This window comes from Micromonospora sp. ANENR4 (assembly GCF_015354395.1).
In the GTDB taxonomy this organism is placed as follows: domain Bacteria; phylum Actinomycetota; class Actinomycetes; order Mycobacteriales; family Micromonosporaceae; genus Micromonospora; species Micromonospora aurantiaca.
In genome coordinates this window covers 115,344-173,014 of the sequence record NZ_JADKYQ010000002.1, presented here as the reverse complement: position 1 = coordinate 173,014, position 57,671 = coordinate 115,344, and the positions used below count along the sequence as shown (strand labels likewise).

The 57,671-nt window shown below is 73.2% G+C and carries 42 protein-coding genes (2 of these 42 cut by a window edge); 11 read left to right on the top strand and 31 right to left on the bottom strand.

The features are described 5' to 3' along the window. The 9 genes from IRY44_RS03950 to araB all read right to left on the bottom strand — a co-directional run. On the bottom strand, positions 1-612 hold the 5' portion of the coding sequence (locus IRY44_RS03950) for a LacI family DNA-binding transcriptional regulator (protein WP_194799095.1). The gene continues 378 nt to the left of window position 1, outside the view; only the first 612 of its 990 coding nucleotides appear in the window; it begins with the start codon at positions 610-612; its stop codon lies beyond the left edge, outside the window. Between the two features lie 316 nt (positions 613-928). Further along, positions 929-3,007, bottom strand: a complete 2,079-nt coding sequence (locus IRY44_RS03945; protein ID WP_370584840.1) for an RICIN domain-containing protein — start codon at positions 3,005-3,007, stop codon at positions 929-931. Positions 3,008-3,253: 246 nt separating this feature from the next. Then, positions 3,254-4,756, bottom strand: a complete 1,503-nt coding sequence (gene araA, locus IRY44_RS03940; protein ID WP_194799094.1) for an L-arabinose isomerase — start codon at positions 4,754-4,756, stop codon at positions 3,254-3,256. Between the two features lie 26 nt (positions 4,757-4,782). Then, entirely contained in the window at positions 4,783-5,775 is a 993-nt protein-coding gene (gene yjfF, locus IRY44_RS03935; RefSeq protein WP_128137185.1) for a galactofuranose ABC transporter, permease protein YjfF, read from the bottom strand. After that, the gene (locus IRY44_RS03930; protein ID WP_194799093.1) at positions 5,772-6,842 is read right to left on the bottom strand and encodes an ABC transporter permease; all 1,071 of its coding nucleotides are present in this window, start codon (positions 6,840-6,842) and stop codon (positions 5,772-5,774) included. Before IRY44_RS03930 ends, yjfF begins: the two co-directional genes overlap by 4 nt. After that, positions 6,839-8,380 (bottom strand): sugar ABC transporter ATP-binding protein, encoded by a 1,542-nt coding sequence (locus IRY44_RS03925; protein ID WP_194799092.1) that lies wholly within the window; start codon positions 8,378-8,380, stop codon positions 6,839-6,841. Before IRY44_RS03925 ends, IRY44_RS03930 begins: the two co-directional genes overlap by 4 nt. Before the next feature lie 72 nt (positions 8,381-8,452). Then, the gene (locus IRY44_RS03920) at positions 8,453-9,448 is read right to left on the bottom strand and encodes an ABC transporter substrate-binding protein (protein WP_194799091.1); all 996 of its coding nucleotides are present in this window, start codon (positions 9,446-9,448) and stop codon (positions 8,453-8,455) included. Positions 9,449-9,545: 97 nt separating this feature from the next. Continuing rightward, complete coding sequence (locus IRY44_RS03915; protein ID WP_194799090.1) at positions 9,546-10,217, bottom strand: L-ribulose-5-phosphate 4-epimerase; 672 nt, start codon at positions 10,215-10,217, stop codon at positions 9,546-9,548. Next, positions 10,214-11,896, bottom strand: coding sequence for a ribulokinase (gene araB, locus IRY44_RS03910; RefSeq protein WP_194799089.1), 1,683 nt, complete (start codon positions 11,894-11,896; stop codon positions 10,214-10,216). The genes IRY44_RS03915 and araB overlap by 4 nt, the downstream gene beginning before the upstream one ends. Positions 11,897-12,534: 638 nt before the next feature. Here araB and IRY44_RS03905 point away from each other — a divergent pair. Beyond that, positions 12,535-14,190 carry a ricin-type beta-trefoil lectin domain protein gene (locus tag IRY44_RS03905; protein WP_194799088.1) on the top strand — a complete coding sequence of 552 codons (1,656 nt, stop codon included), beginning with the start codon at positions 12,535-12,537 and terminating at the stop codon, positions 14,188-14,190. A gap of 59 nt (positions 14,191-14,249) precedes the next feature. Here the strand turns inward: IRY44_RS03905 and mmsB are convergent, their stop codons facing one another. The 7 genes from mmsB to rph form a co-directional block, all read right to left on the bottom strand. Then, entirely contained in the window at positions 14,250-15,497 is a 1,248-nt protein-coding gene (gene mmsB / locus IRY44_RS03900; RefSeq protein ID WP_194799087.1) for a multiple monosaccharide ABC transporter permease, read from the bottom strand. Further along, positions 15,494-17,032, bottom strand: coding sequence for a multiple monosaccharide ABC transporter ATP-binding protein (gene mmsA / locus IRY44_RS03895; protein WP_194799086.1), 1,539 nt, complete (start codon positions 17,030-17,032; stop codon positions 15,494-15,496). The genes mmsB and mmsA overlap by 4 nt, the downstream gene beginning before the upstream one ends. An 84-nt stretch (positions 17,033-17,116) precedes the next feature. Beyond that, on the bottom strand, positions 17,117-18,256 hold the full coding sequence (gene chvE, locus IRY44_RS03890) for a multiple monosaccharide ABC transporter substrate-binding protein (RefSeq protein ID WP_071094585.1): 1,140 nt from the start codon (positions 18,254-18,256) through the stop codon (positions 17,117-17,119). Between the two features lie 200 nt (positions 18,257-18,456). Continuing rightward, the gene (locus tag IRY44_RS03885) at positions 18,457-19,809 is read right to left on the bottom strand and encodes an endo-1,4-beta-xylanase (RefSeq protein WP_194799085.1); all 1,353 of its coding nucleotides are present in this window, start codon (positions 19,807-19,809) and stop codon (positions 18,457-18,459) included. Positions 19,810-19,979: 170 nt separating this feature from the next. Then, a complete protein-coding gene (locus tag IRY44_RS03880; protein WP_194799084.1) occupies positions 19,980-21,074 on the bottom strand; it encodes a 12-oxophytodienoate reductase in 1,095 nt (364 codons plus the stop codon). A 42-nt stretch (positions 21,075-21,116) separates the two neighbouring features. Continuing rightward, positions 21,117-21,485 carry a MerR family transcriptional regulator gene (locus tag IRY44_RS03875; protein WP_194799083.1) on the bottom strand — a complete coding sequence of 123 codons (369 nt, stop codon included), beginning with the start codon at positions 21,483-21,485 and terminating at the stop codon, positions 21,117-21,119. Positions 21,486-21,533: 48 nt separating this feature from the next. Beyond that, positions 21,534-24,152 (bottom strand): rifamycin-inactivating phosphotransferase, encoded by a 2,619-nt coding sequence (gene rph / locus IRY44_RS03870; protein ID WP_194799441.1) that lies wholly within the window; start codon positions 24,150-24,152, stop codon positions 21,534-21,536. A 293-nt stretch (positions 24,153-24,445) separates the two neighbouring features. Here rph and IRY44_RS03865 point away from each other — a divergent pair, with 293 nt between their 5' ends. Both IRY44_RS03865 and IRY44_RS03860 read left to right on the top strand, forming a co-directional pair. Continuing rightward, on the top strand, positions 24,446-28,591 hold the full coding sequence (locus IRY44_RS03865) for a SpoIIE family protein phosphatase (protein ID WP_194799082.1): 4,146 nt from the start codon (positions 24,446-24,448) through the stop codon (positions 28,589-28,591). Then, complete coding sequence (locus IRY44_RS03860) at positions 28,588-28,887, top strand: STAS domain-containing protein (RefSeq protein WP_194799081.1); 300 nt, start codon at positions 28,588-28,590, stop codon at positions 28,885-28,887. The genes IRY44_RS03865 and IRY44_RS03860 overlap by 4 nt, the downstream gene beginning before the upstream one ends. 75 nt (positions 28,888-28,962) lie before the next feature. Here IRY44_RS03860 and IRY44_RS03855 read toward each other — a convergent pair whose 3' ends face one another. After that, positions 28,963-29,844, bottom strand: a complete 882-nt coding sequence (locus IRY44_RS03855; RefSeq protein ID WP_135240606.1) for a universal stress protein — start codon at positions 29,842-29,844, stop codon at positions 28,963-28,965. Between the two features lie 33 nt (positions 29,845-29,877). Next, positions 29,878-32,538: a cation-transporting P-type ATPase gene (locus IRY44_RS03850; protein WP_194799080.1), complete on the bottom strand. Its 2,661-nt coding sequence runs from the start codon at positions 32,536-32,538 to the stop codon at positions 29,878-29,880. Positions 32,539-32,647: 109 nt separating this feature from the next. On the opposite strand from IRY44_RS03850, the gene IRY44_RS03845 reads away from it, so the two are divergent. The 4 genes from IRY44_RS03845 to IRY44_RS03830 all read left to right on the top strand — a co-directional run bounded on the left by IRY44_RS03845 (position 32,648) and on the right by IRY44_RS03830 (position 35,498). Beyond that, the gene (locus IRY44_RS03845) at positions 32,648-33,460 is read left to right on the top strand and encodes a hypothetical protein (protein WP_370584839.1); all 813 of its coding nucleotides are present in this window, start codon (positions 32,648-32,650) and stop codon (positions 33,458-33,460) included. Between the two features lie 41 nt (positions 33,461-33,501). Beyond that, positions 33,502-33,690: a hypothetical protein gene (locus IRY44_RS03840; protein ID WP_013286843.1), complete on the top strand. Its 189-nt coding sequence runs from the start codon at positions 33,502-33,504 to the stop codon at positions 33,688-33,690. A gap of 34 nt (positions 33,691-33,724) precedes the next feature. Next, a complete protein-coding gene (locus tag IRY44_RS03835; RefSeq protein WP_194799079.1) occupies positions 33,725-34,198 on the top strand; it encodes a hypothetical protein in 474 nt (157 codons plus the stop codon). Positions 34,199-34,277: 79 nt separating this feature from the next. Then, positions 34,278-35,498: an MFS transporter gene (locus IRY44_RS03830; protein ID WP_194799078.1), complete on the top strand. Its 1,221-nt coding sequence runs from the start codon at positions 34,278-34,280 to the stop codon at positions 35,496-35,498. Here the strand turns inward: IRY44_RS03830 and IRY44_RS03825 are convergent. Beyond that, a complete protein-coding gene (locus tag IRY44_RS03825; protein ID WP_194799077.1) occupies positions 35,426-38,200 on the bottom strand; it encodes a LuxR family transcriptional regulator in 2,775 nt (924 codons plus the stop codon). The two genes, IRY44_RS03830 and IRY44_RS03825, sit on opposite strands and share 73 nt — an antisense overlap. 194 nt (positions 38,201-38,394) lie before the next feature. Here IRY44_RS03825 and IRY44_RS03820 point away from each other — a divergent pair, with 194 nt between their 5' ends. Continuing rightward, positions 38,395-38,916 (top strand): RICIN domain-containing protein, encoded by a 522-nt coding sequence (locus IRY44_RS03820; RefSeq protein WP_194799076.1) that lies wholly within the window; start codon positions 38,395-38,397, stop codon positions 38,914-38,916. Positions 38,917-38,969: 53 nt separating this feature from the next. Here the strand turns inward: IRY44_RS03820 and IRY44_RS03815 are convergent, their stop codons facing one another. The 4 genes from IRY44_RS03815 to IRY44_RS03800 form a co-directional block, all read right to left on the bottom strand. Next, positions 38,970-41,189 (bottom strand): carbohydrate-binding module family 20 domain-containing protein, encoded by a 2,220-nt coding sequence (locus IRY44_RS03815; protein WP_194799075.1) that lies wholly within the window; start codon positions 41,187-41,189, stop codon positions 38,970-38,972. Between the two features lie 369 nt (positions 41,190-41,558). Continuing rightward, entirely contained in the window at positions 41,559-43,835 is a 2,277-nt protein-coding gene (gene katG / locus IRY44_RS03810) for a catalase/peroxidase HPI (protein ID WP_194799074.1), read from the bottom strand. A 23-nt stretch (positions 43,836-43,858) separates the two neighbouring features. Further along, positions 43,859-44,287, bottom strand: coding sequence for a Fur family transcriptional regulator (locus IRY44_RS03805; RefSeq protein ID WP_135240611.1), 429 nt, complete (start codon positions 44,285-44,287; stop codon positions 43,859-43,861). Positions 44,288-44,421: 134 nt separating this feature from the next. Continuing rightward, on the bottom strand, positions 44,422-45,423 hold the full coding sequence (locus IRY44_RS03800; RefSeq protein WP_194799073.1) for a glycoside hydrolase family 11 protein: 1,002 nt from the start codon (positions 45,421-45,423) through the stop codon (positions 44,422-44,424). Between the two features lie 525 nt (positions 45,424-45,948). Here IRY44_RS03800 and IRY44_RS03795 point away from each other — a divergent pair. Continuing rightward, positions 45,949-47,532 (top strand): ricin-type beta-trefoil lectin domain protein, encoded by a 1,584-nt coding sequence (locus IRY44_RS03795; RefSeq protein ID WP_194799072.1) that lies wholly within the window; start codon positions 45,949-45,951, stop codon positions 47,530-47,532. Between the two features lie 31 nt (positions 47,533-47,563). Here IRY44_RS03795 and IRY44_RS03790 read toward each other — a convergent pair whose 3' ends face one another. The 5 genes from IRY44_RS03790 to IRY44_RS03770 form a co-directional block, all read right to left on the bottom strand. Then, the gene (locus IRY44_RS03790) at positions 47,564-48,043 is read right to left on the bottom strand and encodes a hypothetical protein (RefSeq protein WP_194799071.1); all 480 of its coding nucleotides are present in this window, start codon (positions 48,041-48,043) and stop codon (positions 47,564-47,566) included. 44 nt (positions 48,044-48,087) lie between these two features. Continuing rightward, positions 48,088-49,740: a class I adenylate-forming enzyme family protein gene (locus IRY44_RS03785; RefSeq protein WP_370584838.1), complete on the bottom strand. Its 1,653-nt coding sequence runs from the start codon at positions 49,738-49,740 to the stop codon at positions 48,088-48,090. 116 nt (positions 49,741-49,856) lie between these two features. Beyond that, a complete protein-coding gene (locus IRY44_RS03780) occupies positions 49,857-50,621 on the bottom strand; it encodes an ABC transporter permease (RefSeq protein WP_194799070.1) in 765 nt (254 codons plus the stop codon). A gap of 23 nt (positions 50,622-50,644) precedes the next feature. Further along, complete coding sequence (locus tag IRY44_RS03775; RefSeq protein WP_194799069.1) at positions 50,645-51,622, bottom strand: ATP-binding cassette domain-containing protein; 978 nt, start codon at positions 51,620-51,622, stop codon at positions 50,645-50,647. A gap of 85 nt (positions 51,623-51,707) precedes the next feature. After that, on the bottom strand, positions 51,708-52,868 hold the full coding sequence (locus tag IRY44_RS03770; RefSeq protein ID WP_194799068.1) for a glycosyltransferase: 1,161 nt from the start codon (positions 52,866-52,868) through the stop codon (positions 51,708-51,710). A gap of 71 nt (positions 52,869-52,939) precedes the next feature. On the opposite strand from IRY44_RS03770, the gene IRY44_RS03765 reads away from it, so the two are divergent. Beyond that, on the top strand, positions 52,940-53,878 hold the full coding sequence (locus tag IRY44_RS03765) for a 3-oxoacyl-[acyl-carrier-protein] synthase III C-terminal domain-containing protein (RefSeq protein ID WP_194799067.1): 939 nt from the start codon (positions 52,940-52,942) through the stop codon (positions 53,876-53,878). Between the two features lie 15 nt (positions 53,879-53,893). Then, entirely contained in the window at positions 53,894-54,886 is a 993-nt protein-coding gene (locus tag IRY44_RS03760; protein WP_194799066.1) for a 2-hydroxy-acid oxidase, read from the top strand. On the opposite strand, the gene IRY44_RS03755 is transcribed toward IRY44_RS03760, so the two are convergent. The 3 genes in view from IRY44_RS03755 to IRY44_RS03745 are tightly spaced (each overlapping or abutting the next) and all read right to left on the bottom strand, a layout consistent with a single transcriptional unit that may run on beyond the window. Beyond that, entirely contained in the window at positions 54,791-55,816 is a 1,026-nt protein-coding gene (locus IRY44_RS03755; RefSeq protein ID WP_228531443.1) for a histidinol-phosphate transaminase, read from the bottom strand. The genes IRY44_RS03760 and IRY44_RS03755 overlap by 96 nt on opposite strands. Continuing rightward, positions 55,816-57,090, bottom strand: coding sequence for an NAD(P)/FAD-dependent oxidoreductase (locus IRY44_RS03750; protein ID WP_194799064.1), 1,275 nt, complete (start codon positions 57,088-57,090; stop codon positions 55,816-55,818). Before IRY44_RS03750 ends, IRY44_RS03755 begins: the two co-directional genes overlap by 1 nt. Beyond that, positions 57,087-57,671: the end of a prenyltransferase/squalene oxidase repeat-containing protein gene (locus IRY44_RS03745; protein WP_194799063.1), read on the bottom strand. 1,116 nt of this gene lie beyond the right edge of the window; 585 of the gene's 1,701 nt are visible here — the last part of the coding sequence; its start codon lies beyond the right edge, outside the window; the stop codon is at positions 57,087-57,089. The genes IRY44_RS03750 and IRY44_RS03745 overlap by 4 nt, the downstream gene beginning before the upstream one ends.

Below are 57,671 nucleotides of genomic sequence, written 5' to 3'. Positions count from 1 at the left end.
GGCGCCGGCCAGCCGCAGCGCCTCACGCCACCCCTCGATCCGGCCGGCGCTGTCGAACCAGTCCGACGGCCCGGACACGTGCCACACCGTGCGGTGCCCGGCGGCCAGGAGGTGCTCGGTGGCGGCCCGGGCGCCGGCGACCTGGTCGACGGTGACAAGCGGGATCGGCCGCCGCGGGTCGCCGTCGACAGTCACCAGCGGCACGTCCTGGGGCAGCCGTTCCAGCGCCTCCCCGGCGGACTCGACCGGCGCGATCACCACGATGCCGGCGACCCGGTGCGCCAGGTGCCGTTCCACGGCGGCCGAGATGGAGCGGTGGTCGAGGTCGCGGACGCTGCCGACGCTCACCGCGAAGCCGGCCTCGGCGGCGGTCTGCTCCAGCGCCGCGAGCAGCGACGCCGGGCCGTAGAGCGTGGTGTTCTGCGCGACCACGCCGATCACCTGGGACCGGCCGGTCACCAACGCGCGGGCCGCGCGGTTGGGCCGGTAGCCGAGTTCGGTGATGGCGGCCTGCACCCGCAGCCGGGTCTGCTCACGCACGTTGGGATGCCCGTTGAGAACCCGGGAGACCGTCTGGTGCGATACCCCGGCGAGGCGGGCCACGTCCGTCATCGCAGGACCGCGCACGGCCACCTCACTTTCGCCACTGCCCGCGGCCACACCCGGTCGATCTCGACCGGACCGTCCCGGGTGGCGACAGTCTACGCCAGCGGTCCCATCGGTATCGGCACCGTCGATCGCCCGTTCCCACAGTGGCGCGGCGATAACGGGGAATCGACAGGCGGCTCATTCCCTTCCGTTACGCAGGGCACGAACAGGCAGCTCGGAGCGGGTGGAATTGCGCCCGGGGTGCGGCATTTCCGGCGATTGCCGGAGCCGCACCCCGGGTTGTCGAAGATGTGTCAACGGCCGCGAATGGTGACCGTTGTCACGGTGTCGTCAGCGAGAACTGCCGCACCGTCACCGCGCCGCCAAGGGATTGGGTGGCGTAGTTGAAGAAGCCGAACCGGTAGCCCATGAAGAACTGCCACGCGTTGTTGAGCGTCAGCGCGTTGCCCAGCGACACGAAGTTCACCCCGTCGGTGCTGTAGGAGAACCGCGCCTGCCGCCCGGAGCCGGGCCGGATGTCGGCGTTGGCCCGCAACCAGATCCGCCCGCCGGACACCGCCGCGCCGGCGATCTCCGTCCCGGTGCTCGTGGTGTTCCAGTTCGAGCCCATGGTCAGACCGTTCGTCATCACCACCCGGGTCGCGCCGTTGTCCCGCCGTACGCCGATCCAGGCCGAACTGTCCCGCAGCATCGCCAGGCCGGCCCGGTCACCGTCGCGCATGGTCGAGTAGTCCAGCTCGATGGTGCCGGTCGAGGTCGGCCCCTGGATGCGGTGGGTGAGCGTGTTGCGGGCCCGGTACAGGTCGTTCGTGACGGTGGCGGTCTGCAACCGCAGGCCGTTGTTCACCGACCACCTGCTGTTGTCCGGGTTGTGGTTCCACTCGTACTGCACGCCGAGCGTGGTGCCGGAGAACGTGTCGGTGCCGGTGAGCGGCTTGACCGGACGGGTCGGCAGCGGGTTGGGGTAGCTCGCGCCCCAGGCCCCGTTGACGGTCTGCAGCTGCGGCCAGCCGTCGGAGGTCCAGGTGATCGGCGCCAGCGTCGGCATCCGGCCGCCCGGGTACGCGTCGGTGAACGCCATGTAGTACCAGGCGCCGGTCTGCGTCTGCACCAGCCCGCCCTGGTGCGGTACGCCGCCACCGGAGATCGGGCCGGGCAGGTTCAGCAGCACCTGCCGCTGCTCGTACGGGCCGAACGGGCCGTTCGTGGACTTCAGCACGTACTGGCCGTTGGCCGGCCGGGTCAGCCAGATGTAGTACGCGCCGTTGCGCTTGTAGAAGCGCGCCCCCTCCAGCGTGCCGATGCTCGACGGCGTCTGGTAGACCTGCTGGGCCCGGACCTGGCTGCGCCCGTCGGCGGACAGCTGGGCCACGCTGATCGTGCCGTTGCCGTACGCGACGTACATGGTGTCGTTGTCGTCGATCAGCATGCCGGCGTCGTAGTAGCAGTTGGGGATGGTGCTCAGGCGGCTCCACGCCCCGTCCACGGCGGTGGCGGTGTAGATGTGGGTCTGCGCGAAGTCGATGCACCCGGCCCAGTAGAACGTGCGGTTGCTCGGCCGGTAGTTCAGCGTCGACGCCCAGATGCCGTCCACGTACGCCTGCTCGCTCGCGCTCAGGTCGTACTTGGTGCCGAACTCCAGCCGCGGCACCGAGTGCCCGGCGAACTCCCAGTTCACCAGGTCCCAGGAGCGCAGCACCGGGGCGCCCGGCGAGTAGTGCATGGTGGAGGCGGACATGTAGTAGACGTCGCCGACCCGAATGATGTCGACGTCGGCGAAGTCCTGCCAGACGGCCGGGTTGGTGAAGTTGCCGCTCGGCGTGCCCGGGTCACCCGGGTTGCCGCCGACCCGCACCAGCTGCCACTGCTGGTTCGCGCCGTTCCAGTCGTCGTACTGCACGATGTTGCCGCCGTCCGCGGTGGAGGCGTTCTGCACTTCCATCACCTTGTTCGAGTTCCGGTTGATCAGCCGGACGTACCCGCCGTCGGAGTCGGCCAGCCGGAACTGCTGGTTGGTGCCGCCGTGGTCGGTCCACTGGACCACCGCCGCGCCGTTGGCGGTGGACGCGCCGGTCACGTCCAGCACCTTGCCGGAGTGCCGGGACCGCAGCCGGTAGTAGCCGCCGCCGGAGTCCACGAACTGCCACTGCTGCCAGGCACCGTCGTTGCGCGTCCACTGGGTGATCCGCGCCCCGTCGTTGGTGGCCTGGTTGTACAGGTCCAGCGCCTTGCCGCTGTTGCGGTTCACCAGCACGTAGTACGCGCTGGTGTCCACAGTGGCCGCCGAGACGGGCGCGGGCACGGCGCCCACCACCACGCCACCGACAAGCAGCGCCACCACCCCGGCCATCAGCCGGGACAAGCGCCCACGTCCACGGGACAGTCGAGCCGTCACCATGATCCTCCTTCGTCGACCGGAGCCCGGGCACGGCGGCACGCGCCGACGACGTCGGCGTTATCGCTAACAGCGATGCCCACCCAGGCGGGAGTCGGATCCCTGGCAACTGCGGCGCAGATCGCGCCCGGAACGGCCCGCGAGCGGTGCCGGTGACCCTATCCATCGACTGTGAGCGATAACATGTCGTTCGTCAAGCCGTAACGAGGGGCACCGCCGCGCGGGCCGGCACGATCGGCCGGCGAGGGCTCAGAAGCCCCGGGCGAGCCGGTAGTACGCCTGGTTCCAGCGCAGTTCGTCGGCGAAGCGGTGCGGACGCGTCTCGGCGTCGATGACCACCAGCTCGGTGCGGGCCATCGCGGCCAGGTCGCGCAGCTCCTCCACGCCGACAGCCTGGGACAGCACGGTGTGGTGCGGCGCGCCCGCGGTGATCCACGCCTCCGCCGAGCCGGCCAGGTCGGGCTGCGGACGCCAGACAGCGCGGGCCACCGGCAGCCGGCGCAGCGGGTGCGGCGGCGGCACCACGTCCACCGCGTTGGCGACCAGCCGGAACCGCTCCCCCATGTCCGCCATGCCCAGCACCACGGCCGGGCCGGGCGCGGCATCGAAGACCAGGCGTACCGGGTCCTCCCGGCCGCCGATGCTCAGCGGGTGCACCTCCGCGCTCGGCACGTCGGCGGCGATGCTCGGGCACACCTCCAGCATGTGCGCGCCGAGGATCAGCTCCTGGCCGAACGTCAGGTCGTAGGTGTAGTCCTCCATGAAGGAGGTGCCGCCCGGCACGCCGACGGCCATCGCCTTGAGCGTGTGCACCAGCACCGAGGTCTTCCAGTCCCCCTCGCCGCCGAAGCCGTAGCCCTCGGCCATCAGGCGCTGCACCGCGATCCCGGGGAGCTGGCGCAGCCCGCCGAGGTCCTCGAAGTTCGTGGTGAACGCCCGGAACCCGCCGGCGTCGAGGAACGCGCGCAGGCCCAGCTCCTGGCGCGCCGCGTACCGCAGCGAGTCGTGCCGGTCCCCGCCGGGCCGCAGCTCGGCGGCGACGCGGTAGGTGTCGTCGTACTCCTTGACCAGGTCGTCGACCTGGGCGTCGGGCACCTGGTCGACGGCGGCCACCAAATCGTTGACGCCGTAGGTGTTGACCGAGACGCCGAAGCGCAGCTCCGCCTCGACCTTGTCCCCCTCGGTGACCGCGACGTCGCGCATGTTGTCACCGAAGCGGGCCAGCCGCAGCGTCCGCACCGCGGACCAGCCGATCGCGGCGCGGGCCCAGGCCGCGACCCGCCCGACGACCCGCGGGTCGGTGACGTGCCCGGCGACGGTCTTGCGGGCCACCCCGAGCCGGGTCTGGATGAACCCGAACTCCCGGTCGCCGTGCGCGGCCTGGTTGAGGTTCATGAAGTCCATGTCGATGTCGTCCCACGGCAGCGCCACGTTCGCCTGCGTGTGCAGGTGCAGCAGCGGCGTGCGCAGCGCGTCCAGCCCGGAGATCCACATCTTGGCCGGGGAGAACGTGTGCATCCAGGCGATCACCCCGACCGCGCCCTGCGTGGCCGCGTCCCGGCAGGCGGCGAGGATGTCCGCGCTGGAGGTGAGGACCGGCTTCCAGACCACGCGTACGGGGATGTCCGGCGACTCGTCCAGGCGCGCGGCGATCTGCCGGGACTGCTCGGCGACCTGCCGCAGGGTGTCCTCGCCGTAGAGGCCCTGGCTGCCGGTGAGGAACCAGACCTCGGGCTGGGGGTGAGTTGCCATGTTGTTGCCTTCCGCGCTAGGAACCGTCACTTGAACCGGATGCCGATGAGGCGCTGGAGGAGGATGAACGCGAACAGCAGGCCGCCGATCACGATCTTGGTCCACCAGGAGTTGAGGCTGCCGTCGAACGTGATCAGCGTCTGGATCACGCCCAGCACCAGCACGCCGAGCACGGTGCCGAAGACATATCCGGAGCCGCCGGTGAGCACGGTGCCGCCGATCACCACGGCGGCGATCACGTCGAGCTCCATCCCGACGGCGATCAGCGGCGCGCCGGACAGCGTGTAGAACGACAGCAGAATGCCGCCGATGGCCGAGCAGAGCCCGCTGATCGTGTAGACGGCGATCCGGGTCCGCGCCACCGGCAGGCCCATCAGCAGCGCCGACTGCGCGTTGCCACCGACCGCGTACACGTTGCGGCCGAACCGGGTGTACGCCAGCACGTACGCCGCGATCAGCACCACGGCGAACGCGATCAGCACGCTGATCGACACGAAGTTACCGGCCGGGTCGCCGATGCGCTGCTGCGACATCGAGGTCCAGAAGCCGTCGGTGATGGAGATCGAGGCGTCGCTGATGAACGTGCACATGCCCCGGGCGAAGAACATCCCGGCGAGTGTCACGATGAACGGCTGGATCTCGAAGAAGTGGATCGCGCAGCCCATCAGGAAACCGAGCGTCGGGCCGATCAGCAGCGCGATCACCAGCACCAGGGCGGCGGGCAGGCCGTCGCGCAGCAGCGACGCCGACACCATCGCGGTCATCGCCACCACCGAGCCGACGGACAGGTCGATGCCGCCGGTGAGGATCACGAACGTCATACCGACCGCGACGACGAGCAGGAAGCCGTTGTCGATGAAGACGTTGAAGACGACCTGGACGTTGGAGAAGGCGCGGTACTGGGACACGCCGATGCCGTACATGACCAGCAGCAGGGCGAGCGTGGCCAGCACCGGGACGTGCCGCCGGGGCAGGCTGGGCCGCCACGACCGGCCGGTGGTCAACGACGTGCTGCTCATGCCGGCACCTGCTCCTTCTCCCGCTGCGGTGCCGCCGGGCCGGGTTCGGCCCCGCGCCGTCGCCGGCGCAGCCGGGCCCGGAACGCCGGGGCCTGCACGAGGCAGACGGCGATGACGACGACGGCCTTGAACAGCAGCGACGTCTGCGGCGAGATGTTCATCGCGTACACGGTGGTGGTCAGGGTCTGGATGATCAGCGCGCCGAGCACGGTGCCGCCGAGGGAGAACCGGCCGCCGGCCAGCGACGTGCCGCCGATGACGACGGCCAGGATCGCGTCGAGCTCGATCCACAGGCCGGCGGCGTTGCCGTCGGCGCTGGAGACGTTCGCGGTGACCATGAAACCGGCGAGCGCGGCACAGGCGGCGCTGATCACGTAGACGAGGAAGACGATGCGCCGCGACCGGATGCCGGCGAGTCGGCTGGCCTCGGCGTTGCCACCGACCGACTCGACGATCAGGCCGAGCGCGGTGCGGCGGGTGAACGCGGCCACGAGCAGCGCGGCGGCGAGCGCGATCAGGATGGCCAGCGGCAGCGTCAGGAAGTGCCCGAGCCCGATCGCCCGGTACGGACCGGAGTTGATGGTGATGATCTGGCCCTCGGTGACCAGCTGGGCGATGCCCCGCCCGGCCACCATGAGGATCAGCGTGGCGATGATCGGCTGAATGCCGATGACCGCCACGAGTATCCCGTTCCAGGCGCCGAGCACGAGCGCGGCGCCGAAGGCCAGTGCGAGCGCGGTGGCCACCGTGGCCGGGCTGTTCTGGTCGGCCGCCCCGCTGATGTGCAGGCAGGCGATCGCGCCGCTGATCGCGCAGAGCGAGCCGACCGACAGGTCGATGCCGCCGGTGGCGATGACGAGCGTCATCCCGAGCGCCACCAGGATCAGCGGCGCGCTCAGCCGGAGGATGTCGATCGGCGTGCCGTACAGGTGGCCGTTCTTGACCTCGACGGCGAGGAAGCCGGGACGGTAGACGGTGTTCGCGGCGATCATGACCACGAGTACGAGTGCCGGCCAGAACAGGCGGTGGCCGGTCAGCGGGCGGAGGCGGTCGGCGACGGCGGTCACGGGGTCACCTCCTCCCGGGGCGTTCCACTGGCGATGGTGCGCATGACGCGGTCGGCGTCGAGCGTGTCGTCGTTGTCGAGCTGGGCGACCATCTCGCGGTCGCGCATCACCGCGACCCGGTGGCTCAGGCGCAGCACCTCCTCCAGCTCGGCGGAGATGAACAGCACCGCCATGCCGCCGTCGGAGAGCTGCACCACCAGCTTCTGGATCTCGGCCTTGGCACCGACGTCGATGCCACGGGTCGGCTCGTCCAGGATCAGCAGGCGCGGCTCGGTGATCAGCCAGCGGGCCAGCAGCACCTTCTGCTGGTTGCCGCCGGAGAGGTTGCGCACCGGCAGCTCCGGGTTGGCCGGGCGGATGCTCAGCGCCTCGACGTACCTGCGGACCAGCTCGTCCTGGCGGCGGCGCGGAATCGGACGCAGCCAGCCACGCGCGGCCTGCATCGCCAGGATCATGTTCTCCCGGACGGTGAGTTCCGGGACGATGCCCTCGGCCCGGCGGTTCTCCGAGCAGAACCCGACGCCCTGACCGATGGCCTGGATCGGGTTGCGGACCGGAGCCCGGCCGCCGTCGAGCCGGACCTGGCCGTGGTCGGCCCGGTCCGCGCCGAAGATCAGCCGCGCCACCTCGGTCCGGCCGGAGCCGAGCAGGCCGGCCAGGCCGACCACCTCGCCGGCGTGGATGCGCAGGCTGAACGGGGCGACCGCGCCGCGCCGGCCGAGTTCGGCGGCGTCCACGAGCGGCGCCGCGCCGCCGGCCTCGACGGTGGCGCGCTTCTGCTGCTCGTCGAGCCGCTCCAGCACGTCCAGCTCCTGCCCGATCATCTTCTCGACCAGGCTGAACTGCGGCAGCTCCTCGGTGCGGTACTCCCCCACCAGCGTGCCGTTGCGCAGCACCGTGATCCGGTCCGCGATGCCGTAGACCTGGTCGAGGAAGTGGGTGACGAACAGGATCGCGATCCCCTCGTCACGCAGCTGCCGCATGATCCGGAACAGCTGCGCCACCTCGCCGGCGTCCAGGCTGGACGTCGGTTCGTCCAGGATCAGCACCCGGGCCCGCACGTCGATCGCCCGGGCGATGGCGACCATCTGCTGCACCGCCAGCGAGTACGAGCCGAGCGGCGCGGAGACGTCGAGGTCGAGGTCGAGCCGGGCCAGCAGGTCGCGGGCCCGGCGGCGCATCTCGCCCCAGCGCACCGCGCCGAACCGGCGGGGCTCCCGGCCGATGAAGACGTTCTCCGCCACCGACAGGTTGGTGCAGAGGTTGACCTCCTGGTACACGGTGCTGACACCGGCCGCGGCGGCCTGCATCGGACCGGAGAACGAGACCTGCTCGCCGTCGAGCGTGACGACGCCCGCGTCGGTCCCGTAGACGCCGGTCAACACCTTGATCAGGGTGGACTTGCCGGCGCCGTTCTCGCCCATCAGGGCGTGGACCTCGCCCGGGAACAGCCGGAAGTCGACGTCGTGCAGCGCGCGGACCCCGGGGAAGGTCTTGCTGATGCCGGTCATGGTCAGGACCGGACGGTTACCCGTCATCCCATCGGACCTCTTCTTCGACGGTGGTGGTACGGGGGCCGCCGTCGGTTGCGACGGCGACCCCCGGGTGACTCAGTACTTGCGGTTGGGCAGTGCCTCCTTGGCCTGCTCCTGGGTGAACGTGGTCTCCTCGGTCTCGATCCGGGCGGGCACGTCCTCGCCGGCCTTGACCTTCTTGACCAGGTCCATCAGCTGCGGGCCGAGCAGCGGGCTGCACTCCGCGATGAAGTTGAACTTGCCGTCCGCGAGGGCCTGCATGCCGTCCTTCACCGCGTCGACGGTGATGATGGTGATGTCCTTGCCGGGCGTCTTGCCGGCCGCGGTGATCGCCTCGAGCGCGCCCAGGCCCATGTCGTCGTTGTGCGCGAAGAGCACGTCGATCTTCGGGTTGGCCTTGAGGAACTGCTCCATCACCTGCTTGCCGCCGGCGCGGGTGAAGTCACCGGTCTGCGAGGCGACGATCTTCAGGTTGGGGTTGGCGGCGATCGCCTCGGCGAAGCCCTTCTTCCGGTCGTTTGCCGGCGCCGAGCCGGTCGTGCCCTGCAGCTCGACGATGTTGACCGGGCCGGACGCCGACTTCTTCTGCTCCACCAGCCACTCGCCGGCGAGGCGGCCCTCCTTGACGAAGTCCGAGCCGAGGAACGTCTTGTAGAGCGACTTGTCGGCCGAGTCGACGGCGCGGTCGGTCAGGATCACCGGGATCTTGGCGTCCTTGGCCTCCTTGAGCACGGTGTCCCAGCCGGACTCCACCACCGGCGAGAAGGCGATCACGTCGACCTTCTGCTGGATGAAGTTGCGGATCGCCTTGATCTGGTTCTCCTGCTTCTGCTGGGCGTCGTCGAACTTCAGCTCGATGCCCGCCTCGGCCGCCGCCTCCTTGATCGAGGTGGTGTTGGCGGTGCGCCAGCCACTCTCGGCGCCCACCTGGGAGAAGCCCAGGACGATCTTGTCGTTGCCGTCGCCGGAACCGCCGCCGGTGTCGCTGTTGCCGCACGCGGCCATGCTGGCGGCGAGCAGCACGCCGGCGAACGCCGCGATGACCGTGCGTGCCGTGCTCCTGCTTCTCATCGATTCTCCTCCGGGGTTGGATGTTCCGGGCACACGGCCGGCGGGAGCCGGAGCGGCCCGGGTGTGGTGGTGGGGGGGTGCGCGGCGCGGTCCGAGGTCAGTGCGCCGGCGGGCGTTGGCCGTACACGTTCTGGTAGCGGTCGTAGAGCGAGTCGATGTCGGCCGGCGCGATCGGCACCGGCCGGCCGAGCGCCCGGGCCAGGTGGGCGGTGCGGGCCACGTCCTCGCACATCACCGCGGCCTTGACCGCCGCCCGCGCGTCGCGGCCGATGGTGAAGACGCCGTGGTTGCGCATGAGCACCGCGGGTGAACGGTGGCCGGACAGCGTGCTGACGATGCCCTTACCGATGTCGTCGCCGCCGATCAGCGCGAACGGCCCGATCGGGATCTCCCCGCCGAACTCGTCGGCCTGCGCGGTCAGCCAGCACGGGATCGCCTCGCCGCGGGCCGCCCAGGCGGTGGCGTACCCGCTGTGCGTGTGCACGACGCCGCCGACCTCGGGCATCGCGCGGTAGACGTAGGCGTGCGCGGCGGTGTCGCTGGACGGGGCGCCGTCGCCGTCGACGACGGTGCCGTTGAGGTCGCAGACCACCATGGCCGCCGCGGTCAGGTCGTCGTAGTCGACGCCGCTGGGCTTGATGACCATCAGGTCCTGACCGGGTACGCGGGCCGACACGTTGCCGGCCGTCCAGGCGACCAGGTCGTAGCGGGTCAGTTCGCGGTGCAGGCGCGCCACCGTCTCGCGCAGCGCGTCGACCTGGCTGTTCATCCGACCACCTCCAGGGTCGCGGCGGCGCGGTCCGCGGCGGCGTCGACCGCCGCGTTGCGGATCGCCCGCAGGCGGAGCATGACGTCGTTCGCGCCGCGGCCGAAGTGGTCGTGCAACGCGCGGTACTCGGCGTACAGGGCGTCGTAGGCCCGGACGTTCTCCGGTACGGGCCGGTAAACGGCCTCGTCGATGCGCCCCATCACGGCGGACGCCTCGTGGATCGTCGGGTACGCACCGGCGGCCACCGCCGCGTGGATGGCCGAGCCGAGCGCCGGGCCCTGGGCGGAACCGATGATGCTCAGCGGCCGGTTCGTCACGTCGGCGTAGATCTGCATGAGCAGCCGGTTGGAGGTGAGCCCACCGGCCACCACCAGATCGTCGACCGGCACACCGGCCTGCGCGAACGCCTCGACGATCATCCGGGTGCCGTACGCCGTGGACTCCAGCAGCGCACGGTAGACGTCCGGCGGCCGGGTGGCGAGCGTCAGCCCGACGATCATCCCGCTCAGGTCGTGGTTGACCAGCAGGGACCGGTTGCCGTTCCACCAGTCCAGCGCCACCAGGCCATGCGCGCCGACCGGCTGGGCGGCGGCGGCCTCGGTGAGCCGCTCGTGCGAGTCGAACCCGGCCGGGGCGGCGTGCCGCACGAACCAGCCGAAGATGTCCCCCACGCCGCTCTGCCCGGCCTCGAAGCCCCAGGCGCCGGGGCTGATGCCGCCGTCGACCACGCCGCACATGCCCGGCACCTCGGCCGGGTGGGTGCCGTTGAGGACGTGGCAGGTGGAGGTGCCCATGATGGCGACCAGCCGGCCGGGCCGCAGCGCCTGGGCCGACGCGGCGGTGACGTGGGCGTCGACGTTGCCGGCCGCGACCGCGATGCCCTCGGGCAGCCCGGTCCAGGCGGCGGCGCGGGCGCTGAGCGTGCCGGCCCGCGCGCCCAGCGGCAGCAGCGGACCGTCCAGCTTGGTCACGAAGTCGGCGAAGCCGGGGTCGAGCGCGGCCAGGTAGTCCGCCGACGGGTAGCGGCCGTCCTGCCGGATGCCCTTGTAGCCGGCCGTGCAGACGTTGCGCGTCTCGGCGCCGCAGAGCTGCCACACGATCCAGTCGGCGGCCTCGATGAACCGCTCGGCCCGCCGGTAGACCTCCGGGTCCTCCTCCAGGATCTGCAGGCCCTTGGCGAACTGCCACTCCGCGGAGATCTTGCCGCCGTAACGGCCGAGCCACGGCTCGCCGCGCTCGGCCGCCAACGCGTTGATCCGGTCGGCGTGCGGCTGCGCGGCGTGGTGCTTCCAGAGCTTCACCCAGGCGTGCGGGCGGTCGCGCAGTTGCGGGATCTCGCACAGCGGCGTGCCGTCGGCGAGCGTCGGGAGCACGGTGCAGGCGGTGAAGTCGGTGCCGATGCCCACCACCCGGGACGGGTCCACGCCGGCTTCGGCGAGCGCGGCCGGCACCGCGTGGCGCAGCACGTCGCGGTAGTCGTCCGGGTCCTGGAGGGCCCAGTCCGGGGGCAGCGCCGGGCCGCCGTCGGGAAGCGCGGTCTCGATGACCCCGCGCCGGTACTCGTGCACCGCCGTACCGAGTTCGGCGCCGTCACGGACCCGGACCACGAGCGCCCGCCCGGACAGTGTGCCGAAATCGACCCCGATCACGTACCGATCCGACGCGTCCACTTCGCTCATTTGCACCTCCGCCGTGTCACGGGGTTAGTGTTAGCGCTCACATATACATCCGTCAAGACACCTCCGGGCAACAGCTGCGTAACGAGCAGCGACACTCGGAACCGACGTCCGCCGCCCCGCGCGGACCGGCCCCGCCGCCGGCCGGGAGATCCACGCCAACGGTGCGGCCAAGCCGCGGGCCGACGCCCTGTTAACGACAACAACCGATGGAACTTCCGGAAATTCTCTCGGCGCTCCGGCCGCCCCGGGCCCGGACGTCCAGACGCCGCCGCCGAGCCGCGCAGAGGGCCACTCAGCGGCTCTTTTTCTCGCCGCGACGCCCGCGGAGAACGGTCGCCGAGGGCCGCCCGCAGGCCGCCAGCCTATTTACAGTGTTTGATGTCAGCGATAACATTTCGCCATCCCCACATTCGGCGCCGCTGTCCGGGAAACCCCGGCGCCGCAGCCGGGCGGCGACGGACGGCGACCCCGTCGACCGCCGGAACCCCACCACCCACGAGCGCCCGCCGGCACCGACCGGCCGCTGGAACTGCCGTGCCGCGTCCGTCCCCGTGGACCACGGGCGACGCCGTGCGACCGGCGGGCCGCTCCCTTCCGGGCACCGCCACGGACGGCGCCCGGCCACCGAGGAGGACCCAGTGCGCAGATGGACCCGACGGACGCTCGCCGTCCTGGGCGTCGCGGCGGTGGCACTCGCCGCGACAGTCACCGACCAGGCCGTGGCACCGCATCCCGCCCGGGCGCTGGACAACGGCGTCGCCCGTACCCCGCCGATGGGGTGGAACACCTGGAACACCTTCGGCTGCAACATCAACGAGACCCTCATCCGCCAGACCGCCGACGCGATGGTCAGCAACGGCCTGCGCGACCTCGGCTACAAGTACGTCGTCGTGGACGACTGCTGGTTCGACCCCAACCGGGACGCGCAGGGCAACCTCCAGGCGCACCCGCAGCGGTTCCCCAGCGGGATGAAGTCGCTCGGTGACTACCTGCACGCCCGGGGCCTGCTGTTCGGCATCTACCAGGTGCCGCTGGACAAGACCTGCGCCCAGGTCGGCGGCACGTTCCCCGGCGCCACCGGCAGCCTCAACCACGAGTACCAGGACGCGCGGCAGTTCGCCGCCTGGGGCGTGGACTACCTCAAGTACGACTGGTGCTCCGGCACCGGCACCATCAACGACCAGGTGGCGCGGTTCGGCATCATGCGCGACGCGCTGGCCTCCACCGGCCGGCCGATCGTCTACAGCATCAACCCCAACAGCTACCACGCCAAGACCGGGCCGCTGCGCAACTGGAGCGACGTGGCGAACCTCTGGCGAACCACCGAGGACATCACCAACGCGTGGAACACCGGCCAGGCCAACGGCTACCCGATGGGCATCCAGAACATCGTCGACGTCACGGTGCCGCTGGCCGGATACGCCGCGCCCGGCGGGTTCAACGACCCGGACATGCTCGAGGTGGGCAACGGTGGCATGAACGACACCGAGATGCGCAGCCACTTCGCGCTCTGGTCCATGCTGGCCGCGCCGCTGATGATGGGCAACGACGTGCGCTCGGCGAGCGCGGCCACCCTGGCGATCCTGCGCAACGCGAACCTGGTCGCGATCAACCAGGACACGCTCGGCCGTCAGGCGGTCCAGGTCTCCTTCGACGGCACGCGGCGGGTGCTGGCCAAGCCGCTGGCAAACGGCGACGTGGCGGTTGCGCTGTTCAACCAGGGCGGCTCGACCACCACCGTCTCCACCACGGCGGCGGCCGTGGGCAAGAGCGGCAACTCGTTCACGCTGCGCGACGCGTGGACCGACGCCACCTCCACCAGCACCGGCACGATCTCCGCCAGCGTGCCCGCGCACGGCACCGTAGTCTACCGGGTCAGCGGGGGCGGCACCACCACCCCGCCGCCGGTCCCGACCACGTTCCGGCTGCGCAGCGAGTCGTCCGGCCGGTGCCTCGACGTGGACAACGCCGGCACCGCGAACGGCACCGGGACGCTGATCTGGGACTGCCACAACAACGCCAACCAGCAGTTCACCGCCAACGGGCAGGCGTTGCAGGTGCTCGGCAAGTGCCTGGACGTGCCGACGAACGCGACGGCCGGCACCCGGGTGCAGATCTGGGACTGCAACGGCGGCACCAACCAGCAGTGGACCGTCAACGGCAACGGCACGGTGAGCAACGGGCGCTTCCCGTCGCTGTGCCTGGACGTCGACAACGCGGGCACCGCCAACGGCACCCGGGTGATCGTCTGGACCTGCCACGGCAACGCCAACCAACGGTGGAGCCGGGCGTGAGCGGCTACGGCCGGTGAACGGCGGCCGGCCGGACGAAGGGGCGAGCGTCCGGCCGGCCGTCACCGGGCGCCGGCCGCCCGGCGCTTGTTCCAGATGTCGAACGCCACGGCGACGAGCAGCACCAGGCCCTTGACCACCGACTGGACGGACTGGTCGACGCCCATGAGCTGCATGCCGTTGCTCATCACCGCCATGATCAGGCCACCCACCATGGCGCCGACCACGGTGCCGACGCCACCGGTGACGGCCGCCCCGCCGATGAACGCCGCCGCGATCGCGTCCAGCTCGAACATGTTGCCGGCCGCCGGCTGGGCCCCGTTGGAGCGGGACGAGTAGATGACGCCCGCCACGGCGGACAGGAAGCCCATGTTGACGAAGATCCAGAAGTTGACGCGCTTCACCCGTACGCCGGACAGCATCGCCGCGGGCAGGTTGCCGCCGATGGCGTACACCTGGCGGCCGAACACCGTACGGCGGGTGAGCAGGCCGTAGACGAGCACGAGCACGGCGAGCACGATCAGCACGATCGGCAGGCCCCGGGCGTGGGCGAGCTGCCAGGCGAACCACATGACCACGGCGCCGACCACCACGATCCGCAGGACGAACAGCGGGAACGACTCCACCGGCTGCTCGTGGCGCACCCGGGCGACCCGGGTCCGGAACACGCTCACCGCGTACCCGACCACGGCGAAGGCGCCGATGAACAGCGTGAAGGCGTCGTAGCCCTGGCCGCCCAGCAGGCCGTTGAGGAAGCCGGCCGCGACCCGCTGGTACTCCTCCGGGAACGGCGACAGCGAGATGTTGTCCAGCACGCGCAGCGTCAGACCGCGGAACAGCAGCATGCCGGCCAGGGTGACGATGAACGCCGGGATGCCGGCGTACGCGACCCAGAGCCCGTGCCACGCGCCGACCGCGACACCCACCGCGAGCGCGGCCAGGACGCCGGCCCACCAGGGCATGCCCTCGCGGATGACCAGCACCGCCGAGACCGCTCCGGTGAGCGCCACCACCGATCCCACGGACAGGTCGATGTGGCCGCCGATGATCACGATCACCATGCCGATCGCGAGCACCAGGATGTAGGAGTACTGCAGGACGATGTTCGTCAGGTTGCCGGGGCTCAGCGAGACGCCGTCGGTCAGGACGGCGAACAGCGCGACGATCACCACCAGGGCGATGTAGATGCCGCTCTGCCGCAGGTTGCCCAGGATCAGCGCGCGCGGGTCGCTGGTGCCGGTGTGCAGGCTCGCCGCCGCGCCGGTGTCCGGCGCGGCGACCTTCTGGGGCGTGGGCTTCGTGCTGGTCATCGGACGAGATCCCTGTCCTTGGTCATGAGTTCCATCAGGTTCTCCTGGGTGGCGTCGGCCACCGGCGTCTCCCCGGTGATCCGCCCGGCCGCCAGGGTGTAGATGCGGTCGCACATGCCGAGCAGCTCGGGCAGTTCGGAGGAGATGAGCACGACGGCCTTGCCGTCTGCCACCAGCCGGTTGACGATCGTGTAGATCTCGAACTTGGCGCCCACGTCGATGCCCCGGGTCGGCTCGTCGAGGATCAGCACGTCCGGGTCGGTGAACAGCCACTTCGCCAGCACGACCTTCTGCTGGTTGCCGCCGGAGAGCTTGCCCACCACCGACATCACCGTCGGCGCCTTGATGTTCATGTCGCGCCGCCCCCGCTCGGCGACCTGAATCTCCCGGTTGCCGTCGATCCAGCCACGGCTGGCCAGCTTGTGCAGCGCGGCGGCGGAGACGTTGCCCCGCACGTCGTCGATCAGGTTGAGGCCGTAGTGCTTGCGGTCCTCGGTGGCGTACGCGATGCCGTTGGCGATGGCCTCGGCCACAGTGCGCGCCCGTACCTCACGGCCCCTGACGAACAGCCGGCCTCTGATGTCCCGGCCGTACGCCCGGCCGAACACGCTCATCGCCAGCTCCGTGCGCCCGGCGCCCATCAGGCCGGCGATGCCGACGACCTCACCGGCGCGTACGTGCAGCGAGGCCCGGTCGACGACCAGGCGGTCCTGGGTCGGGTGGCGCACCGACCAGTCCTCGATCCGCAGCACCTCGTCGCCCGGGGTGACGCTGCGGCTCGGGTAGAAGGCGGCCAGGTCGCGCCCGACCATGCCGCGGATGATCCGGTCCTGGGTGACGGCGCCGTCGGACATGTCCAGCGTCTCGACGGTACGGCCGTCGCGGATGACTGTGGTCGAGTCGGCGACGGCGGTGATCTCGCCGAGCTTGTGCGAGATCATGATGCAGGTGATGCCCTGGTCGCGCAGGCGGCGCATCAGGTCCAGCAGGTGCGCCGAGTCGACGTCGTTGAGTGCGGCCGTGGGCTCGTCGAGGATCAGCAGCCGTACCTTCTTGGACAGCGCCTTGGCGATCTCCACGAGCTGCTGCTTGCCGACGCCGAGCTGGATGACCGGGGTGACCGGGTTCTCGTGCAGCCCGACCGACCGCAGCAGCGCCGCGGCCTCCGCGTTGGTCCGGTGCCAGTCGATCAGCCCGCCGCGGCCGCGGCGCTCGTTGCCGAGGAAGATGTTCTCGGCGATCGACAGGTAGGGCACCAGGGCGAGTTCCTGGTGGATGATGACGATGCCGCGGGCCTCGCTGTCCTGGATCCCCCGGAATCCGACCGGCTCGCCGTCGAAGACGATCTGGCCGTCGTAGCTGCCCGCCGGGTAGACCCCGGACAGCACCTTCATCAGGGTGGACTTGCCGGCGCCGTTCTCACCGCAGATCGCGTGGATCTCGCCGCGCCGTACGGCGAGCGAGACGTCCTGGAGCGCGGCCACGCCCGGGAAGGTCTTCGTGATGCCCCGCATCTCGAGGATGTGATCGCTCATGGGTATCCGTCCTGCTCGTGGTCGAGGTGTCCGGAGCGGACGGGCCCGGTGGCGCGGTGGCCGCCGGGCCCGTCGCCGCGCGGGTCAGCCGGCCCGTCCGGCGGCGACCTCCTGCTCGGTCAGGTAGCCGGAGTCGATCAGGACGGACTTGATGTCCTCCTTGTAGACGGTCTGCACCGGCAGCAGGAACGCGGGCACGACCTTGACGCCGTTGTTGTACGCCTTGGTCTCGTTGGCCTTCGGCTCCTCCTTGCGCAGGAACGCCTCGGCGGCGATGACCGCCTGCTCGGCCAGCAGCCGGGTGTCCTTGAACACCGTCGAGCTCTGCACGCCGTCGTTGATCAGCTTGACCGAGGCGACCTCGGCGTCCTGGCCGGTCACCACCGGCATCTTCTTGGCGCCGCCGCGGTAGCCGGCGTTCTGCAGCGCGGTGATGATGCCGCGGGACAGGCCGTCGAACGGCGACAGCACGCCGTCGACCTTGCTGCCGTCGTTGTAGCTGGAGGTGAGCAGGTCCTCCATCCGCTTCTGCGCGGTCTCCTGCTGCCAGCGCAGGATGGCCGCCTGCTCGATCTTGGTCTGCCCCGACTTGACCTTCAGCGTGCCGGCGTCGAAGTACGGCTTGAGCGTGTCCATCGCGCCGTTGAAGAAGAAGCCGGCGTTGTTGTCGTCCAGCGACCCGGCGAACAGCTCCACGTTGAACGGGCCGGTCGCGGTGCCCTTGGCGCCGTCCTTGGTGAGCAGGCCGAGGCCGACCAGGAGCGCGTTGGCCTGCGCCACGCCGACCTTGTAGTTGTCGAAGCTGACGTAGAAGCTCACGTTCGGGCTGTTGCGGATGAGCCGGTCGTAGGAGATGACCGGGATCTTCGCGGCCGCGGCGGCCTGGAGCTGGCCGCTGAGCGCGGTGCCGTCGATCGGGGCGATGACCAGCACGTCCGCGCCCTGCGTGATCATCTGGTCGATCTGCTGCGACTGGGTCGGGATGTCGTCCCCGGCGTACTGCAGGTCGACCTTGTAGCCCTTGGCCTGGAGCTTCTCCTTCACCGAGTTGCCGTCGGCGATCCATCGTTCCGAGGTCTGCGTCGGCATCGAGACGCCGATCGTCAGGTCGCCGGGCTTGGCCGAGCTGGTGTCTCCGCCGCCTCCCGCGCCCTCGCCGCTGCAGGCGGCCAGGCTGATCGCGAGCGCGGCACCGCTGAGTGCGGCCAGAAGTCGTCTGCGCACGAGCGTCCTCCCTGTCGTGGCGGTCCCTGTGACACAGGTAACCCTCACGGGGAGTGTTAACGCTCACAAGTTGCCCCGTCAACCAAACGCGCGAAATGCGCATGTCTCTTTCTCGTAACAGAGACGGCGGTCCAGGTCGGACGGGACGGCGTGACGGAGCACCGCGGGGGCGGCGCGCGCCGCCCCCGCGGTGGCCCGGATCAGGTCGCGGAGCAGGTGGGTGTCATGCCCGATCCGCTGCCGTTGCCTTGGAACCCGAACTCGGCGCTCTGGCCGGCGCCGAGCTGGCCGTTGTAGTCCACGTTCGTGAACCGCACCGTGCCGCTGTTACCACTGGCCGTCGCGCTCCAGGTGTTCGTGATGCTCGCGCCGCCCGGCAGCGTCATGCTGACCGTCCATCCCCGGGTGCCCGACGAGCCGGCTGTCACCTTCACGTTGGCGACGAAGCCACCGGTCCAGGAGTTCAGCGTCACCGAGGCCGAACATCCACCCTGGCCCGGCGGCGGGGTGGTCGGGTTGTTCGGCGGCGGCGTCGTGGTCGGCGGCGGGTTGTTGCCCCCGGCGTTCAGCGCGTCGAGCACCGCGTTGTACGCCGCCTTCTTGTTGCCCGAGCAGTCGAACAGCAGCGCGTTGTCCGAGCCGCGCCACGAGTCGCAGTCCCGCACGCCCCACACCGTGATGCCGGTGCAGCGCGACACCGCCAGGCAGGCGCGGGTCACGGCGGCGTAGATGTTCGCCTGGTTGCCGCCGGTCATCACGTCCAGCTCGGTGATCTGCACCTCGACGCCCAGGTCGGCGAAACGCTGGAGGTTGGCCTGGTAGTCACCGGGGATCGTGGTGCCCAGGTGCGACTGGAAGCCGACGCAGTCGATCGGCACGCCCCGCGACTTGAAGTCGCGGACCATGTTGTAGATGCCCGTCGACTTCGCGTTGATGCCGTCGGTGTTGTAGTCGTTGTAGCAGAGCTTCGCGCCCGGGTCGGCGGCGCGGGCGGCCCGGAACGCGGCCTCGATCCAGTCGTTGCCGGTGCGCTGCAGGTTCGAGTCGCGGCGCCCGCCGCTGCCGCCGTCGGCGAACGCCTCGTTCACCACGTCCCAGGCGTAGATCTGCCCGCGGAAGTGGGTGGCGACCTGGGTGACGTGGTTGATCGCGGCGTTGCGCAGCGCGCTGCCGGACAGGCCCTGCGCCCACGACGGCTGCTGCTGGTGCCAGAGCAGCGCGTGCCCGCGCACCGACATGCCGTTCGCGCGGGCGTGGCTGACCAGCCGGTCGCCACCGGTGTAGCTGAACCGCCCCTGCTGCGGCTCGGTGGCGTCCCACTTCATCTCGTTCTCGGCCACCACGGAGTTGAACTCGCGGTTCAGCACCGTGGCGTACGTGTTGTCGGACAGCTTGTTGGTGGCGACCGCGGCGCCGAAGTAACGGCCCTTCTCGGCCGCCGCCGCGCGCAGCGTGGTGCCGGCGCTCGCGGCCGGCGCCAGGGCCACGGCCATCCCGGCGGCGAGCGCGCCGGCCAGGATGCCGGTGGTCAGCAAGGCTCTCTTTCGTCTCATGCGGATTCCTCTTCCGGGGGTTACGCGATGGTGGTGGTGCGAATCCCCGACCCCGCGTCCGGTGGCGGTGTCGGGGTACGCCCAGCGCGGCTCGCCCGGTGAGCCTTGCGGCGCTCGTGCCCTGCCATCGACTGTGAGCGATAACATCCCCCGGCGTCAACCCCTGCCGCCTAGGGATAGACGTCCTCGTGCGCCTTGCGGTAGTCGACGATCTCGTCCAGCCGGCCGGTAGCGGCGTGCGTCACCCAGGCCGGGTTGCCCAGCAGCGCGCGACCCAGCGCGACCAGGTCGAACTCCCCGTCCGCCAGCCGCGCGGCCAGGCCCGCCACCGACTCCGGGCCGTCCGGGCGCAGGAAGTCCCGCCGCAGCCCGACCGAGCCGACGGTGATCGACGGCAGGCCGGTGAGCCGCTTCGCCCAGCCGGCCAGGTTCAGCGCCGAGCCGGGGAACGCGGGCTGCCAGAAGCGGCGCTGCGAGGCGTGCAGCACGTCGGCGCCGGCCTCGGCGAACGCGCCGAGGATTCGCGCCAGCTCGGCCGGGGTCTCGGCGATCCGCGCGTCGAACGCGCGCTCCTTGAACTGGGAGAATCGCACGATCACCGGCCGGTCCGCCGGGACCTGCGCGCGGACCGCGCGCACCACCGCCGCCGGGAACGCCGCCCGCCGCTCCGGTGAGCCGCCGAACGCGTCGGTCCGGCGGTTCGTGTACGGCCACAGGAACTCGTCCAGCAGGTAACCGTGCGCGGCGTGGATCTCGATCGCGTCGAACCCGGCCCGGACCGCGACCCCCGCCGCGTCCGCGTACGCCGCGAGCAGGGTGTCCACGTCGGCGGCGGTCATCGCGTACGGCGCCGGGCGGCCCGGCTCGCGTACCCCCGAGGGGGTCCACGCCGGACGGCCGTCCACCGGCTCACGCAGGCTGCCCAGGTGCCACAGCTGCGCGGCGATCCGGCCGCCGGCGGCGTGCACCGCCTCGACCACGCCCCGCCAGCCGGCCTCGGCCGCGCCGGCGGTCATCCGCGGCACGGTGTCCTCGTGGCCGGCGCTGGGATGGTCCACCAGCACGCCCTCGGTGACGATCAGGCCGATGCCGGCCGCGGCGCGGCGCCGGTAGTAGTCGGCCATCTCGGGCGTCGGCACGCCGCCCGGCGCGCGGTTACGGGTCATCGGCGCCATGACGAAGCGGGACGGCAACGACAGGCCGGCGACGGTGACCGGCTCCAGCAGCGGCGTCACCGGCGATGCGGTGTCCAGTGTCGCGTTCATGACCCGACGCTAGGAGTTGACACCGGTGTCAAGGGCAAGCGCTCAGGCGGCCGGATCCCGGGTGTCCTCGGTCACCGTCATGTCGGACACCACGTCGTCGAGCACCGCGACGGCGTGCGCGAGCCGCGCCATCTCGGCGGTCATCCGAGCCCGCTCCTCGCGCAGCCGGTCGGTGAGCCACGACGTGCGGATCTCCGGATCGGTCACGCAGGGCAGCAGCTCGGCCATCCGGCGGCTGCTCAGCCCGGCGTCGAACAACCGCTGGATGAGCCGGACCCGGTCCATCGCCGAATCGGCGAAGACCCGCTGCCCGCTCGGCGTCCGCAGGGCGGCGAGCAGGCCCTGCTGCTCGTAGTACCGGATGGACCGGGCGCTCACCCCGGTACGCGCCGACAGCTCCCCGATCCGCATCGCGCCTCCCCGCTCGCCGGACCTCCATCATCGAGCATGCCGCGCCGGTCAGGACAGCAGCTCGACGTACCCGTCGGTGCCGTGCACCCGGATCCGCCCGCCGTCGGGGATCAACCGGGTCGCGTCCGGCACCGCCACCACCGCGGGCAGGCCGTACTCGCGGGCGATCACCGCGCCGTGCGTCATCAGGCCGCCCACCTCCGTCACCAGGCCCGCGACTGCGACGAACAGCGGCGTCCAACTCGGGTCGGTGTGCGCGGTGACGAGGATGTCGCCCGGCTCCAGGTCGGCACCGGCCAGGTCCGTCACGACCCGCGCCCGCCCCTCGACGACGCCGGCCGAGACCGCCAGCCCGGCCAGGGCGCCCGGCGGCACGTCGGCGCGCCGGTACGAGCCGTTCAGGGCCTCGCCGTCCGAGGTGAGCACCCGGGGCGGGGTGAGCGCCTGGTGCGACCGGAACTCCTCCCGGCGCCTGCGGATCAGCCCGGCGTCCACCCGCCCGGTGGCCGCGACCTCCCGGAACTCGTCGAAGGTGAGGTAGAAGACGTCCTCCGGATCGGCGAGCACACCGGCGCGGGCCAGCCGGTCGGCCTCCGCCATGAGCGCCTGCTTGTACACGGCGTAGCGGCTGACGATGTCGTACTTCGGGTACTCCCGGTAGCCGGCGAACGTCCGTACCCGGTCGATCATCGCCTGCGTCTCGGCGGCCTTGCGCTCGCCGTCGGGCAGCGCGCGCAGGCGGTCGAGCACCTCCCGGGCCTTCGCCCACGCCCGCTCCCGGCCGTCGGCGAAGCGGCGCGCGGCGGCGCCCGGGGCGAAGGTGCGGACGTGGTCCAGGATCAGCGGCACGAGCGTGGCCGGGCACTCGCTCCACCGTGGCCGGGTGATGTCGATCTCGCCGACGCAGCGCATGCCGTACCGGTCCAGGTAGCCCTCGACGGCCGCGCGTGCCTCGACGCCGCCCGGCAGCTTCGGCAGTTCGTCCAGGAACCCGTCGTCGGCGCCGTCCCGCAGGAACGCCACCACCTCGGGGTACGCGCGGACCACGTCGGCCACGTCGAGCAACGCCAGGCCCATCTCGGCGGTGACGTTGCCGGGCGCGGACAGCGTGAGCGTGTCGGCGGCGTCGCGTTCGCCGAGCCACTCCCCCAGCTTGTCGTTGAGCCACCAGGTGGCCTGCATCCCGGCCATGATCACCTGAGCGCTCACCGGATCGGTGAGCACCCGCTTGTGCTCGGCGAACGCCTCGTCCAGGAAGTCGAACAGCCCGGACCCGGACCGGCCCCGGATGTCGCGGCGCAGGGCGGCGACCGACTCCCGGCTGCGCTCGATCAGCGCGGTGACGATCGCCGGGTCGGTGTCGATCGAGGGCGGCGGCCCGCTCGCGGGCGGGCCGGCCGGTGCGGGGTCCGGCGCGGCCGGTGCAGGGTCCGGCGCGACCGGTACGACGTCACGGGCGAGGACCGTCTCCAGCGCGTCCCGGGTGAGCGGGTCGGCCCGGCCGATCATGCCCAGGAACGCGGCCCGGCCCGCCGCCGTGGACAGGTGCGGCGTGGCGTCGACGAACAGCCGGCCGCCCGCCTCGTGCATCGGCGCCATGGCGGTGAGCCGCCACATCGACAGGCCCAGCGGCCTCATCGCGTCGGTCATCATCTGCTGGTGGCCGACCGACAGGTAGACGTGGAACCGCCCGTCCGCGGCGGCCGCCGGCACCGGGAACAGCGTGGTGATCGGCCGGCTCTGGAGGATGTGGACGTCGTCCCCGGTCACTGCCCACTCGACGTCCTGCGGGCAGCCGAAGTGCGCCTCGATCCGCCGGCCCAGCGCGGCGAGGCGTACCGCCTGCGCGCCGGTCAGCGCGGGCTGGGCCTGCCGCGCCGGGTCGACCGGTGTCTCCCGGGTGCCGCCGCCGGGTGCCGCGTGCACCGCCCGCGCCTTCGCGCCGATCGTCCGGCCGGCCACCACGCCGTCGCGCACCGTGAACACGTCCGGGTTCACCAGGCCGGAGACCAGGGCCTCGCCGAGACCGAAGCCGGCCTCGATCGACACCACCGTCCGGTCGCCGGTGACCGGGTCGGCGGTGAACATGACCCCCGCCGCGTCCGGGACGACCATCCGCTGCACCACCACCGCCATCTCCACGGCGCGGTCGTCGATGCCGTGGCGCCGCCGGTAGGTCACGGCACGGTCGGTGAACAGCGAAGCCCAGCAGCGGCTGACGTGCCGCAGCACCTCGGCCGTGCCGACCACGTTGAGGTAGGTGTCCTGCTGGCCGGCGAACGAGGCGTCCGGCAGGTCCTCGGCTGTCGCACTCGACCGCACGGCGTACGCGGCCTCCGTGCCGAGCCCGGCCAGCGCGGCGGTGACCGCCGCCGCGACCTCGCCCGGCAGCGGGGCCCGCTCGACCGCGCGACGGACCTCGGCGGCGGCCGCGCGGATCGCCGCCGGGTCGTCCGCGTCCGCGCGGGCGAGCCGCTCCAGCGGGCCGGCCAGCGCCGGCGTCCGCGCCACGGCCAGCCGGAACGCATCGGTGGTGACGCAGAAACCCGGAGGTACGCGCACCCCGCCGAGCCGCGTCAGCGCCCCCAGGTGCGCACCCTTGCCCCCCACCGCGGCGATCCGCGTCTCGTCCACCTCGTGCAGTTGCCACACGTACCGTCCGGTCATGCCGTGCCCCCGTTTTCGCAGCTCGACCCGCATCGGCCGATGATTCTGCGGCATCACCGGGGCCTTGCGGCAAGACCCGGGGTGCGATATACGTTGATAGTGGCGAGGAGAGGTGTCTCCTTGCCTTTAGTTTTTCCGCACCACCAACCCTTGCCCTGACCCGCTGCCGTCGCGTGAGTCAGATCTCCCCGCCCCGGGTGGAGTGCCGGGGGCGCGACGGGGCAAGAAGCGACCACGAGGCCGCGACGCGGCCCGGACGAGCGGGACCGGACGGGGTGGGGGAGACTCGGGCGATGAGCGGCGCTGACACCGACCCGCGTACGCGTGCCGACGTCTTCGCCGTCGACGGTGAGATCGGGCCGGACCTGGCGCGGATCGACTGGTCGGCGCACCCACTGGGCCCGCCGGACACCTGGCCGCAGAGCCTGCGGACCGCGGTGCGGATCCTGCTGTCCTCCCGGTTCCCGATGTGGATGGCCTGGGGGCCGCAGCTCACCTTCTTCTGCAACGCCGCCTACCGGCGGGACACGCTCGGCCGCAAGTACCCGTGGGCGCTGGGGCTGCCGGCGAACGAGGTGTGGGCGGAGATCTGGGACGACATCGGCCCCCGCGTCGACACCGTGCTGCGCACCGGCGAGGCGACCTGGGACGAAGGGCTGCTGCTGTTCCTGGAACGCGCCGGCTACCGCGAGGAGACCTACCACACGTTCTCCTACAGCCCGCTGCGCGCCGACGACGGCGGACTGGTCGGAATGCTCTGCGTGGTCAGCGAGGACACCGAGCGGGTCATCGGCGAGCGGCGGATGGCGACGCTGCGCGACCTCGGCTCGGACCCGAGCGTCATCCGCACCGAGCAGGAGACACTCGCGTTCGTCAGCCGCCAGCTGGCCCGCAACCCGCAGGACCTGCCGTTCACCCTCACCTACCTGTACGACGACGGCGGGGCCCGGCTGGTGGAGGCGACCGGCCTGCCGGACGGGCACCCGGCGGCCCCGGCCACGCTGTCGCTCGATGACCCGGCCGCCCCGTGGCCGGCCGGCGCCGTCGGCGAGGGCGAGTCGGTGCGGGTCACGCTCGACGGCCCGGCCTTCGCGGACCTGCCGACGGGCGTCTGGCCCGCCGCGCCGGCCGAGGCGCTGCTGGTGCCGCTGCGCCAGCAGGGCGGTGCGCCGTACGGCTTCCTGGTCGCCGGGCTGAACCGCTACCGGGCGCTGGACGACGGGTACCGCGGCTTCGTGGAGCTGACCGCGGGGCATCTGGCCACCGGCATCGCCAGCGCCCGCAGCTACCAGGCGCAGCAGCGGCGGGCCGAGGAGCTCGCCGAGCTGGACCGCGCGAAGACCGCGTTCTTCTCCAACATCAGCCACGAGTTCCGCACCCCGCTGACCTTGATCATGGGACCGCTGGACGAGCTGCGCAGCCGGTTGCCGGACGCCGACGAGCGGGTCCGGGCCGAGCTGGACGTGATCCGCCGCAACGGCCTGCGCCTGGGCAAGCTGGTGAACAGCCTGCTCGACTTCTCCCGGATCGAGGCCGGGCGGATGCAGGCCCGCTACGAGCCGGTGGACCTGGCCGCGGTGACCGCCGACCTGGCCAGCGTCTTCCGGTCGGCGATCGAACGGGCCGGCCTGTCCTTCGAGGTCGACTGCCCGCCCCTGCCCGAGCCGGTACACCTGGACCTCGGCATGTGGGAGAAGGTGGTGCTGAACCTGCTCAGCAACGCGCTGAAGTTCACCTTCGACGGCACCATCCGGGTGGAGCTGCGCGGCGAGGGCGACGCGGCCGTGCTGCGGATCTCCGACACGGGCATCGGCGTACCCGCCGACGAGATGCCGCGCCTGTTCGAGCGGTTCCACCGCATCGAGAACGCCCGCTCCCGTTCCGACGAGGGCAGCGGCATCGGCCTCGCCCTGGTCAAGGAGCTGGTCACGCTGCACAGCGGTGACATCGACGCGCACAGCACGGTGGGCCGGGGCACCACCTTCACGATCCGGCTGCCGTTCGGCACCGCGCACCTGCCCGCCGACGCGCTCGCCCCGGCGGGTACCGACCGGACACCGGCGTCCGCCGAACCGTTCGTGCAGGAGGCGCTGCGCTGGCTGCCGGCCGAACCGGACGGCGCCGTCGGCGGGGACGACCCGGCCGGCGGAACACTCCAGCCACTGCGCGGCGGGGCACCGGCCCGCATCCTGGTGGCCGACGACAACGCCGACATGCGGGAGTACCTCACCCGGCTGCTGCGCTCGGCCGGGCACGAGGTGCACGCGGTCGCCGACGGGCGGGCCGCGCTGGACGCAGCCCGCGCGCACACTCCCGACCTGGTGGTCAGCGACGTGATGATGCCCCGGCTCGACGGCCTGCAACTGGTCGCCGCGCTGCGCGCCGACCAGCGGACGGCCGGCACCCCGGTGCTGCTGCTGTCCGCCCGCGCCGGTCAGGAGGCCTCGATCGAAGGGCTGGAAGCAGGCGCCGACGACTACCTGGTCAAGCCGTTCCCGGCCGCCGAACTGCTGGCCCGCGTCCGCGCGAACGTGGAACTGGCCCGGCTGCGCAACCACCACGCCCGCTGGCGTACCGCGCTCGTCGACTCGTTGCAGGAGGCGTTCTTCGTCTGCGACGAGGACGGCGCGGTCGTCGAGATCAACGCGGCGTTCACCGGCATCCTCGGGTACGGAACCGAAGGGCTGCCCTATCCGGCGGTGCACCCGTGGTGGCCGGACCGGGAGGCCGAGCCCGAGGCGCACCGCCAGGTGGCGGAGGCGTTCTCGACGCTCGTGGGGCAGACCCGTGGCACGTACACCGTGCCGGTGACCCACCGCGACGGGCACCGGATCTGGATCTCGGCCGCGTTCAACCAGGTCGACGACCCGGACAGCGGCCGCCGGATGATCGTCGGCACGTTCCGCGACGTCACCGCCGAGCACTACGCGGTGCAGCGGGAGACCGCCCTGGCCGGTCTCAGCATGCGACTGTCGGAGGCCGACGATCTCACCGACGCGCTGCTCGGGGTGCTGGACGAGCTGCGCAAGCTGTGGCGCGCCTCCGGCGTGCTCACCGCCGTCTTCGGCGACCTGCCCGCCCCCGAGGTGACCGCCACCGACCCGGCGGCACGGTGGGACACGCTGCCGCCGGAGCGCCGGCAGGCGCTGCTCGCGCTGCGGGACACTCCGCTGCTGACGCCGGTGGCGACGCGTACGCACGGCGCCGGCATCGCCGTCGAGCACCCGCACGGCACCATGGCGCTCTGGATCGACCTGGGCGAGAAGCGGCCCTTCACCGAGCAGGACCAGACGCTGCTGGCGCTGCTGGCCGGCCACATCGGTCAGGGCCTGCACCGGGTGCACCAGATCGACCAGCAGCGGGAGACCGCGCTGGCCCTGCAACGGGCCATCCTCGGCCCGGCGCAGCTCCCCGCCGGTTTCGCGGTGCGGTACTCCCCCGCCGCGATGCCGCTCAAGGTCGGCGGCGACTGGTACGACACCGTGGAACTGCCGGACGGGCGCATCGGCATCGTGGTCGGCGACTGCGTGGGACACGGCCTTCAGGCCGCGACGGTGATGGGTCAGCTGCGCAGCGCCTGCCGCGCGCTGCTGTTGCAGGACCCGAGCCCGGCCCGCACGCTCGTGGCGCTGGACCGGTTCGCCGCGCTGCTGCCGGGCGCGTCCTGCGCCACCGTCTTCTGTGGTGTGCTCGACCCGGCCACCGGCCTGATGCGCTACTCCAGCGCCGGTCACCCGCCGGCCATCGTGGTCCGCGCCGACGGCACTCCCGAGCTGCTGCAGCACGGCCGGTCCCGGCCGCTGGCCGTACGCCTCGGGCAGGAACGTCCGGAGGCGGAGACGTCGGTGCCGCCGCGCGCCACCCTGATGCTCTACACCGACGGCCTGGTGGAACGCCGCCGTCAGCCGATCACCGCCGGCATCGCCCGCGCCACCGACGCCATCCAGCAGGGCCACCACGCGCCGGTCGAGGTGCTGGCGACCGAGATCATGGACCGGCTCACCCCGGACGGGGGCTACCACGACGACGTGGCCCTGCTGCTCTACCGTCACCCCGGGCCGCTGGAACTGGAGTTCCCCGCCGAGTCGACGCGCCTGGCCGAGGTCCGCACCGCGCTGCGGGGATGGCTGGACCGTTGCGGGCTGGCCCCGGGTCACGCGTACAACATCCTGGTGGCGGCCGGGGAGGCGTGCGCCAACGCGATCGAGCACGGGCACCGCGACAACCCGGGCGGACGGATCCGGCTGCGCGCCGCCGCCACCGCCGGCGCGCTGCGCCTGAGCGTCACCGACAGCGGCCACTGGCGCGACCGGGACCAGCCTCCCGACCCGCACCGCGGCCGGGGACTCGTGCTCATGCGCGCGCTGATGGACAGCATCAGCGTCACCCCGGGGGCCACCGGCACCACCGTCGACATGCAGGCGAGGATCACGCCATGAGCACGTCCCTGACTCTGACCACGAGCGACAGCCCGGACGGCGTCCGCGTCCTGGCCGCCGTCGGTGAGATCGACATGAGCAACGCGTCCACCTTCGCCGACGCGCTGGCCGACGCCGTACGCCCCGACGGCGAACCCCTGGTCGTGGACCTCACGAAGGTGGAGTACCTGGACAGCGCCGGGCTGGCCGCGCTGTTCCCGCACGCCGACCGGATCACGCTGATCGCCGGCCCGCTGCTGGAGCCGCTGCTGACCATCTCCGGGCTGGCCGACCTCACCACGGTCCGCAGCGCCTGACGCCGCAGCGGCGTCAGGCGCTCTCGCGGGCCGGGCGCCGTCGGCCCTGTCGCCTGGCCGGGCGCTGCCGCGGGGTCAGGCGCCGTTGCGGACGATCACCAGCGGCGAGTGGGCGTGGTGCAGCACCGCGTGGCTTACCGAGCCGAGCAACAGCCCGCCCAGCGCGCCCCGGCCGTGCGCGCCGACCACCACGAGCTGGGCGTCCTTCGACTCCTCCACGAGCACCCGGGCCGGGGCGCCGCGCAGCGACCGCTGCCGTACCGGCACGTCCGGGTAACGCTCGGCCCAGCCGGCGATCGACTCGGCGAGGACGCGCCGGGACTCCTCGGCGAGCGCCTCCGGGTCGTACACCAGCGGCAGGATGTCGCCGGGGCCGATCGGGGTGGGGTACAGCCAGGCGTGCACCACGATCAGCGACGCGCCCCGGCGGGCGGCCTCCTCGTACGCGTACCCGACCGCCGCGGTGGACAGCTCGGAGCCGTCCACGCCGACCACGACCGGGCCATCGGCGCGCGCCTCGCCGCGCGTCACCAGCACCGGGCAGTGTGCGCGGGCCGACACCTGGAGCGTGACCGAGCCGATCAGCAGGCCGGCGAACCCGCCCAGGCCCCGGTGGCCGAGCACGATCAGCGCCGCCTCGCGGGACTCGGCGACCAGCACCGCAGCCGGTGCGCCGTCGACCACCACGCCGGTGACCGGGACGTCCGGGGCGACCTTGCCGGCCTCGGCGACCGCCTCGGCGACGACCCGTTCGGCCTGGTTGCGCAGGCCGGCGCCGGCGGGCGCGCCCGGGGCCGGGGTGAGCGGCGCGCGGGTCAGCGGCCAGATGAACGCGTGGACGACCTGCAGCGGCCGGTTGCGGTCGGCGGCCTCGCGGGCGGCCACCCGGACCGCGTCCAGCGAGGCGGCGGAGCCGTCCACGCCCACCACGACGGGGGCCTGCGAGTGGATCGTCATGTCGTCCTCCTTCACTCGTGCTCAGCCTGCCGGTCAGGCGGCCGGCCCGGCAGGGTCCGGGGTCACGGCGTGCGGGCCGTTGGTCCCGCGGAAACGGCGGGTCAGCCGCAGCACCAGCCCCGGCAGTACGCCGATCGCGGCGCAGGCGAGCAGGTCGAGCGCGCTGAGCGGGGACGTGCCGAGCAGCTCGCGCAGCGGCGGCAGCAGCACGCCCGCGACCTGAAGCACAGCGGAGATCGCCACCGCCACCGGCAGCGCGAGGTTGCGCTCGCGCGAGCCCGGGGTACGGATCGCGCGGACCGCCAGCGCCACGCCGAGCTGGGCCAGGCCGAGCACCACGAACACCACCGACTGCCACGGCCGGTCGGCCGCCGCGGCCCACACCCCCGCGCCCAGCGTCGCCGCGGCGATCAGCCCGCCGGTGACCAGCACGTCCCGGCCCAGGCCGGCGCCGAGCACCGACTCCTGCGGCGAGCGGGGCGGCCGGCGCAGCGTGCCCGGCTCGGCCGGCTCCGCGCCGAGCGCCACCCCGGGGACGCCGTGGGTGAGCAGGTTGATCCAGAGGATCTGCGCCGGCAGCAGCGGCACCGGCAGGCCGAACAACGGGCCGAGCAGCATCACCGCGATCTCGGCCACGCCACCGGCGAGCGCGTAGCGCAGGAAGCGGCGGATGTTGTCGTAGATCCGGCGGCCCTCGCCGATGGCGGTCGCCACGGTGGTCAGGTCGTCGTCGACGAGCACCAGATCGGAGGCCTGCCGGGCCACCTCGGTGCCGCCGCCCATCGCCACGCCGATGTCCGCGCGGCGCAGCGCCGGGGCGTCGTTGACGCCGTCGCCGGTCATCGCCACCACATGCCCCCGGTTCTGGAGGCCGGCGATGATGTCGAGCTTCTGTTCCGGCTGGGTCCGCGCGTACACCCGGGTCTCGGGGTGGGCGCCGCCCGGGTCGCCGTCGTCGCCGTTGGCGAGCGGGTCGCCGTCGCGCCAGAGCCCGAGCCGTCCGCCGATGGCGGCAGCGGTCGCCGGGTGGTCGCCAGTGATGAGGACCAGCCGGATGCCGGCCTCCTCGAAGCCCGCGGCGATGCCGGGCGCAGCGGCGCGCAGCGGGTCGCCGACCGCGACCAGGCCCAGCGGGCGCAGGCCGGTCGGCCGGGCCGGGTCGGGCAGGGTGTCGACCACCGCGGAGGCCACCGCCAGCACGCGCAGCCCTTCGGTGGCGAGCCGGTGCGCGGCGTCGGTCAGCTCGGCCAGTTCCGCGGCGTCGGCGTCCACCAGCGGCGCGGCCAGCAGGTTCTCCGGCGCGCCCTTGCAGACCACCAGGTAGCGCCCGTCGCAGCGGCGGTGCACGGTGGTCATCCGGCGCAGGTCCTGGTCGAACGGGGCCTCCGCGACGCGGGGCCAGGCGTCCCGGGTGGTGTCCGGGTCCAGGCCGCAGCGGGCGCCGAACGTGACGAGCGCGGCCTCCAGCGGGTCACCGATCGCCGTCCACTCGGGCCGCTCGTCGGTCGGCGGCGTCACAGTGGCGTCGTTGCAGAGCAGCCCGGCGCGGGCGAGGGCACGCAGCTCGTCGGGGGCGCTCACCGGCTCGCCCCGGTGGTGCACCTCGCCGTCGGGCGCGTAGCCGGTGCCGGTGACGGCGTAGCGGTCGCGGCCGGGGACGACCGCGTACTGCACCGCCATCCGGCCCTCGGTGAGCGTGCCGGTCTTGTCGGAGGCGATCACGGTGACCGAGCCGAGGGTCTCCACCGCGTGCAGCCGGCGGGGGATGGCGCGGCTACCGGCCATCCGGCGCGCCCCCAGGGCGAGCGCCAGCGTGACGACGGCGGGCAGCGACTCCGGTACGGCCGCCACCACGAGGCTGACGGCGGTGACGGCCATCTGCGTGACCGGCCGCCCGTCGAGCACGCCGATGGCGAAGACCAGCCCGGAGAGCACCACGGCGGTCAGGCCGAGCACGCGGCCGAGCGAGGACAGGCGTCGTTGCAGCGGGGTGGGCGCCGGCCGGGTCGCCGCGACCAGGGCGCTGATCCGGCCCAGCGCGCTCGCCGCGCCGGTGCGCGCCACGGTTCCGGTGGCGCGGCCGGTGGTGACCACGGTGCCGGCGCTGGCCTCCTCCCCCGCGACCCGGGCCACCGGCACCGACTCGCCGGTCAGCGCCGACTCGTCCAGGCTGAGGCGTACCGCGTCGGTGAGATCGAGGTCGGCGGGCACCACGTCGCCCGCCTCCAGCCGGACCAGGTCGCCGCGCACCAGGTCGGCGGCGGGCAGCACGAGGTCACGGCCGTCGCGGACCACACGCGCGGTCGGTGCGGCGAGCCGGTCCAGCGCGGCGACGGCCCGGTCGGCGCGTACCTCCTGCACCACGCCGATCGCCGTGTTGATCAGGACTACCAGCACGATCACGGCGGTGTCCGGGTAGTCGCGCAGCAGCGTGGTCACCACGGCGGCGGCGAGCAGCAGCGCCACCAGCGGGTCGGTGAGCTGGCGGAACACCCGGCCGGCCAGCCCGCGTTTGCGCGGGGCGGCAACGGTGTTCGGGCCGTCGGCGCGCAGCCGGGCGGCCGCCTCGGCCGAGCCGAGCCCGGTCGCGGGGGCCGGAGAGATCTCGGTGGGCGTCGTCGCTGTCGCCGGCCCGCCGTTGATCACCACATCGTCCTCCATGTCGTCGCCGCCCGCGCCGGGCAATCCCAGCATGCCGCGCGGGCGGGCACGGATCGCAGGGCCGAGGGCCTGTCGGATCCGGGACCAACGGCCCCCGCGTACGGGGCAGCGCGGCGCCCGGCGCGCCGGTAACGTCCGCTCGGTGAACCGGACACGCGTCGCCACCGGGCCGACACCTCCGTCCCGTCACCGGTGGCTCCGGTGGACGCTCGCGGTGCTCCTCCTCGCGTCGGCCGGGTGCGGGAGGGGGATCGGGGAGGAGAACGGCGACGCGCTGGCGCGCGACGCCGCGGCGGCGGAGGCGAAGCAGCTCAACACGGAGCTGGGGCACCGCAACCGGGCGCGGGACGCCGGGTCGATCGCGGCGGCCGAGATCGTCCAGGAGCCGACCGACGCCGCGTCCGGCGGTGGTGTGACAGTCCGGCGGGAGGCGCTGGCCTGGTCCGGGCGCACCTCCGGGAACGAGCGGGCCACAGTCGACGTGCGGTTCGTGGTGACGGTGCCGGAGCAGCCGCCGGTGTCGATCGGTGGCGCGAGCAACAGCGCCGGTGAGGCCGTGCGCTGCTACCGCTACGAGTTCGAGCTCTACCGCTACACGACGTACCACGAGATCGACTGTCCGAGCGGCCCCGCTCCCTCGCCGCCCACCGCCGCGCCGGTGCCGAAGGTGCCCGAGGACGGGCGGCAGCGACTCACCGCCGTGCTGCGCACCGCCACCGCGGAGACGCTGGCGGACGCGGTGCGGGCGGCCTTCCCGCAGGACTGGATCACCGTCGACACGACGGTGCACGAGGGCGCGCTCGTCGCCGCCGTCGGCGTACCGGCCGAACGGGACTGCCTTCTGCTCGTCCGCACGCCGGCCGGGAAGATCGAATCCCCCGGGTACGACCGGATCTGGCTGGAGCCGGGCGAGACCGGCTGCAAGACCGCCCTCTACGTGGCACCGCCGCGCTGACGTACCGGTTTGCCGCGTGGTCGCCGGGGCACCTGACGGTCATGACTGATCCGGAGCAGTTCCAGCGGCAGCAGGAGGGCGCGCTCGAGCGCGGGCAGGTGTTCCAGGACGCCGAGGGGCGGCGTACCCGGGACCCGGGTGCCGGGGCGGAGAACGCGGAGAGCGAGGCCGACCGCAACGCCGAGCGTCTGGCACGCGGCGAGGTGGGCCCGGGCGTGCCGGAGGACTGACGTGCCGAGGCGGGTGTCAATGTAGCGTTGACAGGTGACCCTGGACCACCTGTCCGAGATCGCCGCGGCCCGGGTCCGGCTGGACGACCGCGAGCTGGACCTGATCGACCGGGCCCGGCACGGCGGCGCCACCTGGGCCGAGATCGCGCGGGCGCTGGGCCTGGGCAGCCGGCAGGCCGCCGAGCAGCGCCGGCAACGCCTCGTCGCGGCCCGGCGGGCCCGCCTGTCCCGGCTCGATCCGGCCGGTGCCCCCGACCTGCCCGTGCTGCGGGCGGCGGTCACCGACCTGCACCGCTGGATCGAGGCGGACCGCGCGTGGGACGGCCGTTTCCCCAGTGCGGCGTTGACGCGCCGCACCTGCGCGCTCGCGCTGGACGCCGGCGCCGGGCCGCTGCACACGCTGGCCGCGCATCTCGCCGACGACCTGGCCGGGGCCGGGAGGCGGCTGCCCGCACCGGCATGCGACGCCGCCCGGCGCATCGTCGCCGCACTGTCAACGTCGCATTGACGTACGCCCGAGGCATTGCCTCTTGGCGGCTCAACTCCGGAGGATGTGAGTCCACCAGACTCAATCTCTCGGGGGATCCATGCGTCGCAACGCCGTCCTGTTCGTGGCCGTCTCGCTGCTGTCCGGTCTCGGCGGCAGCGCCATGGCCCTGGTCTGCGGCATCTGGATCCTGGACCTGACCGGCTCGACCGGGCTCGCCGCGCTGGCCGGGCTCTGCGTCTACGCCCCGACGCTGGCCGGCCCGTGGCTCGGCGGCCTGCTCGACCGGGTGCCCCGGCGTCCGCTGGTGATCGGCGTCAACCTGGCGCTCGCCGCCGCGCTGCTGAGCCTGCTGGCGGTACGGGGGCCGGGCGAGGCGTGGCTGATCTACGCGGTCTCGCTCGCCTACGGGATCGGCTACGTGCTCGTCGACGCCGGCGAGACCGCGCTGCTGCCCGCCGCGCTCCCTCCGGCCCGGCTGGCCGACGTCAACGGCTGGCGGTCGAGCGCGCAGGAGGGCGTGAAGCTGGTAGCGCCGCTGGCCGGGGCGGGCCTGTACGCGTGGCGGGGCGGGCACGTCGTCGCGGTGCTCGCCGCCGTCGTACCGGTGCTCGTGGCCGTGCTGTACGGCGCGTTACGCCTGACGCGGACCGTCCCCGCTCCCCCGGCCGCCCGCCCGGCGGGGGTTCGGGACGGGCTCGCCGCGCTGCTGGCCCGGCGGGCGGTACGCGTACCCGTGGCGCTCGCGGCGGTGTCCATCGCGATGTCCGGCTTCACCACCGCGGCGCTGTACGACGTGGTGGTCACCGGCCTCGGGCTGCCGTCCACCTTTCTCGGTGTGCTCGCCGGCGCCCAGGGTGCCGGATCGCTGCTCGCCGGGCTGGTGGTCGGCCGGCTGGTCCGCCGCCACGGCGAGATCGCGGTCGGTGCCGCCGGCACGGTCCTGTTCGCGGTCGGCTGTCTCGGGCGCTGCCTGCCCTGGTGGCCGGGCACCGTGGCCGCCTCGGTGGTGATCGGCGTCGGTCTGCCGTGGACGCTCGTCGCGGCGGTCACCGCCGTGCAGACGTACACGCCGCAGGCGATCCTCGGACGGGTCGCCGGGACCGCGAACACCGCGATGTTCGGCCCGATCACGCTGGCCATCCCGCTCGGGTCGGCGGCGGTCGCGGCCGGCGGCCGGCCGCCGCTGGTGCTCGCCGCCGTGGCGTGCCTGGCCGCGGCACTGGCGGCGGCCGTCCGGCCGGGTCGTCAGCCCGCGGCCGGCGGGCCGGACAGGTGGCGGATCAGCTCCGGCCGGGAGCGCAGCCGAAGCTTCCGGTAGACGTTGCCGAGGTGGTACTCGACGGTCTTCGGTGACAGGAAGACCCGGGCCGCGATCTCCCGGTTCGTCAGGCCCTCCGCCACGTGCAGGGCGATCAGGCGTTCCTGGCCGGTCAGCCGGTCGACGGTCCGGTCGCCGGGTTCGGGCGGCCGCCGGCCGGTGGCGTCGATCTCGGTGCGGCACCGCCGCGCCCAGCCCTGCGCACCGAGCGCCTCGAACAACCGCAGCGCGGCGTGCAACTGGACCCGCGCGTCCCGGCGGCGCCGTGCCCGGCGCAGCCGCTGCCCGTAGCTGAGCAGCGTCCGGGCCCGTTCCAGCGGGACGACGGCGGGATCGCACCGGGCCAGCGCCGCCGCGAAGACCTCGTCCAGGTCCGGTTCGCCGGCGAGCAGGCCCTCGACGCGCGCGGCGGCGGCCCGGGCGGCGGCACCACCCGTACCGGCCAGGTCGCGCAACCGCCGCACCGACCGCTGCGGGTCGGACAGGTGCGCGTACGCCTCGGCCAGCTCGGCCGCGACGGGCAGCCACCCCGGTTCGGCGATGCCGCCGTCGCGCTGGGCCCGGCGGACCCGTTCCAGCTCGGTCACGGCGTCGTCCCAGCGCGCCCCCACCACCGCCACGATCCCGGTGGCGTATCGGAGCCGGACCTCGATCTCCCGGAACTCGCCCGGCAGGAGCCGGCGGGCGTCGCCGACGTGCGCGAGCGCCTCCGGCTCCTCGCCGAGCAGCGCCTCCACCAGGGCCAGCGCGGCCAGCGCCTCCGCCCGCAGCACCGGAAGCGCCACCTGCTCGGCGATCCGGACCGCCTCGGCGGCGGCCTGGTACGCCGCGTGCAGCCGGCCGGTGCGCCACTCCAGCCCGGCGAGCCGGGGCAGGGCGTACGCCAGCAGGAACACGTCGTCGGCGGCGCGGGCCCGGTCGATCTCCGGTTCCAGCAGCGCCCGCGCGGTGTCGTGGTCCCCGATCCAGCAGAACACCTCGGCCAGCTCCGCCGCCGATCCGTCGGCGTGGCCGGCGCAGGCGGCGAGCAGGGTACGGGCCGACGCGACCCCCTCGGGCAGCCCGGCCAGCACCTGCGCCGCGGCCAGCCGGATCGGCCCCTTCGGCCAGGTCGCGCCCGTATCAGCGGCGGCCAGCTCGGCCACCCGCGCGCACAGCGGCACCATGCCGGTGACGTCCAGCCGCGCCCAGAACTGGTTGACGCGGGCGCTCATCAGCCGGGCCGCGCCGAGCGGATCCGCTTGCGCGTACGCCTGCGCGTCTGCCACGTACGCCTCGGCGCCCGCCATGTCACCGTGCTGCTGCGCCAGGTGGGCGAGCAACGGCTTGACCCGGCAGCGCAGGTCGGCGCGCCGGGTCAGCCCGATCGCCTCCTCGCCCAGAGTGACGGCGTGCCGGCTCGCGCCGGCGTTGGCCCAGGCGCGGGACGCGGCGGCGAGCCGGGACGCGCGTACGTCCGGGTCGGGGGTCAGACGGGCGGACCGCTCGTACGCGCGGGCCTCGGCCACCACGCCGCCCCGGCGTTGCGCCCGCTCGGCGGAGCCGGCCAGCAACGCGGCGACGCCCTCGTCGGGCACGGTGGTGGCGGCCGCGAGATGCCAGGCCCGGCGGTCGGCGGTGTCGTCGCCGGTGAGCGCGGCGGCCACCGCCAGGTGGGCGGCCCGCCGCCGGCCGGGGCCGGCGACCGAGTGGACCGCGGCGCGGGTCAGCGGGTGGCGGAACGTCACCTCGCGGTCGGTCACCCGGATCAGCCCGGCGTCGACCGCCGGGTCCAGCACGCCCAGGCGCAGCCCGTCCGCCGCCAGGATCCGCTCCAGCAGCGCCGGGGTGGTGGCCTCGGTGACCGCGCAGGCGACGAGCGCACGCCAGGTGTCGTCGGGCAGCCCGCGGGCGTGCGCCAGGACGGTCATCTCGATGCGGTCGACGAGCACGAGAGGCTCCCGCAGCGGCAGCCATCCGTTGCGGTGCTCGTCGGACAGCGTCGCCGGCAGTTCGGTCAGCGCGAGCGGGTTGCCGGCGGTGGCCGCCGCCAGGTCGGCGGCGACCCGGCGGTCCAGGCCGGCGCGCATGGCGAGCCGGATCGCGTCGTCCCGCGCCAGACCGGTCAGCGGCAGCTCCGGCAGGCCGGGCGCGGGGAACGCGGGGGCGTCGCGGGCCGCGAAGACGACGGCGACCCGGTCCGCGAGCAGGCGCCGGGCGGTGAACAGCAACGCCTCCGCCGAGGCCGGGTCGATCCAGTGCGCGTCGTCGACCAGGCAGAGCACCGGCGTGTCCTCGGCCGCCGTCGTGAGCAGGCTCAGCGTCGCCACGTACGCGGCGAGCCGGTTGACCGGACCGGAACCGCCGCCGATGGCGAAGACGGTACGCAGCGCGTCGGCCTGCTGAGCGGGCAGATCGCCGAGGCGGTGCAGCAGCGGGCGCGCCAGTTGGTGCAGCGCGGAGAACGGCAGCTCCGCCTCGAACGGGGCGCCGGTGGCGCGCAGCACCCGCATCCCGGTGGACCGGGCGGCACAGTGCTCCAGCAGCGCCGTCTTGCCCACGCCCGCCGCGCCGCGCAGCACCAGGGCACCGCCGTGACCGTCGACCGCGTCGGCCAGCAGCGCGCCGAGCCGCCGGCACTCGTCGGCGCGCCCGAGCAGGGCGTCCTCACCGGTGTCCGTGGCCGTGCCGACGGCACCGGCCGGCGCCGGACCGCTGCCCATGACCGCACGCTAGCCGCCGGTGTGGTCCGGGCGGGCGGGCGCGACGCGAACCCGACAGGGTGCCCGCGCGGCCTCGTCGACTAGGAGGAACCCGGATCCGGGGGCCGTCACGGATCCCTAGCGTCGTCCCCAGTCGTCCGGCCGGTGACCACCGGCGGAAGCGGGACGGCGACACGACTCCGAGGGGAGACACCATGATCGGGAAGAGAGCGGCCGGGGTGCTGGCGGCGGGACTGCTCGCCACCGGGTTCGGGGTGGCGTCCGGCCCGCCGGCGCAGGCCGCGACCGGCCACTACGCCATCGTCAACTACGGCAGCGGCAAGTGCCTCGAGGTGGACCGGTCCGGTGCCCCGTCGTCGCTCGGCGGCCGGGTCGTGCAGCGCACCTGCGACGGCCAGGCCGTGCAGCGCTGGTCGCCGGTGGGCCGGGACACCTACACGTTCGTCAACCAGTTCAGCGGCATGTGCGTGGACGTCCGCAACGGGGTGAACGCCGACGGCACGCCGTTGCAGCAGTGGGCCTGCACCGGCACGTCGAGCATGAAGTGGACGGTCGACCCGAACTCGTTCGCGGGGGTGCACCAGATCAGGTCGCAGATCGGTGGCCGGTGCATGGACGTGCGGAGTGGATCGGACGCCGACGGCGCGACCGTCCAGATCTACCGCTGCACCGGGTTCGGCAACCCGGCCCAGGTCTGGTCGTTCGCGGCCGTCTGACCGGCGCGGATGCGGCCCGTCCCCAGGGGTGAGGGGGACGGGCCGCACGATCGTCAGCGCCAGGTGTCGCTGACGGCCCGGGTGCCGGCGGCCGGCGTGGTGAGCGTCCGGTTCGCGCCGGACTCCCAGATCACCGTGCCGTCCGGGTTCTTCTTGACGTACTTGTACTCGACAGCGGTGTTCGCGGGCAGGTCGACTGTGGCCCGCCAGACCGGGTAGGCGGCCGGCGAGAGGGCGACGGCGGCGGCCGGGTTCCAGCCGCCGAGCGCCGGGATGTTGCCGACCACGAACACGTTCTGCCCGTAGACGGTGGTCGCGGTGGCGGAGAACGTGGTGGCCACAGTCGTGCTGACGGTATCGCCGCGGAACGTCTCGGTCACCGCGTACGTGCCGCCGGCCGGGGTGGTGAACGTCCGGTTCGCACCGGACTCCCAGGTGACGGCGCCGGCGGCGGTCAGCTTGACGAACTTGTACTCCGCCGCGGTGGACCGGGGCAGGCTGACGGTGGCGCGGTAGGTGCCGCCGCCCTGCGCGGCGAGCTTGACGCCGTTCGCGGGCGTCCACGAGCCCAGCTCGGGGATGTTGCCGACGACGTGGACGTCCTGCCCGGCGGCCACGTTCGCGGCGACGGTGAACGTGGTGGCGATCCGGTCAGCCGGGCTGACGGTGGGCGACGCCGTCGGCGAGGCGGTCGGCGAGACCGACGGGGACGCGGTCGGGGAGGCCGTCGGAGACGGGCTCGCGCCCGGCCGGGCGTTCACGTGGATCGCGACCGCGTCGTCGGCCGGGAGGGTCACTGTGGCCCGGCCGCCGGACACGGTCACCGTGGAGCCGGTGCAGCCGCTGCCGGTGGCGACGCCGGAGATGACGTCGCAGTACCGTCCGTCGGCGAGCCCGGTGACGAAGGTGGCGGTGGTGGCCGAACCGGAGTCGTTGATGCCGATCCACGCCCGGTCGCCCCGGTGGAAGCCGATCACGTTGCTGTTCACCGTGGTGAAGTCCGAGACGGTCCTCACCGGGCGGGCCGCGTTGGCCCAGCCGACCATGCCCTTGACGCCGGTGGTGCGGCTCAGGCAGTTCCAGGCGGCGCCGCAGACGGTGTCGGTGACCCGGCCGGTGCCGTCGTGCGGCGGGGACTGGTTGCGGTTGGACCAGGTGAAGCTGTCGTAGACCGACGGCTTGCCGTGCGGGTAGGCAAGCGCGAAGTAGTTCGCCAGCACGTAGTCGGTGCCGTTCTTGTACGACAGCACCACGCCGTCGCGCTCCAGGTCGTGGTTGGTGACCATGGCGAAGACGTTGGCGCCGGGCGCGTCGAGGTTCCAGTTCGGCACGTTCGCCAGCGCCGAGATCGAACCCTGGAACGCCGAGCGGATGCCCTTGGCGTACGCGAAGTCGAGCACGTCGCCGTTGCCGATGTAGGCGCGGGCCTGCAACGCCGGGTTGCTCGCACCGTCGAAGATCTCCTGCGCGACGTACGGGCGCCGGCCCTCGGCGACGGTGTCGTTCAGCTTGCCGAGGATTGCCGCGAAGTCGTCCTTGCGGATGTGCTTGACCGCGTCGACCCGGAAGCCGTCGACGCCGAGCCCGATCAGGTCGTTCAGGTAGCCCGCGATCTTGTTGCGGACCGCTTCCTTCTCGGTGTAGAGGTCGGACAGCGACAGCAGCTCGCAGCTGGTCACCTGGGCCTCGTTGTTCCAGTCGCTGATCGTGCCGCCGGTCGGGCAGTTGTCGCCGGGGCGGTGGAAGTCACCGTCGCCGTACGGCACGGCCGGGTAGCTGTAGCCGGAGAACTCGGTGCCGGCGTAGCCGCGGGTACCGGCCGGGTTGTTGGTGCCGGCCATGTGGTTGACCACCGCGTCGACGTAGACGCGCACACCGGCGTTGTGACACGCGGTGACCATCGCGGCGAACTGCTGGCGGTTGCCGAACCGGCTGTCCAGCTTGTACGACACCGGCTGGTACACCTCGTACCAGGGGTACGCGCCGTCGGCACTGGCGGGCAGCTTCACCGACTCCTGCGGCGGCGCCACCTGCACCGCACCGTATCCGGCTGGTCCGAGGTGGTCGGTGCAGGCGGCGGCGACCGAGGTCCAGTTCCATTCCCAGAGGTTGGCGGTCACCTCGCTGTCGTTGAGGACGACGGCGGCGCGGGCGGGGGCGGGGGCGGTGGTGGCGGCGGCGACGGCGACGGCCACCGTGCCGCCGGCCGCGACGAGCGCGGCGGCGAGCAGCAGACGACCGGCGCGGCCACGGTGTGGCCTGGCGGAGTGCATGGCTGGGGGACCTCTTCCGTGGGTTCGAAAGGGTGAGCGGGGGTGGGGCGGCCGTCCCGGGTAGCGAACACCATGCGCCATCCATGAAAGTCTTTGCAAGGGCTTGCGGCAAAGTTTTCGAAACCAGCAGGCAACACGAGTAGGCTCGGATTCGCGACCACCAGCGACGATCCACGCTGGACCGAGTGGGCCGACGCTCAGCCGAGATCCCGCTGCTCGGGACGGGACGAACCGCTGCGCGGGACGACCGCAACTTCCGAGCAGATTTTCCAACGTTTGCGGGCCGGCGCGTGCTGCTGATCCCCCGGACACGGACGAGCCCCGGCCCGTCGCGGCGCGACGGACCGGGGCTCGCTCGGATGTGGCGGATCAGGCCAGGTCGAAGCGGTCCAGCTCCATGACCTTCGTCCAGGCGGCGACGAAGTCGCGGACGAACTTCTCCCGCGCGTCGTCGCTGGCGTAGACCTCGGCGAGCGCCCGTAGCTGCGAGTTGGAGCCGAAGATGAGGTCGACCGCGGTGGCGGTCCACTTCACCTGGTCGGTCGCCAGGTCGCGGATCTCGTACACGTGCTCCTCGGACTCCGCCGCCTTCCACCGGGTACCCGGGGAGAGCAGGTTGACGAAGAAGTCGTTGGTGAGCACGCCGGGCCGGTCGGTGAGGACGCCGTGCGCGGCGCCGCCGACGTTGTTGCCGAGCGCGCGCAGACCGCCGACCAGGACGGTCATCTCCGGCGCGGTCAGGTTCAGCATGTACGCGCGGTCGACGAGCAGCACCTCCGGCTGGGTCTTCTCGCCCGGCCGCAGGTAGTTGCGGAACCCGTCGGCGCGCGGCTCCATCACCCGGAACGACTCGACGTCGGTCTGCTCCTGGGTGGCGTCGGTGCGACCCGGGTGGAACGGCACCGTGACCTCGACGCCGGCGTCGCGCGCCGCCTGCTCGACAGCGGCCGAGCCGGCCAGCACGATCAGGTCGGCGAGCGAGATCTGGGCGCCGCCGGCGGCGTTGAACTCCTGCTGGATGCCCTCCAGGGTGGCCAGCACGGTGGCGAGCTGCTCGGGCTGGTTGACCTCCCAGTTGCGCTGCGGCTCCAGCCGGATCCGCGCGCCGTTGGCGCCACCGCGCTTGTCGGTGGAGCGGTAGCTCGCGGCCGAGGCCCAGGCGGTGGAGACCAGCTGGGCGGTGGTGAGGCCGGACTCCAGCACCTTCGCCTTGAGCGCGGCGACGTCGGCGTCGTCCACCAGCTGGTGCGCGGCGGCCGGCACCGGGTCCTGCCAGAGCTGGGCCTCGGGCACCCACGGGCCGAGGAAGCGGCTGACCGGGCCCATGTCACGGTGCAGCAGCTTGTACCAGGCCTTGGCGAATGCCAGCGCGAACTCGTCCGGGTTCTCCAGGAAGCGGCGGGAGATCTTCTCGTACGCCGGGTCGACGCGCAGCGACAGGTCGGTCGTGAGCATGGTCGGCTTGTGCTTCTTCGACGGGTCGTGGGCGTCCGGGATGATCGCCTCGGCGTCCTTGGCGACCCACTGCTTGGCGCCGCCGGGGCTGGTGGTCAGCTCCCACTCGTAGCCGAAGAGGATCTCGAAGAACCGGTTGCTCCACTGGGTCGGCTTGTCGGTCCAGGTGACCTCGAGGCCGCTGGTGATCGTGTCGCCGCCCTTGCCCTCGCCGTACGTGCTCAGCCAGCCCAGGCCCTGCGCCTCCAGCGGCGCGGCCTCCGGCTCGGGGCCGACGTGCCGGTCGGCCGGGCCGGCGCCGTGGGTCTTGCCGAACGTGTGGCCGCCGGCGATCAGCGCGACGGTCTCCTCGTCGTTCATCGCCATCCGGCGGAACGTCTCACGGATGAAGTGCGCCGCCGCGAGCGGGTCGGCGTTGCCGCGCGGGCCCTCCGGGTTGACGTAGATCAGACCCATCTCGGTCGCGCCGACGCCGGCCACCATGTCCTTCTCGGAGGCGTAGCGCTCGTCACCCAGCCAGGTGTCCTCGGGACCCCAGAAGATCTCCTCCGGCTCCCAGACGTCCTCCCGGCCGAAGCCGAAGCCGAAGGTCTTGAAGCCCATCGACTCCAGCGCCACGTTGCCGGCGAGCACCAGCAGGTCGGCCCAGGAGATCTTCTGGCCGTACTTCTGCTTGACCGGCCAGAGCAGCCGGCGGGCCTTGTCCAGGTTGGCGTTGTCCGGCCAGCTGTTCAGCGGCGCGAACCGCTGCCCGCCGTCGCCGGCGCCACCGCGGCCGTCCTCGATGCGGTAGGTGCCCGCGGCGTGCCAGCTCATCCGGATCATCAGGCCGCCGTAGTGGCCGAAGTCGGCCGGCCACCAGTCCTGCGAGGTGGTGAGCACCTCGCTGATGTCCCGCTTGAGCGCCTCGACGTCGAGCTTCGCGAACTCCTTGGCGTAGCTGAACTCCGGGCCCAGCGGGTTGCCCTTGGACGAGTGGGCGTGCAGCACCGACAGGTCGAGCTGGTTGGGCCACCAGTCGCGGTTGCTGCGCGGACGACCGCCGGTCTTCGGGGTCGGCGAGTCGATCGCCGGGTTCTCGCTCTCGCTGCCGTGCGCGGTCACCGAGTCGTGCGCGACCGGGCAGCCGGCCGCCTCCTTGGCGTCCACGCCCTGCGGGCTGACGGGCCGGTTGTCCTGGGTGTCGCTCATCTGCTTCCTTCCGAACTGGCGGATCACTGGGCGGTGCGGTCGGCCGCGCAACCGGGGCAGGTGCCCCAGTAGACGACCTCCGCCTCGTCCACCACGAAGCCGTGGTCGTCCGAGGCGGTGAGACAGGGGGCGCGGCCGACGGCGCACTCGACGTCGGCGATGGCGCCGCAGGAACGGCACACGACGTGGTGGTGGTTGTCTCCCACCCGCGACTCGTAGCGGGCCGTGGCGCCGGCCGGCTGGATGCGCCGGATCAGCCCGGCGTCGGTGAGGGCCCGGAGCACATCGTAGACCGCCTGGTGGGACACGGTGGGCTGCTCGGCGCGGACCAGGGCGATCACCGTGTCGGTGTCGACGTGCGGGTGGTCGCGCAGCGCGGACAGCACCGCCAGGCGGGGCCGGGTCACCCGCAACGAGACCGCCCGGAGCTGCGTCTCGAAGTCGGCCGTCATGCGACGACCTTAGTCCGGTCTTTTGGAATCAATCAAGTTTTTGCCCAGGTGTGTCGGCCGTCACATCATGGCACTCCCGGCGCACGAAACGGGGGTGCCGCGCCAGGCGCGGCACCCCCTCCCCGGAAAAGGGCTCAGGCGGCGGAACAGGTCGCCGTCGGGGTGTTGCTGTTGCCGTTCTTGTAGAGCGTGATGCCGAAGTTGTTGCCGTTGCCGTTCGGGCGCGCGGTGAGCGTGCCGCTGGTGCCGCTGATCGACGCGTTCCAGCTGTTCTGCAGGCTCTGCCCGCCCTGGGTCTGGATGCTGACCACCCAGTTGCTGGTGCCGCTGACCGAGAAGGTCACGTTGAACCGGTCGCCCCACTCCTCGGCGCGGCTGACGCTGACCGTGCAGCCACCGTTGTTCGGCGGCGGGGTGGTCGGGTTGCCACCGCTGGTCCCGCCGATCGTGATGTTGGAGTTGCCGCTGCTCTGGTAGCCCTCGGTGGCCAGGATCTGGTAGTCGTGCGAACCGAGGTTCATGCCGTAGCGCGACCAGGCGTCGAAGTGGTTGCCGGAGGTGATGGTGCCGCCCACGCGCTTCGACTGGCGGACGCTCCAGTACTGGTAGAACGTCCGGGTGCCCTCGATCGAGGGGGCGTTGACCCGCTGGGTGCGGTAGATGTCGTACGTGCCGCCGTCGGAGGACACCGAACCCATGTAGCCGCTGCCCGGCGGGCGCCAGCTACCCCAGCTGTCCACGATGTAGTACTCGACGAGCGGGTTGCGCGTCCAGCCGTAGAGCGTCAGATACGCGTTGCCGGACGGGTTGAAACTGCCGGAGTAGCTGACCGTGCGGCGGCCGCCCGGGTTCCAGCCCTTGCCGGCGACGAAGTTGTTGATGTTGCTCCACTGGGTGCTGTACTGACCACCGTTGCCCATGGTCATGGAGACGTTGCCACTGTCCTTCCAGAAGGAATAGAAGTAGCCGTTGTTGGTGCCGGTGGAGTTCGACGTGACGGTGGTGTCGGCGTAGGCCGGACCTGACGCGACGGCCGTCGCCCCGGCGGCGATCAGCGCCACGGCACAGGCACCGCCGAGGGCCATCCTGAGGCGTCCGCGCCTGCGGATGCCCGTACGGACGGGGGCGTCTTTCATGGACGGGTTTCCTCCCTGTGACGGCTGGCGGGCGGCCAGCTTCCGGTGGCGCGAGCCGCGGGTGCTCGCCCGCCCGCGGACGGCGGGACCGGGGCGACAGCCGCGCCACGGGTGGTGGTCGGACATCGACGTCAATCGAGATACGCCGATGGCCACAGTATTGGAGCCCTGGTTCATCCTGTCAACAAGTTCCGGAAATGTTGTGGTAACCCCGGCCCGGACCCTGAACGGCCGTTACGGCTGCCGAAAAGCGCCTCCGAACAGCATCGACGGGCCGGCGACAGCTGCCCGGACGTCATCGGAGGCGATGGGATCCCGAAAACTTTCGGTTCTGTTCCGGATCAACACCGCCACCGCCGGTAGGCGCGCGCGAGCGGGCGGGGCCGGGCCGGACCGTCCACATTTGACGGCTCGCCGGACGCTCGGTTCAATGACGGCCGGACCGGATCGGACCCGATTCCGGCCGGGTGAACCGAGGACGCCGCGCACCGGCAGGGCGTCCGTCATCACCGGAGGGACCGCCCTGTGACACCCGATGCCCCCGGCGCGCGCCCGCGGCCGCGCCGGATCCCGCGCGGCGTCGTCGCCGCCGGCGCCGCCGGGCTGGCGGCGCTGAGCCTGGCGGTCGCCGCCCTCAGCGGGAGCGTCGCCACCGCCCGCGACGACGAGCCGGCCGGCCGGGCCGTCTCCGCCGAGCACCTGGCCGCCATCCGGGCCGCTGCCCGCTCCTGCCCCGCGCTGACCCCGGCGCGGCTGGCCGGGCAGCTGATGGCCGAGTCGGGTCTGGACGCGCGGGCCGAGCGGACCGCGTCCGGCGGCCGGGGCCTGGCCGGACTGGACGACGAGCGGTGGCGGACCTGGGCGCCGTGGCCGGACGCGCAGCGCACCGACGGCGCGGCCAACATCCTCGCGCTGGCCCACCACATGTGCGACCTGGCCGGGCAGGTGCGCGCGGCTGCCGTCCCCGGCGACCCGTGGCGGTTGTCGCTCGCCGCGTTCCACACCGGGTTCGAAAAGGTACGCGCCGCCGAGGGGGTGCCCTCGGCGGCGGTCCCGTACGTCGACGAGGCCGGCCGGTACGCCGCCTACTACGGGCGGCAGGACGGCTTCGCCGAGACCGGCCCAGCCGGCGGCGAGGGTGAGCGCCGGCAGCCCAGGGCGGTCCCCGCCGCGTACGTCCGCCTGGTGGTACGGGCCGGCTCGGTGTGCCCGCAGGTGCCCCCGGCCGCTGTCGCCGCGCAGCTGATGGCCTCCTCCGGTTTCGACCCGAACCTGCTCGGCGACGGTGGCCGAAAGGGCATCGCCCAGTTCCGGCCCGAGCTGTGGCGTGCGTACGGCCCGTCCGGCGCCTCGCCGTGGGACCCGCAGGCAGCGGTACCGGCGGCCGGCGCCACGCTCTGCGCGCTGCGGCGGGAACTGGCCGCGCTCGACGGCGACCCGGACCTGCTGGCGCTGGCGGCGTACCGCGACGGGACCGACGCCGTGCGCCACACCGGCGGCGACTTCGACGCCGGGACGCAGGCGTTCCTGCGCACGGTCCGGGAGTTCACCGACTTCTACGCCCTCGACGGCCGGCTGCGCGGCACGCCGGCGAGTTCCGGCACCCCGTCGCCCGGTACCCGGACGCCGAAGCCGCCGGCGTCGTCGGCCGCGCGCCCGTCCACGTCGGCGCCGGCGGCGGGCACGTCGAAGGAACCGGCGAAGCCGGCCGCGCCGGTCCGCCCGGCCGGCGCGAAACAACTCGTCGGCAAGGAGACCGGCCTGTGTGCCAGCGGCGGCAGCGGGGACGGCGTACGCGTCGTGCTGCGGGCCTGCCGGGAGGAGCGCGCCCAGTGGTGGACGTTCGCGTCCGACGGCAGCGTCCGGGTCGAGGGCGGCCTCTGCCTGGACGTGGCGTGGGGCGAGAAGCGCGACGGCGTACCGGTGCAGACGGCGTGGTGCAGCGGCAACCCGGCGCAGAAGTGGGAGTGGATCGAGAGCCAGGGCCGGCGGTCGCTGTTCAACCGGGCGACCGACCGCTGCCTGGACGTCGACGGGCACGCCGCGGGCGCGCCGCTGAACGCCTGGACCTGCGTGTTCAACGTGAAGCAGACCTGGTCGCTGCGCTAGCCGGGCGACCAGGCCCGCCGGCCGGGCCGGATCAGGGAGTCGAGCCGAGGACCAGCCCGAACGCCCCGCAGCAGGCCAGGCCGACCACCGGCAGCAGGACCAGCATGACGCTGTAGTTGGACCACAGGCCGAACCGGGTGACGTCGGTGCCGTAGCCGTCGTACACCCGGTTGCGCCACCCGCCGAAGCGGAACGCGAGGTGGTGCGCGGCCCCCGGCTGTACCGCGAGCGTCGTGGTGACGAGCGGGACGCCCATGAAGTCGGTGTACCTGACGTCGTGCGCGCCGGCCGGCACCGCCACGTGCCAGGTCCCCTCGCCGGGGATGGCGACCACCTGACGGTTGATCTTGAAGCGGCTGGTCACCGGCACCGGGATCAGGTACGGCCCACGGTTCACCGAGACGACGAGCACCCCGCAGCCGGGCGGCGGGGTGATCGGGTGCGGGTAGGCGATCAGCGGGCTCACGCCGCCGGGCATCGGCGGGTACGGCTGCGAGGGGAGGTAGGACACGGCTGGATTCTGGCACGGCCGCGCCAGCCGTCGATGTCCCCCGGTCAGCCGGTGCCGGGCGCTCCGGCGCCGGCGAGCAGCCGCTGTCGCATGAGGAACTTGCGGACCTTTCCGGTCGGCCCGGTGACCACGTCGTCGTCGGGGACCGTCACCACCCGCCGCAGCGTCGCGGCCACCGCCGGCCCCAGCGCGGCCCGGACCCGTTCGGTACGGTCGTGCGCCGGATCGGCGTCGGCGGCGAGCAGGAGCAGCACGTCGGTGACGGTCGTGCCGTCCTCCCCCGCCGCCGCGAGGACTGTGCAGTCGCGGACGTCCGGGCAGTGCCGGAGGATGCGCTCCTCGGACAGCGCGGTGTACAGCCAGGTGCCGCCGCCCAGGTCGACCGCGTCGCTGGCCCGGTCGACGTGGTGGTAGTCGCCGGCCGCGTCGCGGTACATCAGGTCGCCGGTCAGGTAGTAGCCGCCCAGCCGGGTGCGGTACGTGGTGACCGAGTCGTTCCAGTAGCCGAGCGCCAGGGTCGGCGACTTGAGGCCGACGTGCCCCACCTGCCCCGGCGGGACCTCCTCGCCGGTGTCCACGTCGAGCAGGGCGATCTCGGCGAACGGGTACGGCTTGCCGACACAGCGGTCGTAGCGGTCGCTGCCGAGCCGGTGGGTGATCCGGAACGCGCCGTGCCCCATCTCGGTGGAGCCGAGCATGTCGACGAACTTGGAGCCGGGAACGTCGACCATGCCGTCGCGGGTGTACGCGGGATGGCTGCCGACCGCGACGAGCCGGCGGACGTGCGCCTCGTGCGCGCAGTCACCGGTGTTGAACCAGTTGCGCACCGAGCTGAGGTCGCGGGTGGTGAGGTCGACCCGGGCCAGCTCGGACCAGGTCACCGCGAAGCCGAACACGCCGGTGGGGCGCCACCGTTCGATCGCGGAAAGGATCGTCTCGGCGCTGCGCGCGAACGGGCCGCCCTGCGCGGACAGACACAGCAGCTGGTAGCCGTTGCAGAGCGCCTGGTTGAGCGTGATGATGCCGGCGGCGTGCGCGGCCGGCAGCGCGGACATCTCCCGCACCTCGCCGTACGGCCGGGACTCGGTGAGCCGGACCGCGCGGATCGCGGCGAACAGCCCGTGGTGCGAGTGGACGATCGCGGCGGGCACCCGGGTGGTGCCCGAGGAGTGGGTGATGACCACCGGTTCCTGCGGGTGGTGCCGGTGGTGCGGCGGCGCCTGCGCCGGGTCGCCGGTGCCGGTCTGCGCCGCGTCGCCGAGGATCGGCGCGCCGAGGGCGTGCTCGGCCAGGGCGGCGTGGTCGGCGTCGACCACCACCCCGGCCCCGCGCAGCCGCCTGACGAACTCGGCCGCCAGCTCGACCGGCATGTTGCCGTTCATCAGCGCCGGGATCGCGCCGAGCCAGGTCAGCGCCAGGAAGTTGAGGAACACGTCTGGTGCGGAGGTCACGTACACCGCGACCGGGTCGGCCCGGCCGACGCCGCGCGCCCGGAACCAGGCGGCCCGGGCCGCGACCCGCTCGGTGAGCGTGGCGAGCGACAGCGGCGTCCAGGCGGGGATGCCGTCGACGTCGGCGTCGAACGTCACCCGGGGCATGTCCATGTCGGCGCCGTGTTCGGCCAGCCGGAGCAGCACGTTGCCCGCGCCCAGCTCCATGTCGGCCGCCAGCGTCGCCCGGAAGTTGTCGGCACCCAACGAGTGGCCTCCTCAGCTGACACGCGTCACGGCCGCGCCCCGTACCGGCCGCCGAGCGGGGACACGATCAGGCTAGAGCGCCCGCCACGCTGAGACAATGGTCGATGCACGGACGGTCAGGAGACCTCGCGGTTGAACAGGTGCGACGACCAGAACAGACTGGCGGCGGCCAGCCCGGACATGATGAGCGCGCCCTGCCACACCACGGCCTGGGTGATCTGGCCGGCGAACAGCGCGCGCATGCCGTCGGTGGCCCAGGCGAACGGGTTCCACACCGCGACCCGCTGGATCCACATCGGCGCCAGCACGAGCGGGATGAGCACGCCGGCGAGCAGCGACACCGGCTGGCCGACCGTGTTCACCAGCACGCCGAGGCTGTTCTCGTTGCGCACCAGCAGCGCGATGTCGTACGAGATCGACGTGCTGAGCAGCACCATCACCGACAGCAGCGCGTACGACACCAGCAGGTTCGCCAGGTGCACCCGCAGGCCGAACGGCAGCGCCACCAGCGTGACCACCACCGCCTGCACCACGTTGAGGCACACGTGCATCAGCGCCCGGCCCAGCAGCAGGCCGGTCCGGCTCACCGGCGTCACCCGGCACCTGTCGATGATGCCCGCGCGCAGCGCGCTGAGCAGCCCGTACCCGGCGAACAGGCCACCGAACAGGCCCATCGCCACGAACAGGCCGGGCACGTAGATCCGGTACGCGTCGGCGTACGACGCGGCGCCCCGGTCGACCATCACCACCTTGAGGAACGGTGCGAACAGGATCAGGTAGGTGATCGGCTGGGCCAGGCTGAACGCGACCATCACCGGGTTGCGCACCATCAGGCCGGCCTCCTGCTGGAAGATCAGCCAGGTGTCGCGGACGAGCTTCACGCCGTACTCCTCTCGGCGTCCGGTCACTCGGCGAGCGACCGGCCGGTCTTGGCCAGGAACACGTCGTCGAGGCTGGGTCGGCGGGCCTCGATCGCGCCGGGCTCGATGCCCCTGTCGTAGAGCGCCCGCATGATCTGCGGGATGGCGGTGGCGGCGCTGTCCACGTAGAGCCGCAGTGTGCCGTCGACCGGCTCGGCCGCGTGCACGTACGGCGCCTCGGCCAGCAGCTTCGTCGCGGCCGGCAGGTCGCCGCCGGTCTGGTCCGCGACGTCGGCGGTGGCGAAGTCGATGGCGACCACGTCGCCGGAGATCTCGCGTTTGAGCGCCGACGGGGTGCCCTCGGCCACGATCCGCCCGGCGTCGATGATCGAGACCCGGTCGCAGAGGCTGTCGGCCTCGTCCAGGTAGTGGGTGGTGAGGAAGATGGTCATGCCCTCCTCGCGCAGCCGCCGTACCTCCTGCCACATCCGGACCCGGCTGGGTGGGTCGAGCCCGGCGGTGGGCTCGTCCAGGAACATGACCTGCGGCGAGTGGATCACGCCGAGCGCCACGTCGAGGCGGCGGCGCTGCCCGCCCGAGTACGTCTTGATCTTGCGGTCGGCGAAGTCGTCGAGCTGGAACGCGCGGATCGCGCCGGCGGCCAGGTCCTGCGCCACCGACTTGGACAGCCCGTGCATGCGGGCCTGGAGCACCAGGTCACGCCGGGCGGTGGAGTCGTCGTAGGTGCCGCTGGCCTGCGCCACGAAGCCGATCCGCCGCCGGACCTGCGCGGGTGCGCGCAGCAGGTCGACCCCGGCGATGGTGGCCGCTCCCCCGCTGGGCCGGATCAGCGTGGCGAGCATCCGCAGCGTGGTGGACTTCCCGGCGCCGTTCGGGCCGAGGAACCCGACGATCTCGCCGCGCCGTACCGCGAAGTCGACACCGCGCACGGCGTCGACTGTGGTGGCGCCGCGCCCGCGTCCGACCCGGAAGGACTTGCGTAGGCCGGTGGCCTCGATCATCGAGCCTCCTCGTGCGGCAGGACGCCGGCGCGGGTGCGTCAGGTCAGGCTAGTTCCGCGCCGACGGTTGGACAACGGTCGATGCGTCAGGCGTCGGCAGCCGTGCGTGCCAACGCGGCGAGGTGCGCCGCCGCCGCCCGCGCGCCGCCGGCCGCCGCGAACGACTCACCGACCCGGCGCGCCCCGGCCCGGTACGCCGGTTCGTCGAGCACCGCGCTGAGCGCGGCGGTCAGCTCCGCCGGGGTCGCCGTGCCGAAGGAGACCGCCAGACCGGCTCCGGCCCGGCACACCTGACTAGCGACCGCCGGGTGGTCGTGCCGGATCGGCGCGACCACCACCGGCACGCCGTGGGCCAGCGCCTCGGACACCGTGCCCAGCCCGCCGTGGGACACCAGCGCGTCCAGTCGCGGCATCAGTTCCAGCACCGGCACCCGCGGCGCGACCAGCACGTGCGGCGGCGGGTCGGGCACCAGGCCGGGCCCGGCGGTGAGGATCACCTGGACCCGGCCGGCGAGCGGCGCGGTCGCCGCCGTCATCCGCCGGAAGAAGTCGGCGGCGAGATGCTCGGCCATCGTGCCGACGGTGACCAGCACGTGCCGGCGGCCGGGATCCCACGCCTCCCAGGCGAACGCCGGCGCGTTCGGCCGCCGTCCCAGTGCGGGCCCGGTGAGCACACAGCCCGGCGGCAGCGGCGCCGGGCCGGTCAGCGCCGCGGTGGTCAGCCCGATCACGAGGTACGGCGAGAAGCGCAGGTCGATCGTCTCGCCCACGGGGACGTCGGTCATCGCCCACACCCGGCGGATCTGGGCGCGCACCCAGTCGGTGAACTCGGGCATCTCCTCCGTGGGCGGCGTCAGCTCCAGCATGCCGACGCAGAACGTCGCCCACGGCAGCCCGCGGCGGTGCGCGGCGAGCGCACCGGCCAGCGCGTACTGGTCGGCCACCACCACGTCCGGCTCGTACCGCTCGACCGCCGCGTCGGCGGCGTCGCGGATGAATCGGTTCGCCGGCAGCACGTGCCCCTCCCAGAGGCTGCGCACCGAGGCCGCCCCGGACGCGCCGTCGGGCCGGTAGTAGCGCTTGCCGGTCGGGAACAGCACGGCATCCGGGCCGACCAGCGGGCGCAGGTCGCTGCGCGGCCCGACCCAGGCCACCTCGTGCCCGGCCACCTCCAGTTGCTGGGCGATGGCGACCGGGGCGTGCAGGTGGGACTCCACCGGCAGCACGACGAACAGAAAGCGAGCCACGTCGATATGATCGCACGCGCGTTGACATCCACCGGCGTCACTGATCTGATCCGTGTCGTGACGGTACGCGTATGACGGCGATCGACGCCGTCTCGGTGTTCCTGCCGCAGCGCCGGGTGCCGGTCGAGAGCCTGGCCGCGCCGCTGGGCCTGACCGACATGCAGGTCCGCCTGTTCGGCCGCTTCCACGGCCTGACCGAGGTCCGCCGCGATCCCGGGTTGTCCCTGACCGACCTGCTGCTGCGCGCGGCGGGCGGCCTCACCGCGCTGCCCGCGCTGCGGCAGCGGGTGCGGTTCGTGGTGTACGGGCGGGCGTTCCCGGTGGTCACCCCCTATCCGGTCAACCCGCTGCACGAGGTGTGCCGCACGCTCGGGCTGAGCCACGCGCTCGCGTTCACGCTCACCCAGCAGTCCTGCGCGAGCGCGCTCGCCGCGATCGACGTGGCCGGGCGGCTGCTCGCGTCCGAACCGGACACGCCGGACGGCCCGCCGCTGGCCCTGGTGCTCACCGGGGAGAAGGCGTTCACCCGCGACGCCCAGTTCATCCCGGAGACGTCGGTGTTCAGCGAGGGCTCGTCGGCCTGCCTGCTCAGCGCCGGTGGCGGCCGGGACCGGCTGCTCGCGTACGCCTGTCACCAGCGGGGCGAGTTCGACGTGGCCGGCGGCGAGTCCCCGGCGCGGTTCCAGCGGGCGTACCGGCCGGCGCTGGCCGAGGTGATCGGCCGGGCGCTGGACCGGGCCGGGACGGCGCTGTCCGAGCTGCGGCTGGTGCTGCCGCACAACGTGAACCTGATGACCTGGAAGCGGTTGTGCCGGCTGATCGGGCTGCCGCTGGACCGGGTGCTGCTGGACAACGTGACCGAGACCGGCCACGTGTTCTGCGCCGACGCGTTCGTCAACTACCGCACCGCCCGGCAACGCGACCTGCTCCGGCCGGGTGACCGGTACCTGGTCGCGGCGGTCGGTGCCGGGGACGGCGCGACGTTCGCCGCCATGGTGTTCGAGCACTGAGCGGCGGTGGTCACCGTGGAGAGCGGACTCCGCCTGCTGCGGGCCGCCCGTCAGACGGTCACCGGCCCGGCCGCGCTGCTCGGCGATCCGGTGCTGCGCGAGCGCAGCGCCGGCTACCTGAGGGACCTGGCCCGGCCGTACGGGCTGCGGGTGCCGGACGGCCTGTTCGACGCGCCGTCGGCGGCGCTCGGGCAGTCCTACGGGGAGATGGCCGCCGAACTGATCCCGGCGGTCGTGCCGCCGGACGAGCCGGTGGACCTGCTGGTGCTGGCGTTCGCCGTGCACGACGTGCTGCCCGGCCGGGCCACCGCGGCGTACCTCAGTCACGTGTGCCCTGGTACGCCGATGTCGTTCGCGCTCTGCGACCAGGGTTCGGCGGCGGCGTTCACCGGGCTGCGGATCGCCCGCGACTACGGCTGCCGCCGGGCCCTGCTGGTCACCGTCGAGCAGGCGGTCCTGCCGTACGACGCGGCGGTGCCCGTACCTGCCCGCCACCGGGCCGTGGCCATGCTCTACGGCACCGCGGCCGACGACAACGCCGACAGCGGGACCGGCGGCGGTCCGGAGCGGATCGGGCTCGGCGCCGGTGCGCGGCTGACCGGGCTTCGCCAGCACGCCGACGTCGGCCCCGGCGAGGTGGCGGCGCTCGCGGCGGCCGAGGTGCGCGAGCTGACGGCCGGGCGTACCGATGTCGCGGTCGTGCTCGGCGCTGAACTCGCGGCTGTGTGGCCCGGTCCCGGCGGCGGCGCGGTGACGACCGGTCCGGAGCGGCAGCCGTCCACCGGCCTCTGGTGGGCGCTGCTGGACCGTCTCGCCGGGGACGCGGCGCGGCCCCGGCCGGTGGTGGTGGTGGCCGACTACGAGCCCGGCCTGGGCTACCTGAGCGTGGCCGCGCTGGCGCCGGCGGGCCGGTCAGAGCCCGTCGGCGAGCGCGGCGCGGACGAACGCGCAGAGCCGCTCGTTCGCCTCCGGAGCGCCGACGGTGATCCGGACCCCGGCGCCCGGTAGCGCCATCACCAGGATGCCCGCCGCCCGGGCCCGCTCGGCGAACGGCACGGCCCGCTCCCCCAGCGGCAGCCACACGAAGTTGGCCTCGCTCGGCGCGACGGTGAGCCCGAGGCCGCGCAGCGCGCCGATCAGGCGGGTACGCGCCGCCACCAGGTCGGTGCACCGCCGGGTCAGTTCGGCGCCCACCTCCGGTGTCAGGCTCGCCACCGCGGCCGCCTGGGCCAGCGCGGAGGGAAAGAACACCGCACCGGTGAGCGCGGCGGCCCGGGTGAGCCGGGGCGGCACCACGGCGTACCCGACGCGCAGCGCGGCCAGGCCGTACGCCTTGGAGAACGTGCGCAGCACGCAGACGTTGTCGTACGCCCGGTACAGGTCCATCCCGTCCGGCGAGCGCGGATCGGTGACGAACTCGCGGTACGCCTCGTCCACGATCACCGGCACGTCGGCCGGGACGCGGTCCAGGAACGCCTCGACGTCGTCGCGGCGCAGCGCCGTACCGGTCGGGTTGTTGGGGTTGCACAGCAGCACGCACCGGGTCCGGTCGGTGACCGCGTCCGCCATCGCCGGCAGGTCGTGGTCGTACCCGCGCATCGGGACGGGCACGGCACGGGCGCCGGCGTTGCCGACGATCAGCGGGTAGCCCTCGAACGACAGGGCCGGGTGGACGACGTCCGGGCGCGGCCCGAGGGACTGCACGAGGTGCTGGCACAGCCCGGCCGAGCCGGGGCCGACGAGGATCGCCTCGGGGCCGACACCGAGCCGCGCCGACAGCGCCGCCACGAGCGCCGACGACGTGCGGTCCGGATAGCGCTGGAGCGTCGCGGCGGCGTCGGCGACCACCCGCCGGATCCCCGGCAGCGGCGGGTAGGGCGTCTCGTTCATGGACAGGTCGGCCGGGGGTTGCGTCCCGACGGCGGTGGCAGGCGTCATCATCGTTCACTTTCCGACGGGACCGGTGGGGACGGGGTGTGCGCGTGCCGGTCGGCCAGCAGCCCGAGCTGGTAGAGCCGGTCGACGGCGGACAGCGGCCGCACGTCGGTGCCGGAGAGGTTGCCGGCGGTGAGCCCGAGCAGCCGGGGGTTCGCGGCGGTGCGGCGCATCATCCGCGCGCCGAGCAGCCTCGGCAGCCCGGACACGGCGGTGATCATGCGGGAGGCGTTGTGGCTGACGGTGGCGACGTGGTCCAGCCGGGGCCGCCGCGCCGCCTCGAAGGCCCGCAGTGCCCGGTCCACGGCGGCCGGTTCCGGCGCGCCGCCCTCGGCGGCCAGGCAGGCGGCGAGCGTCTCGGCGTCACCGAGGGAGCTGTTGACGCCCTGCGCCGCCATCGGGTGCACCGCGTGGGCGGCCTCACCGGCGAGCGCGAGACCCGGTACGGCCAGTCGCGCGCTGCGCAGCCGGTAGACCGCGAGCAACTGGCGCCGGTGCAGGCTCGCGCGCACGGCCGGGCCCAGCGGACGGATCGCCGGCACGTCGGCGAGCAGCCGTCCGCACCACGCGTCGAGGTCCACGCGGCCCCGGAACTCGTCCGGTGTGACCTGCACATAGAGGCGGCACCGCCCGCCCGGCAGCGGGTAGACCAGGCAGAGTCCCCGGGCGGTGCGGTAGGCGGACACCTCGTCGGCCACCTCGGCGCCGTCCACGTCGAACGCGACCAGGCCGTGCGGGTACTCCCGGCGTTCCACGCCGATCCCGGCCGCGCGGCGCAGCGGCGAGGACATGCCGTCGGCCGCGACCACCAGCGGCGCCGCGACGTCCCGCTCGGCGCCGTCCGCGACGACCCGGACGCCGTCGATCCGCCCGCCGCTGTCGCGCCGGACGCCTGTCACCCGCACGCCCCACCGGACCTCCACCGTGGCGGGGAGCCGGCCGGCCAGCACCGCGCGCAGGTCGCCGTAGTCGGCGCAGAGGATCTGCCGGTACGCCCCGGGCAGGCCGGCGTAGTCCAGGCAGAGCAGCGGCTCGCCGTACGCGTCGCGGATGGCCAGCCGCCCGACCGGGCGCGCGCCGGTGGCCCGCAGAGCGCCCAGCGCGCCCCAGGAGTCGAGGATGCGTACCGTCTCGGGCTGGAGGATCTCGCCCTTGGCGATCGACGCCGGAGCGCGCTGCCGGTCGAGCACGAGCACCCGCAGGCCGAGCGCGCCGAGCGCGTGGGCGCAGGCCAGCCCGCCGGCGCCGGCACCGGCCACCACCACGTCGGCGCTCATCGGGCCACCGCGCCCGGTGCGGCGCCGGACGGCGCGGCGGCGGCCCGGCGGTACTCGCCGAGCGTCCGCAGCGCGAGCGCCTGGGTGATCACCGCGTTCGGGTACCGCATGTGGTGCCGGATGTAGTTGCAGACCCGGGCGGCGGGCCAGGCGCCGTCCGGTCCGGCGGCGGCCACCAGCCAGGCGACGCCCCGGTCCACCGCCCCGGCGGCGTCCGGGTCGCCGGTCGCGAGCAGGCCCTGCACCGCCCAGGACGTCTCCTCGACGGTGCCGCCGGTACCGTCGCCCGGGCCCCACGAGCCGTCGGGCAGCTGGGTGTCCCGCAACCACCGGGCCGCGCGGCGCACCACGTCGTGCCGGGCGTGCCCGACCCGGGACAGCGCGGCGACCACCACGGCGGTGCCGGAGGTGTGGTCGCGGTACCAGAGGTTCTCGAACGTGCCGTCGGGCGCGGCCCGGGTCAGCAGCCAGGCCGCCGCGCGGGCGATCGCCGGGTGGTCGTCCGGATGCCCGGCGTCGTGCAGCGCGAGGATCGCCTGGCTGGTGATGGCCGGGCAGGGTCCGTCGTTGGCGAGCCGGGT

Excerpts from the sequence above, each read along its gene's own strand:
- yjfF (WP_128137185.1), bottom strand. The coding sequence starts at position 5,775 with ATGAGCAGCACGTCGTTGACCACCGGCCGGTCGTGGCGGCCCAGCCTG.
- IRY44_RS03800 (WP_194799073.1), bottom strand. The coding sequence starts at position 45,423 with ATGAAAGACGCCCCCGTCCGTACGGGCATCCGCAGGCGCGGACGCCTC.
- IRY44_RS03920 (WP_194799091.1), bottom strand. The coding sequence starts at position 9,448 with ATGAGAAGCAGGAGCACGGCACGCACGGTCATCGCGGCGTTCGCCGGC.
- IRY44_RS03875 (WP_194799083.1), bottom strand. The coding sequence starts at position 21,485 with ATGCGGATCGGGGAGCTGTCGGCGCGTACCGGGGTGAGCGCCCGGTCC.
- IRY44_RS03750 (WP_194799064.1), bottom strand. The coding sequence starts at position 57,090 with ATGAGCGCCGACGTGGTGGTGGCCGGTGCCGGCGCCGGCGGGCTGGCC.
- IRY44_RS03860 (WP_194799081.1), top strand. The coding sequence starts at position 28,588 with ATGAGCACGTCCCTGACTCTGACCACGAGCGACAGCCCGGACGGCGTC.
- IRY44_RS03775 (WP_194799069.1), bottom strand. The coding sequence starts at position 51,622 with ATGATCGAGGCCACCGGCCTACGCAAGTCCTTCCGGGTCGGACGCGGG.
- IRY44_RS03815 (WP_194799075.1), bottom strand. The coding sequence starts at position 41,189 with ATGCACTCCGCCAGGCCACACCGTGGCCGCGCCGGTCGTCTGCTGCTC.
- IRY44_RS03805 (WP_135240611.1), bottom strand. The coding sequence starts at position 44,287 with ATGACGGCCGACTTCGAGACGCAGCTCCGGGCGGTCTCGTTGCGGGTG.
- rph (WP_194799441.1), bottom strand. The coding sequence starts at position 24,152 with ATGACCGGACGGTACGTGTGGCAACTGCACGAGGTGGACGAGACGCGG.
- IRY44_RS03840 (WP_013286843.1), top strand. The coding sequence starts at position 33,502 with ATGACTGATCCGGAGCAGTTCCAGCGGCAGCAGGAGGGCGCGCTCGAG.
- IRY44_RS03885 (WP_194799085.1), bottom strand. The coding sequence starts at position 19,809 with ATGAGACGAAAGAGAGCCTTGCTGACCACCGGCATCCTGGCCGGCGCG.
- IRY44_RS03850 (WP_194799080.1), bottom strand. The coding sequence starts at position 32,538 with ATGCTGGGATTGCCCGGCGCGGGCGGCGACGACATGGAGGACGATGTG.
- mmsB (WP_194799087.1), bottom strand. The coding sequence starts at position 15,497 with ATGACCAGCACGAAGCCCACGCCCCAGAAGGTCGCCGCGCCGGACACC.
- IRY44_RS03765 (WP_194799067.1), top strand. The coding sequence starts at position 52,940 with ATGACGGCGATCGACGCCGTCTCGGTGTTCCTGCCGCAGCGCCGGGTG.
- IRY44_RS03880 (WP_194799084.1), bottom strand. The coding sequence starts at position 21,074 with ATGAACGCGACACTGGACACCGCATCGCCGGTGACGCCGCTGCTGGAG.
- katG (WP_194799074.1), bottom strand. The coding sequence starts at position 43,835 with ATGAGCGACACCCAGGACAACCGGCCCGTCAGCCCGCAGGGCGTGGAC.
- IRY44_RS03755 (WP_228531443.1), bottom strand. The coding sequence starts at position 55,816 with ATGACGCCTGCCACCGCCGTCGGGACGCAACCCCCGGCCGACCTGTCC.
- mmsA (WP_194799086.1), bottom strand. The coding sequence starts at position 17,032 with ATGAGCGATCACATCCTCGAGATGCGGGGCATCACGAAGACCTTCCCG.
- IRY44_RS03825 (WP_194799077.1), bottom strand. The coding sequence starts at position 38,200 with ATGGGCAGCGGTCCGGCGCCGGCCGGTGCCGTCGGCACGGCCACGGAC.
- IRY44_RS03865 (WP_194799082.1), top strand. The coding sequence starts at position 24,446 with ATGAGCGGCGCTGACACCGACCCGCGTACGCGTGCCGACGTCTTCGCC.
- IRY44_RS03820 (WP_194799076.1), top strand. The coding sequence starts at position 38,395 with ATGATCGGGAAGAGAGCGGCCGGGGTGCTGGCGGCGGGACTGCTCGCC.
- IRY44_RS03925 (WP_194799092.1), bottom strand. The coding sequence starts at position 8,380 with ATGACGGGTAACCGTCCGGTCCTGACCATGACCGGCATCAGCAAGACC.
- IRY44_RS03830 (WP_194799078.1), top strand. The coding sequence starts at position 34,278 with ATGCGTCGCAACGCCGTCCTGTTCGTGGCCGTCTCGCTGCTGTCCGGT.
- IRY44_RS03915 (WP_194799090.1), bottom strand. The coding sequence starts at position 10,217 with ATGAACAGCCAGGTCGACGCGCTGCGCGAGACGGTGGCGCGCCTGCAC.
- IRY44_RS03855 (WP_135240606.1), bottom strand. The coding sequence starts at position 29,844 with ATGACGATCCACTCGCAGGCCCCCGTCGTGGTGGGCGTGGACGGCTCC.
- araA (WP_194799094.1), bottom strand. The coding sequence starts at position 4,756 with ATGGCAACTCACCCCCAGCCCGAGGTCTGGTTCCTCACCGGCAGCCAG.
- IRY44_RS03945 (WP_370584840.1), bottom strand. The coding sequence starts at position 3,007 with ATGGTGACGGCTCGACTGTCCCGTGGACGTGGGCGCTTGTCCCGGCTG.
- araB (WP_194799089.1), bottom strand. The coding sequence starts at position 11,896 with ATGAGCGAAGTGGACGCGTCGGATCGGTACGTGATCGGGGTCGATTTC.